General features: G+C 33.1%; 58 protein-coding genes, 1 pseudogene, 1 riboswitch and 1 other annotated feature (1 of these 61 only partly in view). Of the genes and pseudogenes, 51 read left to right on the top strand and 8 right to left on the bottom strand.

Annotation, left to right across the window (positions count from 1 at the left end; all coding sequences use genetic code 11):
* On the top strand, positions 1-176 hold the final stretch of the coding sequence (sufU, locus tag JV173_RS06515) for a Fe-S cluster assembly sulfur transfer protein SufU (protein ID WP_276208435.1). The gene continues 259 nt to the left of window position 1, outside the view; the window shows 176 of its 435 coding nt (coding positions 260-435); its start codon lies beyond the left edge, outside the window; it ends in the stop codon at positions 174-176.
* A gap of 3 nt (positions 177-179) precedes the next feature.
* Positions 180-1,589 (top strand): Fe-S cluster assembly protein SufB, encoded by a 1,410-nt coding sequence (gene sufB, locus JV173_RS06520; protein WP_205735502.1) that lies wholly within the window; start codon positions 180-182, stop codon positions 1,587-1,589.
* A 22-nt stretch (positions 1,590-1,611) separates the two neighbouring features.
* Here sufB and JV173_RS06525 read toward each other — a convergent pair whose 3' ends face one another.
* The gene (locus JV173_RS06525) at positions 1,612-2,316 is read right to left on the bottom strand and encodes a hypothetical protein (protein ID WP_205735503.1); all 705 of its coding nucleotides are present in this window, start codon (positions 2,314-2,316) and stop codon (positions 1,612-1,614) included.
* A 77-nt stretch (positions 2,317-2,393) separates the two neighbouring features.
* Between JV173_RS06525 and JV173_RS06530 the strand changes: the two genes are divergently transcribed.
* From JV173_RS06530 to JV173_RS06560, 7 genes are all read left to right on the top strand, one after another.
* On the top strand, positions 2,394-2,795 hold the full coding sequence (locus tag JV173_RS06530) for a competence protein ComK (protein WP_205735504.1): 402 nt from the start codon (positions 2,394-2,396) through the stop codon (positions 2,793-2,795).
* 93 nt (positions 2,796-2,888) lie between these two features.
* A complete protein-coding gene (locus JV173_RS06535; RefSeq protein WP_205735505.1) occupies positions 2,889-4,088 on the top strand; it encodes a phosphoglycerate kinase in 1,200 nt (399 codons plus the stop codon).
* Positions 4,089-4,090: 2 nt separating this feature from the next.
* Positions 4,091-4,639: a helix-turn-helix domain-containing protein gene (locus JV173_RS06540; protein WP_205735506.1), complete on the top strand. Its 549-nt coding sequence runs from the start codon at positions 4,091-4,093 to the stop codon at positions 4,637-4,639.
* 17 nt (positions 4,640-4,656) lie between these two features.
* On the top strand, positions 4,657-4,902 hold the full coding sequence (locus JV173_RS06545; RefSeq protein WP_205735507.1) for an HPr family phosphocarrier protein: 246 nt from the start codon (positions 4,657-4,659) through the stop codon (positions 4,900-4,902).
* A gap of 2 nt (positions 4,903-4,904) precedes the next feature.
* A complete protein-coding gene (gene tpiA, locus JV173_RS06550) occupies positions 4,905-5,669 on the top strand; it encodes a triose-phosphate isomerase (RefSeq protein ID WP_205735508.1) in 765 nt (254 codons plus the stop codon).
* Positions 5,670-5,756: 87 nt separating this feature from the next.
* Positions 5,757-7,220: a CotH kinase family protein gene (locus tag JV173_RS06555; RefSeq protein ID WP_205735509.1), complete on the top strand. Its 1,464-nt coding sequence runs from the start codon at positions 5,757-5,759 to the stop codon at positions 7,218-7,220.
* Between the two features lie 49 nt (positions 7,221-7,269).
* Complete coding sequence (locus JV173_RS06560; protein WP_205735510.1) at positions 7,270-7,974, top strand: hypothetical protein; 705 nt, start codon at positions 7,270-7,272, stop codon at positions 7,972-7,974.
* 170 nt (positions 7,975-8,144) lie between these two features.
* On the opposite strand, the gene rpsD is transcribed toward JV173_RS06560, so the two are convergent.
* Entirely contained in the window at positions 8,145-8,741 is a 597-nt protein-coding gene (gene rpsD / locus JV173_RS06565; RefSeq protein ID WP_205735511.1) for a 30S ribosomal protein S4, read from the bottom strand.
* A 167-nt stretch (positions 8,742-8,908) separates the two neighbouring features.
* Positions 8,909-9,373 carry a free L-methionine (R)-S-oxide reductase MsrC gene (gene msrC / locus JV173_RS06570; RefSeq protein WP_205735512.1) on the bottom strand — a complete coding sequence of 155 codons (465 nt, stop codon included), beginning with the start codon at positions 9,371-9,373 and terminating at the stop codon, positions 8,909-8,911.
* A gap of 53 nt (positions 9,374-9,426) precedes the next feature.
* On the opposite strand from msrC, the gene thiI reads away from it, so the two are divergent.
* The 4 genes from thiI to JV173_RS06590 are packed head-to-tail and all read left to right on the top strand — an operon-like array spanning position 9,427 to position 14,119.
* Entirely contained in the window at positions 9,427-10,671 is a 1,245-nt protein-coding gene (gene thiI, locus JV173_RS06575) for a tRNA uracil 4-sulfurtransferase ThiI (protein WP_205735513.1), read from the top strand.
* Positions 10,668-11,369 (top strand): TrmH family RNA methyltransferase, encoded by a 702-nt coding sequence (locus JV173_RS06580; RefSeq protein WP_205735514.1) that lies wholly within the window; start codon positions 10,668-10,670, stop codon positions 11,367-11,369. Before thiI ends, JV173_RS06580 begins: the two co-directional genes overlap by 4 nt.
* Positions 11,369-12,265 (top strand): IolE/MocC family protein, encoded by an 897-nt coding sequence (locus JV173_RS06585; protein WP_205735515.1) that lies wholly within the window; start codon positions 11,369-11,371, stop codon positions 12,263-12,265. The genes JV173_RS06580 and JV173_RS06585 overlap by 1 nt, the downstream gene beginning before the upstream one ends.
* 9 nt (positions 12,266-12,274) lie before the next feature.
* Complete coding sequence (locus JV173_RS06590) at positions 12,275-14,119, top strand: beta-N-acetylhexosaminidase (RefSeq protein ID WP_205735516.1); 1,845 nt, start codon at positions 12,275-12,277, stop codon at positions 14,117-14,119.
* A 33-nt stretch (positions 14,120-14,152) separates the two neighbouring features.
* On the opposite strand, the gene def is transcribed toward JV173_RS06590, so the two are convergent.
* Positions 14,153-14,749, bottom strand: coding sequence for a peptide deformylase (gene def / locus JV173_RS06595; protein WP_240453033.1), 597 nt, complete (start codon positions 14,747-14,749; stop codon positions 14,153-14,155).
* Between the two features lie 50 nt (positions 14,750-14,799).
* Between def and JV173_RS06600 the strand changes: the two genes are divergently transcribed.
* From JV173_RS06600 to JV173_RS06645, 10 genes are all read left to right on the top strand, one after another.
* A complete protein-coding gene (locus tag JV173_RS06600) occupies positions 14,800-15,495 on the top strand; it encodes a pseudouridine synthase (RefSeq protein ID WP_205735517.1) in 696 nt (231 codons plus the stop codon).
* 4 nt (positions 15,496-15,499) lie between these two features.
* Positions 15,500-15,733 (top strand): YlbG family protein, encoded by a 234-nt coding sequence (locus tag JV173_RS06605; protein ID WP_205735518.1) that lies wholly within the window; start codon positions 15,500-15,502, stop codon positions 15,731-15,733.
* Between the two features lie 85 nt (positions 15,734-15,818).
* Positions 15,819-16,058, top strand: coding sequence for a 30S ribosomal protein S16 (gene rpsP / locus JV173_RS06610; RefSeq protein WP_205735519.1), 240 nt, complete (start codon positions 15,819-15,821; stop codon positions 16,056-16,058).
* Between the two features lie 21 nt (positions 16,059-16,079).
* Positions 16,080-16,328 (top strand): KH domain-containing protein, encoded by a 249-nt coding sequence (locus JV173_RS06615; protein ID WP_205735520.1) that lies wholly within the window; start codon positions 16,080-16,082, stop codon positions 16,326-16,328.
* A 5-nt stretch (positions 16,329-16,333) separates the two neighbouring features.
* Positions 16,334-16,807 (top strand): ribosome maturation factor RimM, encoded by a 474-nt coding sequence (gene rimM / locus JV173_RS06620; protein ID WP_205735521.1) that lies wholly within the window; start codon positions 16,334-16,336, stop codon positions 16,805-16,807.
* Positions 16,804-17,535 (top strand): tRNA (guanosine(37)-N1)-methyltransferase TrmD, encoded by a 732-nt coding sequence (gene trmD / locus JV173_RS06625; protein ID WP_205735522.1) that lies wholly within the window; start codon positions 16,804-16,806, stop codon positions 17,533-17,535. The genes rimM and trmD overlap by 4 nt, the downstream gene beginning before the upstream one ends.
* A gap of 80 nt (positions 17,536-17,615) precedes the next feature.
* Positions 17,616-17,978 (top strand): 50S ribosomal protein L19, encoded by a 363-nt coding sequence (gene rplS / locus JV173_RS06630; RefSeq protein WP_205735523.1) that lies wholly within the window; start codon positions 17,616-17,618, stop codon positions 17,976-17,978.
* 118 nt (positions 17,979-18,096) lie between these two features.
* Positions 18,097-19,089 (top strand): LacI family DNA-binding transcriptional regulator, encoded by a 993-nt coding sequence (locus JV173_RS06635; protein ID WP_205735524.1) that lies wholly within the window; start codon positions 18,097-18,099, stop codon positions 19,087-19,089.
* Between the two features lie 222 nt (positions 19,090-19,311).
* Positions 19,312-20,547, top strand: a complete 1,236-nt coding sequence (tyrS, locus tag JV173_RS06640) for a tyrosine--tRNA ligase (protein WP_205735525.1) — start codon at positions 19,312-19,314, stop codon at positions 20,545-20,547.
* A gap of 8 nt (positions 20,548-20,555) precedes the next feature.
* A complete protein-coding gene (locus JV173_RS06645) occupies positions 20,556-21,398 on the top strand; it encodes a diacylglycerol/lipid kinase family protein (protein WP_205735526.1) in 843 nt (280 codons plus the stop codon).
* Between the two features lie 26 nt (positions 21,399-21,424).
* Here the strand turns inward: JV173_RS06645 and trpS are convergent, their stop codons facing one another.
* A complete protein-coding gene (gene trpS / locus JV173_RS06650) occupies positions 21,425-22,432 on the bottom strand; it encodes a tryptophan--tRNA ligase (RefSeq protein ID WP_205735527.1) in 1,008 nt (335 codons plus the stop codon).
* Positions 22,433-22,484: 52 nt separating this feature from the next.
* Positions 22,485-22,663: a binding site (T-box leader), on the bottom strand.
* Between the two features lie 18 nt (positions 22,664-22,681).
* Positions 22,682-24,442, bottom strand: coding sequence for an oligoendopeptidase F (pepF, locus tag JV173_RS06655; RefSeq protein ID WP_205735528.1), 1,761 nt, complete (start codon positions 24,440-24,442; stop codon positions 22,682-22,684).
* A 239-nt stretch (positions 24,443-24,681) separates the two neighbouring features.
* Here pepF and spx point away from each other — a divergent pair, with 239 nt between their 5' ends.
* Positions 24,682-25,152, top strand: a complete 471-nt coding sequence (gene spx, locus JV173_RS06660; RefSeq protein ID WP_205735529.1) for a transcriptional regulator Spx — start codon at positions 24,682-24,684, stop codon at positions 25,150-25,152.
* 46 nt (positions 25,153-25,198) lie between these two features.
* On the opposite strand, the pseudogene JV173_RS07065 reads toward spx, so the two are convergent.
* Positions 25,199-25,753: pseudogene (locus tag JV173_RS07065) on the bottom strand (CYTH domain-containing protein).
* Positions 25,754-25,910: 157 nt separating this feature from the next.
* On the opposite strand from JV173_RS07065, the gene gap reads away from it, so the two are divergent.
* The 13 genes from gap to JV173_RS06735 all read left to right on the top strand — a co-directional run bounded on the left by gap (position 25,911) and on the right by JV173_RS06735 (position 37,689).
* Positions 25,911-26,924: a type I glyceraldehyde-3-phosphate dehydrogenase gene (gap, locus tag JV173_RS06675; RefSeq protein WP_205735532.1), complete on the top strand. Its 1,014-nt coding sequence runs from the start codon at positions 25,911-25,913 to the stop codon at positions 26,922-26,924.
* A 211-nt stretch (positions 26,925-27,135) separates the two neighbouring features.
* Positions 27,136-27,465, top strand: a complete 330-nt coding sequence (locus JV173_RS06680) for a hypothetical protein (RefSeq protein ID WP_205735533.1) — start codon at positions 27,136-27,138, stop codon at positions 27,463-27,465.
* A complete protein-coding gene (locus JV173_RS06685; protein WP_205735534.1) occupies positions 27,465-28,493 on the top strand; it encodes a V-type ATPase subunit in 1,029 nt (342 codons plus the stop codon). The genes JV173_RS06680 and JV173_RS06685 overlap by 1 nt, the downstream gene beginning before the upstream one ends.
* A 10-nt stretch (positions 28,494-28,503) precedes the next feature.
* The gene (locus tag JV173_RS06690) at positions 28,504-30,429 is read left to right on the top strand and encodes a V-type ATP synthase subunit I (RefSeq protein WP_205735535.1); all 1,926 of its coding nucleotides are present in this window, start codon (positions 28,504-28,506) and stop codon (positions 30,427-30,429) included.
* Position 30,430: 1 nt separating this feature from the next.
* Positions 30,431-30,883, top strand: coding sequence for an ATP synthase subunit C (locus JV173_RS06695; RefSeq protein WP_205735536.1), 453 nt, complete (start codon positions 30,431-30,433; stop codon positions 30,881-30,883).
* A gap of 12 nt (positions 30,884-30,895) precedes the next feature.
* Positions 30,896-31,204, top strand: coding sequence for a V-type ATP synthase subunit F (locus JV173_RS06700; RefSeq protein ID WP_205735538.1), 309 nt, complete (start codon positions 30,896-30,898; stop codon positions 31,202-31,204).
* A 9-nt stretch (positions 31,205-31,213) separates the two neighbouring features.
* Positions 31,214-31,783: a hypothetical protein gene (locus JV173_RS06705; protein ID WP_205735539.1), complete on the top strand. Its 570-nt coding sequence runs from the start codon at positions 31,214-31,216 to the stop codon at positions 31,781-31,783.
* A gap of 12 nt (positions 31,784-31,795) precedes the next feature.
* Positions 31,796-33,541 carry a V-type ATP synthase subunit A gene (locus JV173_RS06710; RefSeq protein WP_205735540.1) on the top strand — a complete coding sequence of 582 codons (1,746 nt, stop codon included), beginning with the start codon at positions 31,796-31,798 and terminating at the stop codon, positions 33,539-33,541.
* A 15-nt stretch (positions 33,542-33,556) separates the two neighbouring features.
* Positions 33,557-34,993: a V-type ATP synthase subunit B gene (locus JV173_RS06715; protein ID WP_205735541.1), complete on the top strand. Its 1,437-nt coding sequence runs from the start codon at positions 33,557-33,559 to the stop codon at positions 34,991-34,993.
* Between the two features lie 3 nt (positions 34,994-34,996).
* The gene (locus tag JV173_RS06720; protein WP_205735542.1) at positions 34,997-35,602 is read left to right on the top strand and encodes a V-type ATP synthase subunit D; all 606 of its coding nucleotides are present in this window, start codon (positions 34,997-34,999) and stop codon (positions 35,600-35,602) included.
* 11 nt (positions 35,603-35,613) lie between these two features.
* Positions 35,614-36,324: a S24/S26 family peptidase gene (locus tag JV173_RS06725; RefSeq protein ID WP_205735543.1), complete on the top strand. Its 711-nt coding sequence runs from the start codon at positions 35,614-35,616 to the stop codon at positions 36,322-36,324.
* Positions 36,324-36,974, top strand: a complete 651-nt coding sequence (locus tag JV173_RS06730) for a uracil-DNA glycosylase (protein ID WP_205735544.1) — start codon at positions 36,324-36,326, stop codon at positions 36,972-36,974. Before JV173_RS06725 ends, JV173_RS06730 begins: the two co-directional genes overlap by 1 nt.
* 15 nt (positions 36,975-36,989) lie before the next feature.
* Positions 36,990-37,083: riboswitch (THF riboswitch) on the top strand.
* A gap of 36 nt (positions 37,084-37,119) precedes the next feature.
* On the top strand, positions 37,120-37,689 hold the full coding sequence (locus JV173_RS06735; RefSeq protein ID WP_205735545.1) for an ECF transporter S component: 570 nt from the start codon (positions 37,120-37,122) through the stop codon (positions 37,687-37,689).
* 60 nt (positions 37,690-37,749) lie between these two features.
* Here the strand turns inward: JV173_RS06735 and JV173_RS06740 are convergent, their stop codons facing one another.
* Positions 37,750-38,415: an MIP/aquaporin family protein gene (locus JV173_RS06740; protein WP_205735546.1), complete on the bottom strand. Its 666-nt coding sequence runs from the start codon at positions 38,413-38,415 to the stop codon at positions 37,750-37,752.
* 90 nt (positions 38,416-38,505) lie between these two features.
* Between JV173_RS06740 and trmFO the strand changes: the two genes are divergently transcribed.
* The 14 genes from trmFO (at position 38,506) to rseP (ending at position 50,688) form a co-directional block, all read left to right on the top strand.
* On the top strand, positions 38,506-39,792 hold the full coding sequence (gene trmFO / locus JV173_RS06745; protein ID WP_205735547.1) for a methylenetetrahydrofolate--tRNA-(uracil(54)-C(5))-methyltransferase (FADH(2)-oxidizing) TrmFO: 1,287 nt from the start codon (positions 38,506-38,508) through the stop codon (positions 39,790-39,792).
* Positions 39,793-39,794: 2 nt separating this feature from the next.
* Positions 39,795-40,712, top strand: a complete 918-nt coding sequence (locus tag JV173_RS06750; protein ID WP_205735548.1) for a tyrosine-type recombinase/integrase — start codon at positions 39,795-39,797, stop codon at positions 40,710-40,712.
* Positions 40,696-41,232, top strand: coding sequence for an NUDIX domain-containing protein (locus JV173_RS06755; RefSeq protein WP_205735549.1), 537 nt, complete (start codon positions 40,696-40,698; stop codon positions 41,230-41,232). Before JV173_RS06750 ends, JV173_RS06755 begins: the two co-directional genes overlap by 17 nt.
* A complete protein-coding gene (dut, locus tag JV173_RS06760) occupies positions 41,225-41,665 on the top strand; it encodes a dUTP diphosphatase (protein WP_205735550.1) in 441 nt (146 codons plus the stop codon). The genes JV173_RS06755 and dut overlap by 8 nt, the downstream gene beginning before the upstream one ends.
* 28 nt (positions 41,666-41,693) lie before the next feature.
* Positions 41,694-42,722 (top strand): trypsin-like peptidase domain-containing protein, encoded by a 1,029-nt coding sequence (locus JV173_RS06765; protein ID WP_205735551.1) that lies wholly within the window; start codon positions 41,694-41,696, stop codon positions 42,720-42,722.
* A 157-nt stretch (positions 42,723-42,879) separates the two neighbouring features.
* Entirely contained in the window at positions 42,880-43,845 is a 966-nt protein-coding gene (gene rpsB, locus JV173_RS06770) for a 30S ribosomal protein S2 (RefSeq protein WP_205735552.1), read from the top strand.
* A 91-nt stretch (positions 43,846-43,936) separates the two neighbouring features.
* On the top strand, positions 43,937-44,821 hold the full coding sequence (gene tsf, locus JV173_RS06775) for a translation elongation factor Ts (RefSeq protein WP_205735553.1): 885 nt from the start codon (positions 43,937-43,939) through the stop codon (positions 44,819-44,821).
* Between the two features lie 28 nt (positions 44,822-44,849).
* Positions 44,850-45,563, top strand: coding sequence for a UMP kinase (pyrH, locus tag JV173_RS06780; RefSeq protein WP_205735554.1), 714 nt, complete (start codon positions 44,850-44,852; stop codon positions 45,561-45,563).
* 2 nt (positions 45,564-45,565) lie between these two features.
* Entirely contained in the window at positions 45,566-46,120 is a 555-nt protein-coding gene (gene frr / locus JV173_RS06785; RefSeq protein ID WP_205735555.1) for a ribosome recycling factor, read from the top strand.
* A 34-nt stretch (positions 46,121-46,154) separates the two neighbouring features.
* The gene (locus tag JV173_RS06790) at positions 46,155-46,379 is read left to right on the top strand and encodes a hypothetical protein (protein ID WP_205735556.1); all 225 of its coding nucleotides are present in this window, start codon (positions 46,155-46,157) and stop codon (positions 46,377-46,379) included.
* Between the two features lie 108 nt (positions 46,380-46,487).
* Positions 46,488-47,468 carry a branched-chain amino acid aminotransferase gene (locus JV173_RS06795; protein ID WP_205735557.1) on the top strand — a complete coding sequence of 327 codons (981 nt, stop codon included), beginning with the start codon at positions 46,488-46,490 and terminating at the stop codon, positions 47,466-47,468.
* A gap of 32 nt (positions 47,469-47,500) precedes the next feature.
* Positions 47,501-48,178, top strand: coding sequence for a polyprenyl diphosphate synthase (uppS, locus tag JV173_RS06800; protein WP_205735558.1), 678 nt, complete (start codon positions 47,501-47,503; stop codon positions 48,176-48,178).
* Positions 48,175-49,131 (top strand): phosphatidate cytidylyltransferase, encoded by a 957-nt coding sequence (locus JV173_RS06805; RefSeq protein WP_205735559.1) that lies wholly within the window; start codon positions 48,175-48,177, stop codon positions 49,129-49,131. The genes uppS and JV173_RS06805 overlap by 4 nt, the downstream gene beginning before the upstream one ends.
* 12 nt (positions 49,132-49,143) lie before the next feature.
* On the top strand, positions 49,144-50,688 hold the full coding sequence (gene rseP / locus JV173_RS06810; RefSeq protein ID WP_205735560.1) for an RIP metalloprotease RseP: 1,545 nt from the start codon (positions 49,144-49,146) through the stop codon (positions 50,686-50,688).
* The last annotated feature ends 392 nt before the right edge of the window (positions 50,689-51,080 follow it).

A 51,080-nucleotide genomic window follows, 5' to 3' on the forward strand; every position in this document is an offset into this window, starting at 1 on the left:
TTAAAGTCATCAATGAATTTTTCACATTAATTAAGGGTGAAGATTATGATGCAGATATCTTAGAAGGTGATGCAATCGCCTATCAAACAGTCCATCAATTTCCAGCACGTGTGAAATGCGCTACACTGGCTTGGAAAGCATATGAAAAAGGACTGGAATCTTACAAAGGAGAATGACCTATGGATGATACTAAAAAGAAAATAGATAATATTGTTGGTGAGTATCAGTACGGCTTTGTTACGCCATCTAAACCAATCATGGATACTGGTAAAGGTATTAATGAAGAAATTGTTGCTCAGATTTCTGGCATTAAGAATGAACCAAAATGGATGACTGATTTTCGTCTTCGTGCTTACAAACAATTTATGACATTAAAGAATCCTGATTGGGGTCCGGATTTATCATTTATTAACTTTGATGAATTTACATATTACATCAAACCATCAGATAGAGCTGAAACTTCTTGGGATGAAGTACCAGAAGAAATTAAAAATACTTTTGAACGTTTAGGCATTCCTCAAGCAGAAAGAAATTATCTTGCAGGGGTATCAACCCAATTCGAATCTGAAGTTGTTTATCATGCAACAAAGAAAGAATTAGAAGATTTAGGTGTGATTTATGTTGACACAGATACAGCGTTACGTGAATACCCTGAACTTGTTAAAGAGTATTTTGGTAAAGTTGTTCCACCAAACGACAACAAATATGCAGCATTAAACTCTGCAGTATGGAGTGGTGGTTCATTTATCTATGTACCAAAAGGTGTTAAGGTTACAAAACCATTACAATCATATTTTAGAATTAACTCAGATCAAATGGGTCAATTTGAAAGAACTTTAATTATTGTTGATGAAGGTGCATATGTTAACTATGTTGAAGGTTGTACTGCGCCAACATATTCAAAAGAATCACTTCACTGTGCAGTTGTTGAAATTATTGTTAAGAAAGATGCAACTTGCCGTTATACAACAATTCAAAACTGGTCAAGTAACGTTTTAAACTTAGTAACAAAACGTGCACATGTTTATGAAAATGGACATATGGAATGGATTGATGGTAATATCGGTAGCCAAATTACAATGAAGTATCCTTCATGTATCTTAATGGGAGAACACGCAAAAGGTACAACCATTTCGATTGCATTTGCAGGTAAGAATCAATGGCAAGATGCTGGTGCACGTATGATTCACTTAGCACCGAATACAACATCTTCAATTGTATCTAAATCAATTTCACGTGGTGGTGGTAAAGTTAACTACCGTGGTAAAGTAATGTTTAGTAAAAAAGCTAAAGGTTCTAAATCAAATATCGAATGTGACACAATCATCTTAGATGGTATGTCAACATCAGATACAATTCCAGTTAACGTCATTAAAAACAGTGATGTCTTCTTACAACATGAAGCAACCGTTTCTAAGATTTCTGAAGAACAACTCTTCTATCTCATGAGCCGTGGTTTAACCGAAGAAGAAGCAACTGAAATGATTGTTATGGGATTCATTGAACCATTCTCAAAAGAACTTCCGATGGAATATGCAGTTGAATTAAATCAACTCATCAAACTTGAAATGGAAGGCTCAATCGGTTAATAAAAATGGTAAGACAATTGTCTTACCTTTTATTTTTAATTTCAGCTTGTTCAAATCTTGTAAGATCACTTTTAATATCTTTTATGAAAGTGTCGACAAGTATTTGATTTAGTTCGTCAAACTGATGTTTTGTGAGTTGAACTTCATTGATTAACATGAGCACTTTATATGCAATCATATCCCACATATGGATAAATTTATCATTGATAAGAAAGTTACCATCTAAGTCAAAATCAATATCATAATCTTGAATTAAGTTAAAAGGAAAATGAATGAGACCTTGTTTATTAAATGCATGAAAATTGGTTAGAATATTTGATAATCCATCAATGATACCAAGGGTTTCAATGAGCTTTAAAGGTTTTTGGAAACTATCACCAAGTGATAATAATAAAAATCCAAAACTTGATTGATGTGCAGTATATAAGTATAAATCATCAAGTGTTTTTACGCGAGGATTTTTTAAATATAAAGACTTGAATTTTACAAATTCTAATAAAACCTCAGGATAGAATTTATAACCTGGGTTGATTGCTTTTCTAAGATCTTTAAATAAAGGATCTTTTTTTGTATGACCATTCATAAAAGCTTTCAAATCATTTGCATATTGGTTACAAGCTTCTATAGATTTAAACTTTTCAATATTATGTAAATGTTTAGTAATAGTTTCATATAAAAATTTAATTTGTTTATCTTTAATGGGTTTAAAATAAGAAATTTGAAGCATAATTGGAAACCTTTATGATGACCCTTTCTTTTTCTTATTATAACATTATAATATGAAATATTAAGAAGGTAATTAAAATGATTTATTATATTAAAAATGATTCTTTAGGTGGCATTTCTTATCCTGAAGGTAGGGTCCTTGGAAGAAGTGCATATGGTGCGATAAAAAATCTTTGTATGAAACATCTGTTCTCACTAGAAGGCTATTTAAAGGCAGTTAAAGAAACACTCAATCTGGGTTATAAAATACCAATTATTGTCTCTGAAGAAATAGTCTTTTTTCATACGGGAAGTTTGAAAAGTTATGAGTCAATTTTTATTAATTTTTTCGCAATAGAAAGCATTGAATCTAAGGGTGAAAATCTATGGATACACTTTAGCAAAGATGAAACCTTAGAAATTCCAATGAAAATGGAAGAATATAAGCGAATTGAACGCGCTATATTTAATATATTTAAATATAAAGAAAGTTTAGTATGAATACACTTTCATACACTTCACTAATGAAATCTGTTATCGTCTCATGGTATAATATCAACTGGTGAAACGATAAATATTAAAAGGAGAATAATCATGGCTAAAAAAACTGTAAGAGATCTTAATTTGAAAGATAAAAAAGTACTCGTACGTGTTGACTTTAACGTGCCACTTGCTAAAGATGGTTCAATTACTGACGATACACGTATTGTTGCTGCATTACCTACAATTGAGTATGTGATCGCTCAAGGTGGTAAAGCAATTCTTTTCTCACACTTAGGAAGAATTAAGACTGAAGAAGATAAAGCAACTAACTCAATGAAACCAGTTGCTGAAAGATTAAGTCAATTAATCAATAAACCAGTTAAGTTTGTTGGTGTAACACGTGGTAAAGCATTAGAAGATGCAATCGCTGAAATGAAATCAGGTGATGTGTTAATGTTTGAAAATACACGTTTTGAAGACTTAGATGGTAATAAAGAATCTAAGAACAATGATGAACTCGGTAAATACTGGGCTTCATTAGGTGATGTATTTGTTAACGATGCGTTCGGTACAGCACACAGAGCACATGCTTCAAACGTTGGTATTTCTGCAAACATTAAAGAAGCTGTTGCTGGTTTCTTACTTGAAAAAGAAATTAACTTCATTGGTGGAGCATTAGAAAACCCTAAGAGACCTTTTGTCGCAATCTTAGGTGGTGCTAAAGTTTCAGATAAAATTGAAGTGATCCAAAACCTATTAAAGATTGCTGATAAAGTTTTAATCGGTGGTGGTATGGCATTTACATTCTTAAAAGCACAAGGCTTTGAAGTCGGTAAATCATTAGTAGAATTAGATAAAGTTGATTTAGCAAAAGAATTATTAGAACAAGCTAATGGTAAAATTGAATTAGGATTCGATGTAGTAACAGGTAAAGCATTTGATGCAAATACTGAAACAAACGTTCGTGATTTCGATAGTATCCCAGCTGATGAAATGGGCTTAGACATTGGTCCTAAGACAGTTGAAAGATTCAAAGAAATTATTTCAAGTGCTCAAACAGTTGTTTGGAACGGACCTCAAGGTGTGTTCGAAATGGAGAAGTTTGAAAATGGAACTAAACAAGTTGCATTAGCACTTGCTGAAATTTTCCCTAACGCAACAACTATCGTTGGTGGTGGAGATTCAGCAGCAGCAGTTGCAAAATTTGATCTAGAATCTAAATTCTCACACATCTCAACAGGTGGCGGTGCTTCACTTGAATACCTAGAAGGTAAAGTGTTACCAGGTATCGCTGCTGTTCACGAAGCCTAATGATGTTAGACATCGGCAAGAAAATCAGGGCTTTAAGACTAGGAAATAATCTAACCCAAGAAGAACTTGCTAATAGATTAGAATTAACAAAGGGTTATATCTCTCAACTAGAAAACAACTTAACATCCCCTTCAATTCAAACGTTATTTGCAATACTTGAAGTCTTGGGGGTTGAACCTTACGAGTTTTTCTCGAAACCAGAAGATGAAGATGCTAAAATCGTATTTACGAAGGAAGATTATTACGAGAAAGAGTCACCTGAATTAGGTTCAGTCATTTCCTGGATTGTACCAAATGCCTTAAAATATGAAATGGAACCAATCATTATCGAAATCAAACCTGGTGGTCAATCAACAATTGATGATTCGCATCCTGGTGAAGAATTTGGTTACGTATTAGAAGGACAAGTGACCCTTGTCTTAAATAAAAAGCGCTTCATTGTAAAAAAAGGCGAAACCTTTTACTACATGGCAAATAAAGAACATTATATAATAAATACAGGTAATAGTATCGCTAAGGTACTATGGATTTCTACCCCACCTATGTTTTAGAAATAAGGAGAGATACTATGGAAAAAGAAATTATCATTGGTTCAACTGCTGGTTTACACGCTACATTAGCAGCTAAAGTTGTTCAAACAGCTTCAAAATATGCAGTTGACATTAAACTATATTACAAAGACAAGACTGTTGATTTAAAATCTATTTTAGGTCTAATGAGTTTAGCAGTTCCTAAAGGGGAAAACGTTAAAATTGTTGCATCAGGTCCTCATGCTGAAGATGCGATCAAAGATATTGCAGCAATCTTAGGCTAAAAATGAGCAAAAGAATTCCTGTAATTGCTGCCAATTGGAAAATGTATAAGACTAAAGATGAGGCTTTAGCTTTTATATTCGCAGTAAATGAAAAAGTTCCAACAAGAGATAAAGTTGAGTCTGTCGTTTGTGCACCAGCTATTCTTTTAAACCTTCTAGTTAAACGTGAAGGCGATAACTTAAGAATTGGTGCGCAAAATATGCACTATGCTGAAGAAGGTGCATTTACTGGTGAAAACTCACCTGCACAAGTTAAAACTTCAGGTGCTGAGTATATCTTAATTGGTCACTCAGAAAGAAGAAGTTATTTTAACGAAACAGATGAAACTGTTAACTTAAAAATGCATGCTGCATTCAAACATGAATTAACACCAATTCTTTGTGTTGGTGAACAACTTGCTGAACGTGAATCAAATTCAACTAAAGCTGTTTTAGATAGCCAACTTGAAATTGCATTCAAAGGCATTAGCGCAGAACAAGCACTTGCAACTATTATCGCTTACGAACCAGTATGGGCGATTGGTACAGGTAAAACTGCAACACCTACAATGGCAAACGATACAATCAAAGATATCCGTGCTAAAGTTGAAGCTTTATATGGTAAAGCTGTTGCTGATGGTATTCGTATTTTATACGGTGGATCAGTTAAACCAGACAACATTAAAGTTTTACTTGCAGAATCAGATATCGATGGTGCATTAATCGGTGGTGCTGCACTCGATCCAAACAACTTCTTAGTATTTACAGACGCAGCATTAAACAAATAATTATCAAAAGACGCGGAAAATCGCGTCTTTTTTATTCATAAGATACATTTGATAAAGACATTCAAGTCTTTATGTTAGAATAAAGTTATGAAAAAAATATACAGTCTACTTACTTTACTTTCAATTATTTTAATCGTTGGATGTGAATCACCAATCATAAATCCGGATTTAATCCCTGATTTTATTGATGAAGTCTTAGAAAGTGAAATCTATAAAGATACTGAACTTCCAAAACGTTATTTAGACTATGGTCTAAGGTTTTATGTTGGAGAAGAAGAACTTACAGATTATATCTTAAAAGTTCCTTTTATGCTTGAGGATCAATTGATTGAGGTTTACATGGGGGTTCATACTAACTTTTCATCTAAACTCTTTATGAAACAAGTCCTTTTAAAAGCATCTAAACCAGTCAATGATTTATATATTACAACTAAAAATAATCAAGCAGTGACCTCCAAAGATGTATATCTTGATGGTGAACTTAAAGTGGATCACTCTGATAACTTTAATTTACCGCTATCAAAAATGTATATTAAAGGTCGTGGTAATTCATCATGGGATTATCCAAAAAAACCATATAGAATCAAGTTTGAAGAAAAAACTTCGATTTTAGGTATGGCAGCAGCAAGAGATTATGTTCTCTTATCAGAATTTGGTGATAAGTCACTCTTACGTAATTATATGGGACATATGATGAGTAGTTATTTAAATATTGAGCACGCACTTGAAACTAGATTTGTTCATCTTTATTTAAATAATCAATATCTTGGTATGTATCTTTTAACTGAACAAGTTGAATTTGATGATAACAGATTAAATGTCGATACCTCAGAAGGCAAGAATGGCTTTTTACTTGAGATGGATGTTTATGAAAGACTTGATCAAGGTGATGAGGTTAATATCGATTATATTGAATTAAAGAATCGTCCGTTTGCTATTAAAGAACCAAACATGAGAGACTTTGAAGGTTCTGTTGCAACAACAAAAGTTAATTTTATTAAGAGCTATATGACACTAGTTTTTAACAATTTAAAGACATCATCTTATGATTCATTTATCGATAAAGCATCCTTTATGGATTACTTTATCATTCAAGAAATCACTAAAAATGTAGATATTAATTTCTCGTCTGTTTATATGTATAAACGTGAAGGTGAAAAACTTAAAATGGGTCCACTATGGGATTTTGATATTTCAATGGGTAATGGAGATTACTATGAATATCAACCGCAAGGCTACTGGGCAATTCATAACATTATGCTTGCTGACTTACTTCAAAATCCAAGTTTTAAGTTGGATTATAAAGTAAGATTCTTAGAAGTTATTCAAACATATGAACAAATATGGAAAGATGAACTTACTAAAATGTTCTTACTAATTAATCAAGATGCAAATCAAAACTTTGAACGTTGGGATATTTTAGAAACATATTATTGGCCAAATACACCTGGTATGATGGAAGCTAATACCCATCAAAAACAATATGAATATTTAATGAGTTGGCTTAACCAAAGATTTGCGTGGTTAAAAAATAACATTTCAAATTTTTAATATAAGTATCATGATTTAAAAGTCACATAAAAAAAGGTGTAATTGATATATGATGAAAAAAATAAATTTGTTCTTAATGGTTTTCGCATTGATTTTAGGACTTACTGCGTGTTTTAAAACTTATGATGACTTGCTTCATAAAAAGAATGTAAGATGGGAAACTGAAGATCAAAAGATTTCATTTATGTTTCAAGGTAATATCGAAGGTTTCGGTATTGGAAGTGTTGAAATACTTGATAAAGCAGTTGAAGTATATGTTGAATTTTACGCATTTAAATTTGTAGATTTAAGATTTTACTCAAATGAAAATGAATTGTTGATACATTTTAATTTACACACAGTGAGTCAAGGTAAGGCTACAATTCAAGCAATAACCAATAATACAGAAGATGAAACGTTTGATAATTATTCAGCGGTGATGACCAGATCAGATTTAGAAGATAATGAACTTAATATGAAGTACTTCTTTGAACAAGAATTTATGTCAGCTCAAGGCAACTATCAAATTCAACTTTTCAGATATAATTACTTTGATTTTTCAATTAATGGTATCTTGAAATATCAAAACGTTATCGATAATATTAGATTTGAATTTATAGATAATGAGGGATTTGTAGTCATAAATAAATCAAATGATCAAAAACTTATTGAGGGTACTTACGAAACCTATTACAATAAAATTATTTTAAATATTGAAACAGACTATACAAATAAAGACTTTCCAGAAACACTAGAAATATTATTTATTACATAAACGGCAAACTTAAATAATGAATGATTAGAACATAAAAAGTCCCTTTAAAATAGATGGAGGTCTACCTCCAAATATTTGATTGGGTATCATTTACCTCCAAATATTTTATATACCTATAAAAAAAGTACTTCGCGAGAAGTACTTTTAATTTATTGTGATCTTGGTTAAGATTATCTGCTGTAGAACTCAACGATAAGTTGTTCGTTGATATCATGTAAGAATTCATTTCTTTCAGGATATCTTGAGAATGTTCCAACACCATTGTCATCTAATGCAACGAAGTCAACTTTTACATATTGAGCTTCTTTAGCTTCCTTAACGATGACTAAGTTCTTGCTAGCTTCTTTAAGAGCAATCTTTTGTCCTGGAGCTAAGCGATAAGATGGAATATCAACTTTTGATCCATCAACTAAGATGTGACCATGGTTAACAAGTTGTCTTGCTTGTGCACGAGTTCTTGCGAAACCTAAGCGATATACGATGTTATCTAATCTTGATTCAAGAAGCTTTAAGAAGTTTTCACCTGTTTTGCCTGGTAACTTAGACGCTTCGAAGAAAGTTTTCTTAAATTGTTTTTCAGAAACACCATAAGTGAATCTTACTTTTTGTTTTTCTTGAAGTTGAACACCGTAGTCTGATAATTTGCTACGACGTCGTCCGTGTTGTCCTGGCGCAAATGGTCTTTTCTTTAACTCTTTTCCTGATTCAGAAATTGAGTAACCTAAGCGTCTTGATACCTTCCATGTAGAACCGGTATAACGTGACATATTGAATTTACCTCCTTTTTTATTTTTAGGGTAAACACACCGATCTTTTTCAAATATAATCCATTGAAACCCTTTCAACCCCAAGCAGTTGGAGCATACTTAGTTCACCTTCAGTGCAAGGATATTTATTTGATCAATCTCAGCCTGCTTTTGACCGCTTATTCATTTTATATTAAAGGCCTACTAAAGTCAATGAATTTAGTTAATTTTTCAATGAATTTCTCTAAAAATTCCACTAAATCCTTATCAAATCTATCTACGATAGGTGCATCTAAATCTAAAACACCAAAACATGAGTTTTCTTTCATAATTGGCACAACAACTTCACTTTGACTGTTAGGATCACAGTAGATATGATTCTCTATTTTAGAAACATCTGATACAACTTGAGTTTTCATTTCAGCAAATCCAGTACCACAAACACCTTTGCCTGGAGCAATGATGTTACATGCCACTTTTCCTTGAAATGGACCAAGTGTTAATCTTGTTCCATCAAAAAAATAAAACCCGACCCAGTTTAATTTATCGAGTGTTTGATTTAAGAATGCAGCTGCATTTGAAAATAAAGATAAGTTGTTTGGTTCTGATTTAAATTGATTTTCAGCACTTTCCAACAATAATTCATAATTCATAATATCACCATCAATAGTATACCACTAGTGGTATAATAAAAGTTGGTGATTACATGAAAGAAATTATTTTAGTTAGGTTTGGCGACCTAGTCCTAAAGGGAAAAAACAAGCCAACCTTCATCAACCAGGTTAAGAAGTTACTTAGAAGTAAGTTAGATGGATTCAGTGTGAACTTTGAGTATCAACACGATCGCATCTTCATACATATTAATTCGGAAGATAAAGAAGAAATTTTAAAACAATTAAGATTTGTTTCTGGTGTACAAAGTTATTCATTTGTATATCGTGTGGAAAAGGATTTAGAAAAGATTGCAGAAAAAGCAATTGAGATTATCCCTAATGAAATTCCGCTACCAACAACTTTTAAAGTTGAAACTAAACGTGCAGATAAACGTTTCCCAATGACTTCGACTGAAGTGAGTCAAAAAGTTGCGGGTATGGTTTTACCTAAAATTTCAGGTTTAAAAGTTGATGTTAGAAATCCAGAACACATATTAAATATTGAAATTAGAAATGATGGAGCTTTTATTTATATTGGTAAAATTTCAGGTTTAGGTGGTTTCCCAATTGGTATTGGTGGACGTGCCCTTTTAATGTTATCTGGTGGGATTGATTCACCGGTTGCTGCATATTTAATGATGAAACAAGGGGTAGAGATTGAACTCTTCCATTTTGAGTCTACACCATTAACACCACTTGAGTCTGTTCAAAAAGTAATTGATATATCTAAAAAATTAGCACCATACATGACAAGAAATAAGATTAAACTACACTTAGTTCCATTTACTAAGATTCATGAAGAAATCTTAAAATATGTATCAGATCCTTACATCATTACGATCATGAGAAGAATGATGTATCGTCTTGCGGAAAGATATGCCTTAACGCATGATATTCAAGCATTAGTCAATGGTGAATCTGTTGGACAAGTTGCTTCTCAAACATTGGATTCAATCAATGTTGTTGAAAATGTGACAAACATTCCAATTCTTAGACCAGTGGTTACATATGATAAAAATGATATTATTAAACTATCAAAGATGTTAGAAACTTATGATGTTTCAATTCGTCCATTTAATGATTGTTGTTCAATTTATGTTCCAAGAAGACCAGTTACACACCCTAAAGTAGAATATGCATTAGAAGAAGAAACTAAACTAAATGTTGAAAAATTAATGGAAGAAGCGCTTGAAAACATTCAAACATTAATGATTAATAAAAATACAGATTTTGAAATCGCACTATATGGGTTTGAAGTTAAGGACGCGATTGAAGCCTATCGAGGAGATAAAAAATGATTAACTCTAGAGATAACCAAAGATTTAAATCATGGATGAAATTAAAGTTAAAGAAATACCGTGATGAAACAGGGTTATTTTTAGTGTATGGAAAAAAGTTGGTTGATTTAGCTTTGTCTCACGGAATTGTAGATGAAGTGATTACAACCGATGAGTTTATAGAAGGTACTTTAATTGATTTAAAACTTATGAAAGAATTATCTCAAACTGAAACCACACATAATATGATGGCGGTTTGTAAAAAGATTTCAAAAAGGATTGAATCAAAAAATGTGCTTGTTTTAGATGACCTACAAAATCCTGATAATGTTGGTGCCTTATTAAGAAGTGCATTAGCATTTGGATTTAATCATGTTGTTCTTTCTAAGAACAGTGCAGATATCTACAATGATAAGACAATAAGAGCCTCTAGTGGAGCGATTTTCGACCTATTTATTGAGCGTCTAGATCTTGTACCATTCTTAAAAGAAATGAAAGAAAACAGCTATCAATTATTCGGTGCTGATGCGCACGTATCAGACAATCAACCAATAGGTTCTAAACCATTTGTTTTAGTGCTTGGAAATGAAGGTAATGGTTTATCAACAAGTGTCAAAGAAGTACTTGATGGATTTATACGAATTGAAACACAAACTGTGGAAAGTTTAAATGTAGCAGTTGCAGGTAGTATCTTAATGTATGCGTGGGGAGTGAAATAATGAAGGCTCCAGTAACTTCATTTTTTGATTATTTAAAACTTGATATAAAGTCTCAAATTGAAATGGCCAAAACCTTAAGTGTTGATGGTTTTATTGTACGTGGTTCTGAAGGTAGAAACTTAATACAATTCACTGAAGATGAATTAAATCATTTGAAATCAAGTTTTAAGAAGAATGAAATTATAGCTGTTGATCCACTACTTAAGACACCACATTTAAATCAACCACGAGAATTAGAAAAATTTAAAGAAGAATTAGAAAAATCTGCGGATCTTGCAAAATCCATTAATTCAGTTTATTTAATTTATAAACTACCAATTTTTGATGATATTACGAAACAAAAAGAAGATGTTTTAAGAATTGTCACAGAACATATTGCAATCATTAAAAAACGTAAATTAAATATATTAATTAAACAAGCAGATAAACAACCATCAACAACATATAGATACATTTTAGAAATCATTAAAGATAGTAAAGTTCAAATGATTTTTGAACCTGCTTATCTTTATGTACAAGGTGAAGCTATTACAGCTGCATTTAGAATTCTTTACGATTATGTTGGTATGTTTATTGTGGATGATAAAGACCCACTGATGTCATCACGATTAATTGGAACTGGAAAATATATTGATTTATATGACGTATTTAAACGCTTTGTAAAAAAGGAATACGGTGGTTGGGTTGTATTAGATTCTGGTTTAATTGAACAACTCTTTAAAACAACCAAATACAATTGGTTTGAAAAAACTTTATCCAAACAAAAACGACATGAGAATAAAATTCTTTATGATTTTATGCAAAAACATCAAAATGTCGATATGTCATTAATTATAAAATTACAACTTGCTGTGTTATTCTTAGTGTTCCAAAACAAGAAGATTAAAGTCGATTAAGGTGAAACGATGAAAATAAAGGGATTAAATCCAAGTCTTGCTAAAGGCTTGGATATTTTAAGAAATAAATATAATTTAGATCACTTCATTAATGAGATTCATATTCATGAAGGTTCATCTTTAAAAATTGATTTTAAAGATAAAGTTTTAAATGTTGAAATTAAACGTCCAAGTGATTTGTTCTTTTCACTTGGATTCGTTTTAAAAAATAAAGAAAAAGAAGTTTCATTAGAAATTAATAGACGCATTGAAAATCTAACCTACATGGTTGATGTTTCAAGAAATGCTGTCTTAAAAGTTGAGACGTTAAAAAAGCTCATTGAGTATCTTGCCATCTTTGGTTATAACAATCTGCAACTTTATACAGAAGATACCTTTAAGATGGATGATGAACCGTATTTTGGTTATATGAGAGGTGCATATTCTAAAGAAGAAATTAATGCAGTAGAAAACTATGCTGCCTTTTTTGGAATTGAACTTGTACCATGTATCCAAACCCTTGCACATTTAAATGGAATCAGACGATATGGTCTTTATAATCATTTATTTGATACTGCGGATATCTTACTTGTTGAAGAAGATGCAACGTATGAGTTTATTGAAAAAATGATTAAAACTGCAAGAGAAAGTTTTAATTCAAATTTCATTAATATTGGTATGGATGAAGCTTATATGTTGGGTCGTGGAAGATATCTTGATAAACATGGACTCGTACCTAGATTTGACATCATGGTAAATCACTTAAAACGTGTCATTGAAATTTGTAAGAAATACAACTTCAAACCAATGATGTGGAGTGACATGTTCTTTAGAGTTGTCAAACAAGATTATTACGGTGATGCAGCGATTCCAAAGGAGTTTTTAGATAAAGTTCCGAGTGAAGTTGAACTACTTTATTGGGATTATTACAAAACAGATGAAGCACACTATTTAAAGATGTTAGATAAACATCTTCAATTTAACAATCCAGTAAGTTTTGCAGGTGGTGCTTGGAAGTGGATTGGATTTACACCTTCAAATAGATTTACCCAAACCGCAGCTTATGCGCAAATGTCTGCTATATCTAAAAAGAAGGTTAACCATTTTATGGTAACCTCATGGGGAGATAATGGAAATGAAGCGAGTGCATTTTCTGTTTTACCATCCCTTGCATATTACGGATATCTTTCTTATCTGGATTCAAAACTTGGTCAAGATTATCAAGCATTCTTTGAAGCAACAGTTGGTATTTCATTTGATCGCTTTATGCTCGTTGACCTTGCAAATTATTTATCAAAAGATGTTAAGGACTTAAACTCAGCGAATAAACATTTTCTATATAATGATATACTTCTAGGTTTAATGGATACAGCTGTTGATAAAAGTTATCCAAAACTTTACAAAAAGCATTTCAATAAATTAAAGAAAGAAATGTCATATTTTGGTGAGTTTAAATACTTATTTGATACCCAATTGAATTTACTCAATGTTTTAAGTAAGAAGATTGATTTAGGTGTGAAGTTAAGAGCAGCTTATAAAGCAAACGACCATGAAGCATTAAGAAACATCATTAAAGATTTAAAAACTACAAATAAACTAATTTTAGTTTTCCAAAATAGTTTTAAGAATCAATGGTTTAATGAAAATAAAGCTTTTGGCTATGAAGTTCAAGATCTACGCATCGGTGGTATTAAATCAAGAATTGATACTGCAATTTCTAAAGTAGAAGATTATCTAGCTGGAAAAATTGAATCAATTGAAGAATTAGAAGTTGATTTACTGGATTACTATGGCGGTATTGAAAACCATCAAAAGGTTAAACATATTGTTGAGTATCGTTACTTACCAATTGTATCTGTTGGTGTTAACGTATAAAAAAAGCATACCATTTCGGTATGCTTAGATTAATTATTCTTGAGTTTCTGTTTCGTTAGATTCAGAATCTTCATCAACTTCGAATAGTGGGAATGCATTTGGAAGTTCCTTGTAAAGTTTAGTTGTAAACATAATACCATCTAAATGATCGAACTCATGTTGGAAGACGATTGCAGGGTAACCCACTAAATCCATTTCAATTGGTTGTGTATGTTCTGTTTCAGGATCTAGCGTGTAACCTTTAAAACGAATACCGTATTTTCTTGGTGTTAAACCTTCAGTAGGTCTGTCAACCGAAAGACAGCCTTCACCACCAGGAATAAAACATTCTTCCTTAGTTGAACCAATGATTTCAGGATTAATGATGATGAATGAATAAAGTTCGCCATCTAAATCTTGAACATGCATTGCAAACATACGTTTTAATTTATTTACTTGTGGTGCTGCAAGACCAACAGAAGGACGTAAACGATATTTCTTCACCTTCTCATCATCTTGAGAATTGATAACATATTCTAATAAGTCCTTACCTAGTTTAATGTCTTCTTTAGATAAAGGTAGAATCACGGGTTTTGATTTAGTTGTTAGAGTTGGATGTCCTTCTCTAATAATATTTTGCATAGTAATCATTAGGTTTCACCTCGTAAACATTATAACATAACAAGATAAGGAGCATCATTATGCGTCTGGATAAAATATTATCCAACTTAAAATATGGGAGTCGTACCGAAATTAAAACCTTAATTAAGAGAGGTTTAATTTCAGTTAACGAAAAAATCGTGAAACATGCAGATATGCAAATTGATCCAAATAAAGATCAAATTGTTGTGGATCAAGAAACTGTATTTTATAAAGAAACCATCATTTTAGCAATGCATAAACCTGCAGGATATTTATCTGCAAATCAAGATAAAAATGATCCTGTTGTAATCGATTTAATTAAAAAACCATATGATCGATTTGACTTTAAAATCGCAGGTAGACTGGATAAGGATACCGAAGGCTTACTGATTCTTACAACAGATGGTGAAATTCAACATGAAATTACGCATCCTAAAAAGCATTTAGATAAAGTTTATGAAGCAACTCTTGATTTAGATTTTACAGAAGCTGCAAAATTACAGCTTTTAGAAGGTGTCGAATTAAAAGACCCAGATGGTAAAATTTATTTTACCAATGCAAAGAAATTAAACTATAATAGTAATAAGGTGGAAATTACTATAGATGAAGGTAAATTTCACCAGGTTAAAAAGATGTTTGAAAGTGTGGGTTTTAAAGTAACTTACTTAAAACGTATACAAATCGGAGAACTTAAACTCGATTTAGAAAAAGGCACTTATAAAGAAATCGTCCTAAGTGACATCAAAGGGAAGTGAAGATATGCAAATAGAACGTGTCGCATATATTGTAGACTTTAGAGGAAAAGAAGTTCCAAAGAAGTTAGAAAAAATGGATATCCATGTAGCTTATATTTCAAAGAAAGCGAACTATGCAGTTGTTTACTTTGATAAAGTTAAGGGTGAAAAAGTATTGTTATCACAACTGCAAAATATTAAGGGATTTATTGGGGTATATCCTTCACTATTCTTCAATGAAGAAGCAAATATAAAATAATTTCTCATTGTCAAGGAAAAATACTTGACAGTAGTTATTTTTATGGTAAAATTGAACAGGATTTATAAATAAAAGGAGACTTAATATGGTTAAACTACGTTTACAACGCTTTGGTAATCACAAACGCCCATTCTACAGAATCGTGGCAGCTGATGCAAAAGCACCAAGAGACGGTAAATTCTTAGAAATCGTTGGAACATATGAGCCAATCAACGGAACTGTTTTAGTTAACAATGAAAAAGTTGCTAAATGGTTAGAAAATGGTGCTCAACCAACTGACACAGTTAAGAGTTTATTCAAGAAGTACAATGTTTTAAGTAAATAACTTTAAGGGGGTTATAAACATATGGCAGTTGATTTTGAAAAATTAATCAAACAAATAGTAGTGCCATTAGTGGTATCCCCAGATGATGTTCATGTCAAAGTATTGAGCGAAGAAGCTGGTGTTCTACACATTCAACTTTTAGTCAATTCCAATGACTTAGGTAGAGTGATTGGTAAAGGCGGTAAAATCGCAAGTGCTATCCGTACCATAGTTTATGCAGGTGCATCTAAAGAAGGCAAGAGAGTGCACATCGATATCGATGCGTATTGATTCTAATGATGTATTCAATTGGTAAAATTGTGGACACTCACGGTATTAAGGGCGAAGTGAAAATTCTATCGCATTCTGACTTTGATCGAATTAAAGTTGGTGTGACCCTTTATATTGGAGAACTTCCACTAAAAGTGAGGTCTGTTCGCAGACAAAATGAATATTATCTCGTAGGGTTTGAAGGTTACTTAACATTAACCTCTGTCGAACCACTAAGAAAAAAAGAAGTATTTACAACTGAGGAACCTACCCTTGGGGAGGATGAATACCACTTACCTAAACTTGTTGGTTTAGATGTATTTAGTATGAATCATCTGCATCTTGGTAAAGTTGATTCTTTAGTTGAAGTTCCTCAAGGTTATCTACTTCGAATTGAAACAAATGATAAAAGAATGGTATATGTTCCCTTCGTGAATGCTTTTGTAAAATCAGTATCAGATGAAGGTATCTTAATTGAAACCATTGAAGGATTAATATGAAGATCGATATAATTACGATTTTTCCAAATTTTTTTAATGAGTTTTTAACCACCAGCAAGATAAAACATGCGATTGAAGACGGTAGAGTTACCATTCAAATTCATGATTTAAGAGACTATACAGATCTCAAAGGTGGAAAAATTGACGATACACCTTATGGTGGTGGGGCAGGTATGCTCATGATTTTCCCACCATTTTACAAACTTTTACAACAGCTTAGAACAGAAGATACATACACAATTTTCTTATCACCTCAAGGCACAGTTTTCAATCAACAAATCGCTACCCACTTTAGGGATACGAAAAAACACCTCATATTGATTTGTGGACATTATGAAGGTATTGATGAGAGAGTCTTAAACTTCGTTGATGAAGAAATCTCAATTGGTGACTATGTCTTAACCGGTGGTGAAATACCAGCAATGGTGATTACTGATGCGATTGTAAGGCTATTACCAGGGGTTATCAATGAAGCATCATATATTGATGATTCACATCAACAAGGCTTACTCAAATATCCACAATACACTAAACCAGAAACTTTCGAAGGCTATGCTGTACCAGAAGTATTACGCTCTGGACATCATGAAAACATTCGAAAATGGAGGTTATATATGAGTCTTAAAAAGACTTATATGAAGAGACCGGATTTAATAGCAAAAAAGAATCTGAATAAAGAAGAAACTAAATTGCTAAATGAGATAAAAAAAGAGATTGAATCAAAATAAGGATTCATGTATAATAAATAAGCACGCTGGTCCGCTAAGTAAAATACTTATGAACAGACGTTAAATAAGGAGAGTCGTTTATGGCAAAGTTAAAAGGTCAAGCTTTAATCGCTGCAATTACTTCTAAATACATTCAAGAACGTCCAAGCTTCAAAGCTGGTGATACAGTTAAAGTTTACGTTAAAATTAAAGAAGGTAACAAAGAAAGAATTCAGTTATTTGAAGGATTAGTAATCAAACGTCAAGGCGGTGGCATCTCAGAAACTTTTACAGTACGTAAGGTTTCAAATGGGGTCGGCGTTGAAAGAACATTCCCTGTTCATTCACCAGCTATCGATCGCTTAGAAGTTTCACGTATCGGTGTTGTTCGCCGTGCGAAGTTAAACTATATCCGCGCATTAAGCAAAAAAGCATCAAGAATTAAAGAACAAAAAATCGTCTAAGATAAGCCAGCAAATTTGCTGGCTTTCTTTTTCATGAAAATTTTTTCATTTTGTTACATTCTCGTTGTAAGCGCCTCCATTATATGCTATAATGTTTTCTATCGAGAGGTGATTTTTTATGAGCAATGCGACAATTTATGATGTTGCTGGTGCTGCAGGTGTTTCTTTAGCAACAGTATCTAGAGTTCTAAACTCTCCAGAGAAAGTAAAAGAAGATACACGTCAACGTGTTTTAAAAGTCATAAAGGAATTAGGGTATCGTCCAAATGTGATTGCAAGAGGTCTAGCAAGTCGTAAAACGACTACAGTTGGAGTTGTTATTTCTGATATCACAAGAGCATCTGTTGCACAGATGTTAGGTGGTATTTCTGATATTGCAACAAAGTATAACTATTCGATTAAATTGTTCTCTATTCCAGAGGATGCAGATGTACTTGATGCAGTGCAAAATATTGTAGCTGAACAAGTTGATGGCATTCTATATTTAAATGATGAATTATCAGATAGAGATGTTGAATTATTAAAACGCATGTTTAATGATAATAACATTCCATATGTCTTTGCAAATGTTGTCACATCCGATCCGATCGTTCCAACGGTTTCAATTGACTATGCAAAAGCTGGATATGAAATTACGAAGAATTTAATTGATAAAGGCTGTAAAGATCTTTACTTCTTATCAACTGCACGTCGTTATAGTGTTAATGATAAGAAAGAAGAAGGTTACACTAAAGCTATGTTAGAAGCTAACCTTGAACCTAGAATCTTTAGAACAAGTGGTGACACTTCAATTAATAAACCTCACTTTGAAACATTCTTTGCAGATATTAATGTCGATGGTGCAATTGCTGTCCGTGACTCTATTGCAGTATCATTCTTAAACACTGCAATCGAAAATGGTAAACAAGTACCAAAGAATTTAAAGATTTCAGGATTCCAAAATACAAAGTATGCAGCACTTTCTCGTCCTGCACTGACTTCAATTGATATTCCTGTCTATGATATTGGTGCAGTTTCTATGAGACTTTTAACTAAATTAATGCAATCTAAGAGCGTAGAAAATACACGTATTATTCTGCCTCATAGAATCGTTGAAAGACAATCAACTTAATCGATCGATGAATTTGAATTAAGTAGTTCATACAACTAAGCAAGAAATCTAGTGGCTGATGTAAACTAGAAGTTAATGTATGTTACGAATTACACCAAAGGAGATCAAATATATATTGAGGTGCGTAAAGTTTACTTTACGAACTAAGGTGGTACCGCGAAATTTTCGTCCTTAGACATATTTTTTGTCTAAGGATTTTATTTTTATTGAAGGAGAAATATGATGAACTTATATGATGAACTTATATGGCGTGGCATGGTTAAAGATGTATCCAATGTCGATGAAGCTAAAAAATTATTAAATGAAAAATCTACAAAATTCTATGTTGGATACGATCCAACAGGAGAATCCTTAACAGTTGGTCACTTAGTCCAAATTGTTAGAATGAAATATCTTCAAAAACATGGACATGTACCTGTTGTTGTTATTGGTGGTGCGACAGGGTTAATTGGAGATCCTAAAGAAACTCAAGAAAGAAAATTATTAACACTGGATCAATCCTTACAAAATGCAGGTAAGATTGAACGTCAAATTAGAACATTACTTCAAGGTAATACAATCTTTGTTAATAACTATGACTGGATTTCTAAAATTGATACCATTACATTCTTAAGAGATTATGGCAAGTATTTTAATATTGCGTATATGCTCGCAAAAGATACGGTTCAAAAACGCATTGATGTTGGTATTTCATATACTGAGTTTTCATATATGATTCTTCAATCAATTGACTGGTTACATTTATACCAAACTAATGATGTCAAGATTCAATTTGGTGGTTCTGATCAATGGGGAAATATTACATCTGGTCTAGAATTAATCCGTAAAGTTGTTGGAGAAAATGATGCAGTTGGTCTTTCTTCACCACTTTTATTAAAATCAGATGGTACGAAGTTTGGTAAGAGTGAATCTGGTGCACTTTGGTTAGATGAAAATATGACATCACCATATGAACTCTATCAATACTTCTTCAATGCATCAGATAATGACATTGAAAACTATTTAAAACTGTTAACAACTTTAGAACACGAAGAAATTGATGAACTCTTAAAAGTATCACGTGAAAAACCAGAATTACGTCTAGCACAAAAGAAACTTGCTGAAGAGGTTGTTACATTTGTTCACGGTAAAGAAAAACTTCAAATTGCACTTGAAGTAACAGAAGCTTTATTTAGTGGTGACTTTAACAAGTTAAATGAAGAAGCTTTTAAAACTTTAGAAAAAGTACTAGATAAAGTTGAATTATCAAATGAAATGACTCTAGTTGAGGCTTTAATCAAAGGTAACCTTGCAAGTAGCAATCGTGAAGCACGTGAGTTTATTACAACCGGTGCTGTAAGTTTAAATGGTGAAAAAGTTACCGATTTAACATATACTATGGGTATAGGAAATAAAGTACATAGTAGATATGTCATTCTAAGAAGAGGTAAAAAGAAATACGCACTTGGCGTATTCTAGGAAATTATATGGATATTATTTTATATAACCCATTATCTTCCCGCGGGAAGAACATTAAAGTAGCAGCTAAATTAGAGAAAAAACTTAAGAAACAAAAACGTGAAGTTTTAATTATTAATCTTTTAAACATCATTGATGTTAAAGAGTTTTTAGATAAGCATAATGAAAGTGACAGAATCATCATCTTAGGTGGTGATGGTACACTTCATCGTATAGCTAATCAAATCGAAGGTTATGTGATTAAGCCTGAAGTGTACCTTTACAAAGCAGGTACAGGTAATGATTTTTTAAGAACTGTTCCAATTAAAAAACGTATGGCCAACATTAAAGAATACTTAATTCATTTACCAGTCATGTACGTGAATGGCAAAAGAGAAAGAGTAATCAATGGTGGTGGTGTCGGTCTTGATGGACTTGTTGCATATAAAGTTAATAAATCAAAAGCTGAAAAAAGTAAATCAAATTTCTTCTTAAACTCATTCTTAGGCTTCAAAGAATTTAAGCCAGTCGCAGCTAAATTTAATGTCGATGGTAAAGTCTTTGAAGAAAAGAAAGTCTGGTTTGCATCTGCAATGTATGCACAATACTTTGGTGGTGGTATGATGATTTCACCAAGAAAGAAAAGATCAGAAAAAGAAATTGAATTAGTCGTTGTTAGAAATATTCCAAAATGGGTTTTAGTATTAATTTTCCCAACAATTTATTTAGGTTGGCACCGTATGTTTAAAAGATGGGTTCAATTCTATCGTGGAAAAGATATCACAGTTGAATTTGCAGAACCTGCTTTCCTACAAATGGATGGGGAACATGAATATCCAGTATTAAAATATCAAATGAAGATGGAAGATTAAAAAAGAAGTGATTCCAAAAAATGGAATCACTTTTTTCTTTGTAGCCCAAGTCGAGAGAGGACTTTGGTCATTTTTCGTCTTGCATAAAGTCTTGCAGTTTCTGCACCTTTATCAAGAATTTCGTCTAATTCTTTTGAATTGATTAATTCAAGATATCGTTTTTGAATTTTTTCAATATGATTACCAACGATTTCAGCAAGTTCTTGTTTAAAGCTTGCATACGATGTTTCATTTTCATACTGTTTAACAATATCTTCAATTGAACGCTCTGTTAAAGCTGAATAAATTGTAAGTAAATTTGAGATGCCTGGTTTTTTCTTTTCATCAAAATATATTTTAGTATCTGAGTCAGTTACTGCAGATTTAATTTTATTTTTGATTTGTGCAACCGGATCAAGTAAAAGAATATAAGCTTTTTCAGTTTCCGCTTCACTCTTACTCATCTTTTTAGTTGGATCTTGAAGATTTTTAATCTTCGCACCAACTTTTGGTGTATAACCCTCTGGTACTGCAAATGTATCCCCATATTGTGAGTTGAATCGCTCTGCTAAAGTTCTTGTTAATTCTAGATGTTGTCTTTGGTCTTCACCAACTGGAACTAAATTTGCATCATAAAGCAGAATATCAGCAGCCATTAATGCAGGATATGTCAGAAGTGAAGTTCTTACACCTGTAGCTTTTTCTTTTTGTTTCTTTTCTTTGAATTGGATCATACGCTCCATTTCACCAATGTAAGCAGTGGATTCCATAATATAACCTAAAAGTGCATGTTCCATCACTTCAGATTGAACAAAGAGTGTGACCTTATGAGGATCTAGTCCACATGCAATGTAGAATGCTGCAATATCGCGCACGCGTTTTCTTAATAATTGTTTATCCTGTGGGGTAGTGATTGCGTGAAGGTCAGCAATAAAGATAAAGAATTCTGTGTCTTCTAAAGTATCTTGTAGTTTTACGAATTGTTGGATTGCTCCAATATAGTTACCAAGTGTTAATTCACCGGTTGGTTTAATTCCTGATACGAGTCGTTTCATTTAAATCATCCTTTCTAAATGGAAAATAAAAAGTCCCCAAAAGTAGTTAACTTTTAAGGACGAATTTAAAATCCGCGGTGCCACCTTAATTCTATATACATTATATATAGCGCTTAAGATTAAATTGTTGACTCCAAGGCCCATTCGCTAATCGTTTATCTTGCATTTCACCTTACTGCAAGTCTCTTCTAAATAAACTAAACTAGGTACTTACCTTTTCAACGTCATATTTATTTTAACACAAGATTGTTATTTTAAAGCAGCTTCAAGTTGATCTAATAATGATTCTAATCGTTTAACAACGGCTAAGAATGTTTCTTTGTTTGTTAAATCCGCACCAGCCATCTTAGCTTGATCAACTGGATACATTGAACCGCCTGATTTTAACATCTTTACATAGTTATCAAATGCACCAGAAACTTTTGACTTCACATTGTCATAAATCTTAAGTGAAGCTGAGAATGAAGTTGCATATTGATAAACATAGAATGGTGTATGGAATAGATGAGGAATGTATGCCCAAACATATTGTTTACCAGGTTCTTTAGTAATATCTAAATCATAATAATGTTTGTATAAATCGATCATGATCTTAGATAAAGCTTGTTCAGTAACTGGTTTACCTTCAGCAACGAGTTTATTTGCTTCATATTCGTATGTTGCAAATAAAGTTTGACGGTAGAAGGTTGAGTGAATATTATCAATTGCCATTGTTAATAATTCAATCTTTTCCTCTTTAGTTTCAGCTTTTTGAACTAAGTAATCAAGAAGTGCATGCTCATTGAAAGTAGAAGCAATTTCAGCAACGAAGATTGTATAATCTGAAATTGGCATTGGTTGGTTTGCATCACTGAAGATTGAGTGTGCTGAGTGACCAGCTTCGTGAGCAAGTGTGAATACTGAATCTAATGTATCATTGTGGTTTAAGAGAATGTATGGATGATGCCCATAGACACCTGATGAATAAGCACCAGTTCTTTTACCATCTTGTGGATAAGCATCAACAAAACCATCTTTAACTGCATCTAATTGAGCTTCAATGAATTCTTTTGGGAATCCTTGAATAGATTCAATAAAGAGTTGTTTAGCTTCAGCATAAGGATATTTCTTATCAGATTTAGCAAGTGGTAAGAAACGATCATAAGTGAAGTATTCATCCATACCAAGTGCTTTTTTCTTAATTTCGATGTATCTCTTTAAAAGATGTGTGTTTTCGTAAGCAGTATCCTTAAGATTTAGGAAAACAGAAGTTGGGATGTTGTTATGGAAAAGTGCAGCATCTAATGTTGATTCGTAATTACGGTTTTTAGCATTTGCTGAAAGTTGTTGAAGTACTAAGTTATAAGTTGCAGCAAATGCTGATTTGTTATCAACATACTTTTTGTATAATGTTTCAAAAATCAATTTACGGTCTGCTGGGTTTTTAGCGTTTTCTAATAAAGCTCTAAATTGAGCTTGAGTCACTAAAACTTCTTCACCAGTTGATAATTTAACTGTTTCATCTATTCTATCAATCACTGATAATGCTTGATAAAGTGATGTAGGAATTGATCTGATTGGAGAAAGGTTAGCAAGTAACTTTTCTTTATCTGCATCAAGGATGTGTGTTTGTCCTCTGAATAATTTTTGATAATTGAATAAATGAGGTTTTAATGATGCATCTTTTTCTAAGAAACTATAAACCTTTTCTTCACCTAATTCAATGATTTCAGGGGAAACATATGAAGCGATTTGACCTAACTGTGATAACAGTAATGATACCTTTTGGCTTCTTGAGAGTTTATCAGTATCTTTTAAGTTCAAATCAGATGCAAGATGTGCGTAAGAATATACTTTATAGATTTTTTTAGTAATAGCTTCATCTAACTCATGATACTTTTTAAAGGTCTCAAAGTCGCCGAGCTTACCTTTGAAATCAGCAAATTGACCGATCTCTGATTTTAATGATTCGAAATCTTTTTCCCATTCTGCTTCGTTTGGGTAAAAACTTGATAAATCCCATTTCGACATATTTAAATACCTTCCTTTATATAAATTGCATTTATTATATCAATAAATAGAAGTAATTGAAAGTAAGAAATTTGACACATATGTCATATAATACGACTTTGGTTAATGAATACGTTTTCATTTGTGTGAAGACTTATAAATTCCTTGTTACTATTGTAAATCATTTGACAAATCACTATAATAAAAGTAGTCACTTATAGGTGGAGAAGGTTACACTCAAACTCTGGAAGGAGACTCTTATGGTTACTATTTACACTACACCATCATGTTCTTCTTGTCGTAAAGCAAAAAAATGGTTAGACGAGCACAAAGTCGCATATGAAGAAAAGAATCTGTTCAATCATCGTATTAACGATGAAGATATTGAACTGATGTTAAACCATGCAGAAAATGGTTTTGATGATATTATTTCAACACGCTCTAAAATCTTTAAAGAACAAGAATTAGAAGTTGAAGATATGTCAGTTTCTGAATTAAAATCATTTATTATTAATCACCCATCCGTTTTAAAACGTCCAATTATTGTGGATGCTAAACGCATGCAAGTTGGTTATAACGATGAAGAAATTAGAGTATTCATTCCTAAGCGTTTAAGGGAAATGATTATGAGAGAAAACTCAGAAGAGGATTTCACACATTATCAAGATACGTTAAACAGATACTTTTCTACAATAGATCCAACAATTCAAGAAGAAGAAATTGAAGAATAGCCTTAGGGCTATTTTTTTTGTAAAAAAAAGCATCCATTCAAGGATGCTATTTAACTAAACAAGTTAATGCACGTTCGCTCTTACGTTTTGTAGGAATGAATTTGATTTGATGCTTTTCTAAGAATTTATTAAAGATTTCAAGACCGATTTCATAGTGGTCAACTTCATATTCGATTTCATAATCTGTGACACCACAATATTCATTGTAATCTAAGAAGAGTGTTCCACCTTCATAAGGTGTTGAAGCACGGTAGTTATCAAGAGAAGTTTGATAGGTTACAAAATAGTCAATTTGTTCAAAGAAATTTTTGGTATAAAACCCATTTTTCTTCATATCTTCAGCTTGTTCTTTTGTAATAATCACATGGTATTCAAAAGCTCCATGTTCAGATTGACTCTTTTAAGTTAATTTAAATGAGTTTTCTCTTTTTTGACGAATACGTAAAACCATCGATTTATGGTTTAATTCAAGATCTTTTGTATCAAAATAGTAGTTAGTTTGTTTAAAAACATTATTTTCTAGATCAAATGCTTGAATTAATTCGTCGTACTTTTCTTTATTGATTTGGGTTTTAAATTCGATTTCAACATTCATGTGCATGGCAATTCCCTCTCGTTAAGATTATATCACACAAACATAAAATGTGTTACTTGTTATTTATAATAACTAGTAAACGTTTACACAAATATTTAATCACACATTATGCATGCAATATGTTAAAATATAGTTGCAAAAACCAATTAGGAGGAATTTAAATATGGCTATCAAAGTAGCAATTAATGGATTTGGTCGTATCGGTAGATTAGCTTTCCGTTTAATGTTCGGAAAACCTGAATTTGATATCGTAGCTATCAATGACCTTTCAGATGCAGAAACTTTAGCATACCTTTTAAAGTATGACACTGCACAAGGTGGTTACAAACAAGATTCAGTAACATTCGAAGGCGACAAATTAATCGTTGACGGTAAAGCAGTTACTGTTTACGCTCAAAAAGACCCAGCTTTATTACCTTGGGGAGCTTTAAATGTTGATGTCGTTTTAGAATCAACAGGTTTATTCACTTCAGCTGATAAAGCATCAGCTCACATCACTGCAGGTGCTAAGAAAGTTGTTATCTCAGCTCCAGCAACTGGTGAAGGTATCAAAACTATCGTTTACAACGTAAATGATAACATCTTAGATGGTTCAGAAACTATCGTATCAGCAGCTTCATGTACAACTAACTGTTTAGCTCCAATCGCTAAAGTGTTAGAAGACAACTTCGGTATCGTTCAAGGTTTCATGACAACTGTTCATGCTTACACTAATGACCAATCATTAATGGACGTTCCACACAAGAAAGGTATCATGTCAAGAAGAGGACGTGCAGCAGCAGCTTCAATTATCCCTTCATCAACAGGTGCCGCTGCAGCTATCGGTTTAGTATTACCTCAATTAAAAGGTAAATTAGATGGTACTGCATTACGTGTTCCAACTATCACTGGTTCAATCGTTGACTTAACAGTTGAATTAAAGAAAGATGTTACATTAGCTGAAATCGATGCAGCTTTCAAAGCAGCAGCTAACGAAACATTAAAATATGAAGCAGATCCAATCGTATCATCAGATGTTATCGGTACTCACTACGGTTCAATCTACGATGCAAACACAACTCAAGTATTAAAGACTAACCCACGCTTCGTTAAAGTTATGTCATGGTATGACAATGAAATGTCATATACTGCTCAATTAGTAAGAACAATGACTAAACTTGCTTCATTAATCAAATAATTCATTTAAAAAACTTAAAACCCCGTGTTTATTCACGGGGTTTTCTCTATATTAAAACATTTTCATAAATTATGTCCTTGAAAAATAATTTATAGAGGACTATAATAACAAAGGTTATGCGTTTCCGTTTATAGATATAAATATCATTATATGATAAACTATTAGATAGTAAAGTACTGTCTTTGTTTAAGTTGAAAGAAGGCATCTAAAAATGAAAAAATTAATTCAAGAAGTCATTGAATTAGACAAACAAGCTCAAGCTGAAATTTCTTTATTGAAAAAAGAGAAAGAAGAGCTCTTTTTGGCTATTAAAGAAATGCGTCAATCAATGACAAAAGCACACAAAAAAACATTAGAAGCTGAAATCAAGAGAATTGAGGAAGAAGCTCAAGCTCGTTATGAAGCGCGTCTAAAAGATATTGAAGATAAAGCAGCAAGTAAAACTGCGAACATCGAAAAATATTATGCAGAACATAAAGATGCTTGGTTAGCTGATCTTTTAGAGTTTATATCATCTTCAAAAGAAGGTGACGCCTCTTGATGTATGTGGGTAATGCCTTAATCACAAAGATTAAAACCATTCACGCAAACGACTTAAGAGAAGATGATTATAAGGAACTATTAAAGAAAAATACGATTTCAGATATTACATCTTATTTAAAAAAACATCCTGCGTATTCTGAAATTCTACAAGGCATTCCAGAAAGTGCAGTGAACAGAAGTCGTTTAGAATCACTCATTCGTCGTCAAAAGTTTGACCAAATGATGCGAGTCATCAAGTTTTTAACCACGAATGACAAATCATTTTATCAACTATCGTTAGTTCACCAAGAACATAATGTCTTACTAGCAATGATTAGAAGTTATATTTCAAATGAAGTATACGATGTCGTTGCTGATTTACCAGTTTACTTTGATAGATACTCTAAAATTGACTTTAACGAAATCGCTAAAACAACCAATTTAAAAGGACTTGTTGAAGCACTTGAAGGTACAAAATACCAAAAGATGTTAAAGCCTTATGAAAATATTAAGAATCAAGATCTTAAATATTATGAGTTTGAGTCTTTATTCGAAGCGGACTACTACAATTACGCATTCCAACACATAGCAACAAATTACAAAGGTAGATTAAAACAAGAACTTGAAGATGTTTTCAAATCAAGAATTGAAATGGAAAACATGATTAAAGTTTATCGTTTAAAGAAATTCTACCAAGTACCAGATGAAGAAATCAGATTGATGTTAGTGCCATCAACAAGAATTCTACAAAAGAAACTTGATGAAGTTATTGCAATTAAAGATCCAAATGACATCTTTACAAGAATCATTGAAGCAGGATTTGGACAATATATTGGTGACAAAGATCAAGCTTATCTAGAATACTTTGGAGACCACTTAAGATATCATATCGCAAAAAAACTAATGTATTATGCATCGCATCCGGCTAAGGTGTATCTTGGTTACATGATTTTATCTGAGTTAGAAGTTTCAAATCTAACACATTTAATTGAAGGTATTAGATATCAAGTTTCACCTGAAGAAATCCGAATGATGATGGTTTACTAGAGGGATTCCTATGATAGCAAAAATGAAACTTGTAAACTTAAGCGCAGATAAAGAAAAGTTAGATGAAGTTCTAGCTCGTTTTATCGACTACCCTGGTTTCCACCCAGTTGATGTTGGTAGAATTGTTTCAACGGTTCATGGAGCAACTGCATTTGAAGGTGAAAACCCAACAGTTGAATTGATTGAGCAAATCAAAGAAATTGAAAGTGATTTAGCACTTTCACTCCTACCAGTTAAAACAAGAGAACTTAAAGACTCTATTGATGACATGCATCAATATTTAGTTGATTCTCATGCTGCATTCTCTTCTGAATTCAAACGTATTAAAGCGTTAGAAACAGAAAATGAAAAAATTTTAGAAGCTTTAAAACAAATTGAAAACTTAGAAAGCCTTGATTTATCATTTGATGATTTATTCAATGCAAAATTTATTTCACTTCGTTTTGGTAAATTACCATTTGATTCAGTTGAAAGAATTAAATATTACTACCAAAAACCATTTATCTTTATTCCGTTTAATGAGGATAAGGCACATAGATCACTTTGGTGTATGTATGTAACAAGTAATGAATACGAACGTGAAATCGATAATTTATTCACTTCAATGTACTTCGAACGTATCTATATTCCAGAATTCGTTCATGGTACACCTGAAAAAGCAAAAGAATCTTTAAGACAAACCATTGTAGAAAATGAAAAGTCAATGGATCAATTAAGAGCAGAACTTAGAAACCTTGCATTACAATACCAAGAAAAACTTGGTGTGATCAAAGGTGAACTTGAATTCTTATATTTAATGTATGAAGCAAGAAAACATGTTGTAGGTTTAGGTGATCGTATTTCAATTTCAGGGTTCATTGAAGAAAAGAACGTTGAAAAGTTCAGAGATTACTTTGGTGATATCCAAACACTTGAAATTGACGTTGATGATGCAGATTCTGATGGTCGTTTCCAACCACCGACAAAACTTGTTAATAACTGGTTTGCGAAACCTTATCAAGTGTTTGTTGATATGTATGGCACACCAACTTATGGTGATGTAGATCCAACAAACTTCTTAGCAATCTCATACACTATTCTGTTTGGTATTATGTTTGGAGATGTTGGACAAGGGTTGTTACTTGCACTCTTTGGATTCTTACTTGGTAAGTTCAAAAAGTGGAGTTTAGGACCGATTGTTACTAGAATGGGTATTTCTGGTGCATTCTTCGGACTGATTTACGGTGAAATCTTCGGTAATGAAGAAATCATGCATCATTTCTATGAAAGCATTGGTGTACATTTCTTACCGTTCCATCCAATGAATCCAGATAGCACCATGACATTACTTTTAGGTACTGTTGGCATTGGTGCAGCATTCTTACTTGTTTCAATGATTGTCAATACAATGTTTAAGTTCAAACATAAAGAATATGCACTGGCAATTTGCTCACCAAATGGTATCTCAGGTATTCTCGTTTATGGATTTATCTTAATTGGTATTGTCTGTGAAATGATGTTAGGTATCACGGGTATCTTCAACTTCATTACAATCCCATTATTAATTGTGATTCCAATCATCTTGATTTTCTTGAAAGAACCACTTGAAAGAAAATTCCATCATGAGAAGATGTTCCCAGATGGTGTTGGTGGGTTCTTCCTAGAAGGATTCTTCGAATTATTTGAAGTTATCCTATCTTATGTAACAAATACATTATCGTTCCTTCGTGTTGGTGGTTTCGTACTATCACATGCTGGATTAATGTTAGTTGTTAAATCACTTGCTAATGGTGGCGAAAACTTAGTCGCTATGGCACTTGGTAACTTATTCGTATTAGGACTTGAAGGCTTACTTGTAGGTATTCAAGTATTAAGATTAGAGTTTTATGAAATGTTCTCCCGTTATTATGACGGTAGTGGCATAATATTTAGTCCAACCCTACAGGAGGAAAAGTAATATGGAATGGATTTTATTAACAGTTATTGTATTAGGCGTATTTTTAATCGCATTACCTTTAATCTCAGTATTTAAAGGTCAAGTATCCGCATTATCAGCTAAGAAAAGAATTATTGCACACATCGCAATGTTTGCAACATTCTTCTTTGCATTAGTTTTAGTTACACCTGGCATTTTCGGGGTAGAAGTATCTGACCCAGGTATGGCAGAATCAGGCTTATTCTATCAAGCAGCAGCTTTTGGTTATTTAGGTGCCGCAATTTCAACTGGTGCATCTGCACTTGGTGCAGGTATTGCCGTTGCAGCAGCAGCCCCAGCAGCTATTGGTGCGATTTCTGAAAACCCTAAAAACTTAGGTAAATCACTGATCTTCGTTGCGTTAGGCGAAGGGGTTGCTATCTACGGTTTATTAATCTCAATTCTTATCATCAATAACATTCCAACCATTGGTTAATAGGAGAAATAAATGAAGTTTTATCTTTTGAGTGACAATGTCGATACCCTTGTGGGGATGCGACTTGTTGGTATTGAAGGTGTGATTGTCCACGAAAAAAGTGAGCTTTTAGAAAAGCTTTCTTTAGTCATGCAAGACAAAGAAGTGGCAATTGTCCTTATTACAACAAAACTTGTTGAAATGGTACCACATGTGATCTCAGAACTTAAACTTCGAAATGTCCAACCAATGATTGTAGAAATTCCAGACCGTCATGGTTCATCTAAGACCGGTCAATCCATCGATGCCTATGTGTCTAAAGCAATTGGCGTTAAATTATAGAGGTGTGTTATGAACATTACAAATTATGAAGATTTAGGTGCTTATTTTAAAAAAGCAATTGAACGTGAATCTAAACAAGAAATAGAAGCCCTAAAAGCAGAAATTGAAAAACTCAAACAAGAAGCTCAAGCATCTATTCAAAAAGAACTTGCAGAAGAGTACGATGATGTTGTGAAAGCTAAAACACGTGATATTACAAAAAAATATCAAGAAACTTTAGCATCACGTCAAAGAGAACTCGACCTTTTAGTCATGCAAAAAAGAGCACACTTACTTGATACATTATTTAATGAATTATTTGATAAAATCAAAAACTTTAGAGACACTAAAGCATATCCAAATTGGTTTAAATCTAAACTTTCTAAATATAACATTGCAGATTTTGCAGAAATCGCAGTGAATGAAAAAGACTTAAACTTAGTACCTAAACAATTAAAAGTTATTGTAAATAACGACATTCTTGCAGGATTTGTTTTACATAAGAAAGATCAAAATGCCTTCGTGGTTGAAACGCTTGTTTCTAATCTTGAAGCTGCAAAAGAACATTTCTACCATACTGCAAAATGGTTTACAGAGTAAAGAAGGTCTTTTATGGAAAATCGTATTCATTCAATTAATGGTCCAGTCGTAAAGGTTAAAAACTCAAACCAATTTTTAATGCTTGAGAAAGTATTTGTTGGGCCTAACAAATTAATGGGTGAAGTTATCTCCATTTCACATGAAGAAACTGTCATCCAAGTATATGAAACAACTACAGGATTAAAAATGGGTGATTTAGTTTACCCTACTGGTAATCTCGTTTCAGTGACATTAGGACCTGGTTTAATGTCTAATATTTTTGATGGTGTTCAAAGACCACTTTTAAAAATGGAAGAACAAACTGGTTCATTTATTGAAGCAGGTAGTGAAGTTTCCGCACTTGATTTAGATAAAAAATGGGATGTTAAATTCCAAGTTAAACAAGGCGAATACTTAAAGGCTGGTAGCATTTTTGCAATTACACAAGAAACAAAATCAATTGCACATAAAATGATGATACCTCCAAACACAAAAGGTAAAGTTAAATCAGTTAAACCTGATGGTCTTTATACTGTAAACGAAGTCGTTTTAGAACTTGAAACAGAAAATGGTATTAAAGCACTTACTTTAAAACAAGAATGGCCAATTAAAAAACAACGTCCAATTAAAGAACAACTCACACTTGATATCCCACTGATTACTGGTCAAAGAGTCATTGATGCACTCTTCCCAATCGCAAAAGGTGGTACAGCAGCAATCCCTGGTGGATTTGGTACAGGTAAAACAATGTTACAACACCAATTCGCTAAATGGAGTGATGCAGATATTATTGTTTATATTGGTTGTGGTGAACGTGGTAATGAAATGACACAAGTTCTAGAAGAATTCCGTGCATTAATTGACCCAAGAACGAAACAATCTTTAATGGATCGTACAATTTTAATTGCAAACACTTCAAACATGCCAGTTGCAGCACGTGAAGCATCTATTTATACAGGGCTTACAATTGCTGAATATTACCGCGATATGGGTTATCATGTTGCGATTATGGCTGACTCAACCTCTCGTTGGGCAGAAGCGTTAAGAGAAATTTCAGGACGTTTAGAAGAAATGCCTGCAGAAGAAGGTTTCCCTGCATACCTACCTTCAAGAATTTCTCAATTCTATGAACGTGCAGGTTATGTTGAAAACTTAAATCATACAAATGGATCAGTAACAATTATTGGTGCAGTATCACCTCAAGGTTCTGACTTCTCAGAACCAGTGACACAGAATACTAAACGTTTTGTGAGATGCTTCTGGGCACTTGATAAAGCACTTGCTTATCAAAGACACTATGCAGCCATTAACTGGAACCAATCATATTCAGAATATTTCTATGACCTATTAAGTTGGTTTGATAATCAAGTTGATCCAAAATTCATGAAATATTCAAAACAAATTAAAGCGATTCTTTCAGAAGAAACAGCTCTAATGGAAGTTGTTAAATTAATTGGTAGCGATGTACTTCCCGATGATCAAAGATTAATTATTGAAATCGGTAAAGTCATTCGTTTCGGATTCTTACAACAAAACGCATTTGATGATGAAGATACTTATGTGCCACTTCAAAAACAATTAAAGATGATGGAAGTTATCTTACATCTACATGAAGCAGCATTTAAATTTATTAATAAAGGACGCGCTTTATCACTTATTATCGGATCAGGTATTTTTGATGAAGTCATCCAAATGAAATACACAATCAAAAATAGTGAACTTGAAAAGTTTGAAGACTTAAAAGAAAAAATCACTCAAACGATTGAATCAATATTCTAAAGAGGAGGAAAAGTTATGAGTTTACAATATGTAGGTTTAAAAGCAATTAACGGTCCCCTCATCTTTTTAGAAGGTGTTTCAAATGTTGGATATGAAGAAACTGTTGAAATCAAATTAGAAAATGGCGAAACTAGACATGGTCGCGTCATTCATATTGATGGTGATCGAGTTGCTATCCAAGTATTTGAAGGAACCGATGAAATGCGTTTAACTAAAACTAAGACTAAATTTTTAGGTAAACCACTGATGATGGGTTTATCCAAAGAAGTTTTAGGTCGTACCTTTAATGGTGCTGGTTTACCAATTGATGATTTAGGTCCAGTTTTTTCAGAAAAACAACTCGACATTAATGGTCTACCATTTAACCCAGTTAGCCGTGTATATCCAAGAAACTATATCCATACAGGTATTTCTGCTATTGATGCTTTAACAACATTAATTAGAGGACAAAAATTACCAATCTTTACTGCAACCGGCCTAACACATAATGAGCTTGCAACTCAGCTTGTCAAACATGCTAAGATTGCAGATAGTAAAGATGAAAAATTCTGTGTTGTTTTTGCAGCGATGGGTGTTAAACACGATGTTGCGAAATACTTTAGAACAGAATTTGAATCTTCACACGTTATGGACCGTGTTGTTATGTTCTTAAACCTAGCAAACGATCCAATTATTGAACGTATTTTAACACCACGTTGTGCCTTAACAACTGCTGAATATTTAGCATTTGAATTAGGCTATCACGTACTTGTCATTATGACGGATATGACTGCTTACTGTGAAGCACTCCGTGAATTCTCATCTTCAAAAGGTGAAATTCCAGGACGTAAAGGTTATCCAGGTTATTTATACTCAGACCTTTCAAACCTTTATGAAAGAGCTGGTATGTTACATGGTAAAAAAGGATCTGTGACACAGATTCCAATTCTTACGATGCCAAATGAAGACATTACCCATCCAGTTCCTGACTTAACGGGATATATTACAGAAGGTCAAATCGTACTTGAAAAATCACTTAAACAAAAAGGTATTTTCCCACCAATTGATATCTTGCCATCACTATCACGTTTAATGAAAGATGGTATTGGTAAAGATTTCACAAGAGAAGATCACTCTGCACTATCTAATCAACTCTTTGCATCATACGCAAAGGTCGGTGAAGTTAAAGCACTTGCTTCTGTTGTTGGTGAGGATGAACTTTCTGAAGTTGATAAGAAATTTATGTTATTTGGTAAATTATTTGAAAATCATTTCTTAAATCAAGGGGAAACTTCAAGAACACTTGATGAAACACTTGATTTAGGATGGGAATTACTTTCAATCTTACCAAAATCAGAATTAACACGTCTTAAAGAATCAGACATCAATAAATATATTGATTCTGAAAAATCAATCAAGAAATTTAAATTACAACACGAAAATTTAGTTGATCGTATTATTGGAAAGGTGTAACAAGTGTTAGGAGATTTAGCCCCAACCAAAGGTGCATTGTTAAGTTTAAAGAAATCTTATACATTAGCACGTACTGGTGAAAACTTAATGGAACGTAAGAAGAATACGTTGATTCAAGAAATGCTTACACTCTTAAGTGAAGTTTCTGTGATTAGAAAACAAATCGAAGAAACTTATCAAAGAGCGTATTTAGCATTGCAAGATGCAAACATTACATTAGGTATCGTGGGTGAAATCGCAAAAGCAATTCCTGTTGATAAGAACATTAAACTATCTTACCGTTCTGTGATGGGGGTTGACCTTCCAATTATTAATTACGAAAAAGCAAGAATTCGTCTATCTTACGGACTTAAATCTACAAACTCTAAGTTTGACTATGCATATCGTATGTTTGGTGAAGCAAGAGATTTAACAATTAAACTTGCTGAAATAGATGCATCTGCATATCGCTTAGCGGATGCAATCCGTAAAAGTAGAACACGCTATAATGCGTTAAAAAATATCGTGATTCCTGAAATTGAGACTAAGATTAAATCAATCACTGAAGTTTTAGAAGAACACGAACGTGAAGAGTTCATTAGATTAAAACTGATTAAGAAAAACATCTAAGAGGTTGAATTTTGCAAAATAAAGGTTTTTGGTACTACTTAAAAAATACCTTATATTACGTATTCATTGGACTGCTGATATTTATTATTGCAGTTTCTTTGTTTATCCCTCAAGGACTCGTTAAAGTTGCAGGATTTGGCTGGTACCGAGTCGTTTCAGACTCCATGGAACCCGTGATTATGGTCGATGATTATATCGTTGTCGTTAGAAAGAATGACCCGGAAAATTTAGTAGAAGGTGATATCATCGTCTTTGAAACTTGGTTCTGGCATAATAATGCGTATTCAAAAGATGTGGTTACACACCACTTTGGTGGTTTTACTGAAGAAGGTTATATCTTAACTTATCCACATTCTCAACATGATAAAGAAGATAAAATCTATGACGAATGGAAAAAAGGTCCAGGTCAAATTTACAATTTAACTGTTGATGACCTACTTGGTGTCCATGTGTTAACAATTAAGTCAAATCAATTTATCGGCTTTGTTACATTCTTATTTACAACACCAATTGGACTTACAATTGTTGCGATTAATTTTGGAGTCTTTATTGCAATCTATTACCTCGTAAAGAGTATGAAAGCAGAAAATAAAAAACTCGAAAATGAATCACAAAACAAAGCATCAGTTGATGAACAAGAAGTTCAAACACAAGAGTCAGAGAAAGAACAAATAGAAGATTTAGAATCAGAAGAAGTTGAAGAAAATAAAGAGGATAATTGATGACTTGGGAAGCTTTAATTGAAGCTGAACTTAAGAAACCATACTTTCAATCCTTGGTAGAATTTTTAAAGAATGAAGATAATGATAAGACGATCTATCCTAAAAAAGAAGACCGTCTTAATTGCTTTAAAATGACACCTATTGAAAACTTGAAAGTTGTATTAATTGGTCAAGACCCATATCACGGTGAAAACCAAGCACATGGGTTAAGTTTTTCTGTACTTTGTGAAAAACTACCACCAAGTTTGCATAATATTTATCAAGAACTAGCTGATGATTTAGGGATTCCTAAATCAAAAAAAGGTGACCTTTCTTCCTGGGCATGTCAAGGTGTCCTACTTTTAAACACGATTTTAACTGTTGAAGCACATAAACCTTTATCTCATAAAGGAAAAGGTTGGGAAGTATTTACATTAGAAGTGATTAAATTTATAAATGAACTTGATCAACCGATTGTCTTTATACTTTGGGGCTCACACGCTCAAAGTTTTAAAAAGTATTTAACAAATAAAAAACATTTAATCATTGAATCACCTCATCCATCGCCGCTTTCCAGTTATCGAGGATTCTTTGGTTCAAAACCATTTTCAAAAACAAATGACTTTTTAATAAATCATAATGTAAAACCCATCGATTGGGAGATTAAATAGATTATAATTAAAGGAAACAGAGTAGGGGATATGCGTTAAGTGTCTACTGACGGGAAAGATCAGTAGAACGAACAGAGAAATCTGGCGGTATATCTTCGCATCCGCTGTATTTAAAGTGGATCTCTTGTTAAGGGGGTCTTTTTATATGATTCAAAAAGAATTAAGAAAACTTACATTAGCAGCAACTTTGACTGCTTTATCAATTGTTTTAGATATTATGTTTAAATCAATCATTCCTGCGAACATCCAATTTGGATTACCATATTATGCAATTCCACTTGTGATAGGTTCGCTTGTTTTAGGACCGCATTATGGAGCGGTTATGGGATTTATGTCCGACCTGATTGGATTTTACTCAAACTCGGGTGGTTTTACATATGATCCGATCTATGCACTTCAAGCTGTGATGTGGGGTGTAATTCCTTATTTAATTGCACGACGCAATTCAGGTTGGGCAAGAATAGGGATTGCTGTCCTTGTTTCACATCTTTTTGCAACATTCTGCTCAAGTCTTGCAGATTTTGTAGGAACATACGTTTGGACAGATGGAAATATTGATGCATCTTTTGCAAGGGTGGGACTATTCTTACCACTTAGACTTTATATGTTACCAGTAAACACGGTGATTATTACAGCAGTAACATACTTTACCAATCAAAGATTAGAACCAGTTTATACTGACTTTATTGGTAAAGTCACAATTAAAGAAAATTAGGCAAAGAAAAAAAGCACTAGAGCGAACTAATTCGAGCTAGTGCTTTTTTGTTAGCTTAATTTAAGCTGCTTCTGAATTTGAGATTAAAGGTTGTGCAATTGCAGCAAGTAAACCACCGAGCATTGGACCTAAAATAAAGAAGAATAATTGAGGTAATGCAGCAGGGTTTGCTGAGAATAATGCTGGGCCGATTGAACGTGCAGGGTTTAATGATGCATTTGTTAATGGACCTGACATGTAAATTAAGGCAGCAAGTGTTAAACCGATAATTAAACCTGCAACTGAAGATAAGTTTTTATCTTTAGATACTTTTAAGATGACTGTTATAAAGATAAATGTTACAAAGATTTCAACTAAAGTACCAATTAAATAAGCCATTTGACCAGATGCTGAAGGTAGTGTAAATGTATTTGAAGCAAGTGAAGTGTTCGCACCGAGGAAACCAACTAAGACTAAGCTTGCAACAATACCTCCTAATACTTGGAATAAGCTATAGAATGCAAAATCCTTCCAAGATAATCTTTTTGATAATGCCATAGCAAATGATACTGCTGGGTTAAAGTGTGCACCTGAAGATGCCCCAAAAACATAGATCATTGCCATAAGGATTAAACCGAATGCTAATCCGATGTTAGTTAGGAAACCAGATACAACACCAGCACCACAACCAACTAAAACGAGTACAAATGTACCAATAAATTCATGTAGATATAATTTAATTTTCATGAGAGTTCTCCTTTCTGTAATATTATAACTTTTTAAAACCCATTTTGCACGCTAAAGGTTCTAACATGTTATAATTGAACTGGTGAAATTATGATAAAAATTATAGGTGCAGGTTTAGCAGGCAGCGAAGCTGCTTGGTATCTTGCGAATAAAGGTTTAAAAGTTAAATTGTATGAAATGAGACCGATTAAAATGACTCCTGCCCATGTGACAGGTAATTTTGCTGAACTTGTATGTTCAAACTCATTTAGAAGTGATGATCCATTGAATGCAGTTGGATTATTAAAAGAAGAAATGACTATGTTAGGATCCCTCGTTATGAAGAGTGGTAGAATGCATAGCCTACCAGCAGGTAGTTCTTTAGCAGTTGATAGAGTAGGTTTTTCTGAATATATTACAGAAGAAATTAAGAAACATCCAAATATTGAAATTGTAAATGAAGAAGTGACAGAAATTAGCGAAGATGATTATGTTATTATTGCTACTGGTCCATTAATTTCTGATAAACTCTCAGAATTTATAAGAAAGAAATTAGATCAAGATTCGCTTCATTTCTTTGATGCTGTTGCACCAATTATTGCAGCAGATTCAATTGACATGTCAAAAGCGTATTTAAAGAGTCGTTACGATAAAGGTGAAGCAGCTTATTTAAACTGTCCAATGTCAAAAGAAGAGTATGATGCTTTTTATGAGGCTTTAATGTCTGCAGAAAAAGTTCAACCTAAAGACTTTGAACATAATGTTTTTGAAGGTTGTATGCCAGTTGAAGAAATGGCGTTTCGTGGGAAAGATACACTTTTATTTGGACCACTAAAACCAGTTGGACTTGAAAAGCCAGATGGTACTATGCCATATGCAGTTGTTCAATTACGTCAAGATGATGCAAATAAAACAATGTATAACATGGTTGGCTTCCAAACATCACTAAAATGGGGAGACCAAAAACGATTAATTCAAATGATTCCAGGATTAGAAAATGCTGAAATCTTACGTTATGGTGTTATTCATAGAAATAGTTACATTGAAGGACCAAAAGTACTACAAAATGGTTATCAAGTTAAGCAAGTTCCAAAATGGTTTTTTGCAGGACAAGTCTCAGGTGTTGAAGGATATGTTGAATCCGCATCGTCAGGTATTACAGCTGCAATTTCAATGCATCAACTGATTACTAAAGGAGAATTTGAACCATTACCTAAAGATTCTATGATGGGAGCTATGGCACTTTATGTATCAAGTTATCATCATACATTCGTTCCAATGAATGCAAATTTTGGATTACTTGATGAAATTAGAGCTAAAAAACAAGATCGTAAACAGTTTTATCATGACCGTGCAATTTCTGCTTTAGAAGCATATATTAAGGCGAATATATCATAAACATGGTAGAGAATCTCTATAAAGATTATCTTCTTGTTGAAAAGAATTATTCGTTAGACACGGTCAAGAGTTATTTGAATGACATTGAATCATTCAAAAACTTTTTAATGAATGAAGGATTAGCTAAAGATTTACTCGATGCAAGACGTGAACGTTTAGCAAGAAATTTTATTTCTTATTTAGATAATCAAAACTTTAGTAAAAAAACAATCGCAAGAAAGATTTCAGGACTCAAGCATTTCTATCAATTCTTAGTTGACAGAAACCTAATTGATGTCAACATTTTTCTTACGGTTAAAACACCTAAAATTCCTAAAAAGTTACCACATACGATTGATGATGATGCGATTAACTATTTATTTAACTCAATCCAAAAAGATAAACCATTAGGATTTAGAAATTATTTAATCTTAGATTTACTTTATAGTTGTGGACTTCGAGCAAGTGAAATTGTTGGACTTGAAATCGGTGATATTTATTTATCTAGTGGTCAAATTTTAGTTCATGGAAAAGGTTCTAAAGACCGTTATGTACCAATCCATGACAAACTTGCTGAGACACTTAAACATTATTTATCTTATACAAGAGTCAGTTTACTTGCTAAAGGTGATGACACCTTTCAAAAGAAACTGTTAATTAATTATAAAGGTACACCATTAACAGAGCGTGGACTACGTGTTATTTTGAATGACATCATTAAACAAAGTGGTGAAACTTATAAGATTCATCCACATATGTTGCGTCACGCATTCGCAACCACATTACTGAATCATGGAGCAGATTTAAGAGTTGTTCAAGAATTACTTGGACACACCCATCTTAAATCAACACAAGTTTATACCCATGTATCGAGTGAAGTATTAAAAGAAAAATATAAAAACACACATCCAAGGATGATCAACAATGAAAAAAATAAGTGATATTATCATTGAAGATGGTACAGAAAATTTAACAATCACTAAAAAAAGAGAAACTGTTCGTGGTATTATCGTAAAAGATAATAAAATTCTAATGGTTTATTCTAAACAGTTTTTAGACTTTACATTTCCAGGTGGTGGTGCAAAGTTGGGTGAAACACATTATGACTCACTTCTACGTGAGTTAAATGAAGAATTAGGTGCCAAAGAAATCTTTAATATGAAACCATTTGGATATATTGAAGAAAAACGATTTGGTATAAATATGACAGATTCTGTTTATCTACAAACATCGTATTATTACTTTGTAGAGATTGATGCAATTGGTGAACAAAACTTAATGGAACGTGAAAAAATGCACGGTGTTGAACCAACTTGGGTCACAATTGATGAAGCAATCAAACAAAATCTACATGCCATAAACACATATCATCATCATAAGGGTATGAAAACAGTCTTACCACGTGAGATGATAGTACTTGAAAAATTAAAAGATTATTTAAAGGGGTTAAACGATGCGTAAATTTGAAATCATTGAAGCATATAAAGATAAATACATCAACATACCACGCCGTGCAACAAAACATTCAGCAGGTTATGATATTGAAACTGCTGAAGATATCACAATCGCACCAGGTCAAATTGTTAAAGTTCCAACAGGACTTAAAGTCACAATGCCTGAAGATGAGGCACTCTTTGTATATCCAAGATCATCATTAGGCATTAAACTTAATTTGATTATGTCAAATGCAGTTGGTGTAGTTGATAGTGATTACTACAACAATAAAGACAATGAAGGTCATTTATTAATTCCAATTCTTAACTTTGGTAAAGAAGTTGTCCACCTTAAAAAAGGTGACCGAATTGCACAAGGTATTTTTCATAAGTTTTACACGACAGACGATGATGTTGTAGCTGGTGAAAGATTAGGCGGATTTGGTAGTTCAGGTAAATAAATTAGGTTTAAAAAATAGTGAGGAAAAAATGAAAAAAGTATTTTTAATGGTGGTAGCATTTGCTGCCATGGTATTAGCAGGATGTAGTGAAGCACCACTTTTAAGTAAGGTAAATATCACCTATATTTCAGAAGGTATGATTGCTTTTGAACAAGAAGTCGATGGTGGAAAATTCTTTTTACCTGAACAAAAATTATCTAAGGAAAATTATGCATTTGGTGGATGGTATTTAGATAGTGAATTTATCTATCCAATGGCTTTCAATAGCGGTTCTCAATCAGATTTAACCCTTTATGCTAAATGGATTGAAAACGACACTGAGATTTCAGATGAATATTTAACTGAATGGTTAACAAACAATGCTGAATTAATTAATAGTTTAGTTGATTTACAAGGGTTATCTGCATCAGAGATTTTACACTTAGTTGATCAAGGTCAACAACAAATGATTGCTTCAGTCAACAGATCAGTTGTCATGATTGATATTGTTGGTGGACCATGGGAAGGATCTGGTGGTTCTGGTGTGATTTATCAAAAGATTGATAACACATACTATGTCTTAACAAACCATCACGTTACAGAAGGTACAATTTCTTCAAACTTTAGAATCACGGTGTTTAATGGTTCTACAAAGAAGATGTATTCTGGTGTGACTAAAGTTCATGAGCTTTTAGGTAAAGAATTAGCAATTCTTAAATTCACAACAACTGATCAATTACCTGTGATTACAATGGCGAATGGTTCGGATATTAAAAAAGGACAATTTGTTTATGCAGTTGGTTCACCTGTTTGGTTTGAAGACATTGTGACTCAAGGGGTTATCTCTTATGCGAAATTAAACGACTACACAGAAGATGGTTTTGATGCATGGGTGATTATGCATACTGCACCAATTAATCCTGGTAATTCAGGTGGTGCCTTAATTAATGCTTATGGTCAACTCGTTGGTATTAATGCGTATTCATATCCAATGTATGATGAAGAAACTGACCTCCAACTATACAATTTTGCAATCCATATTGATGAAGTAAAAACATATATTAATGGTAAAGTGTAAAAATACTTTATAAGTATTGCAAAAATATATGCCTTGTGATATATTATAGAGGCTGTTAAATACACATGAGTAATGCTTCCAATGTCAGGTGCTACGTAAGTAGTGGCAAAGGTATGAGTTATTCAGAGGAAAAAAACTAAAATCGGAGGAAAAAATAATGGCAGTAGTTTCAATGAAACAATTACTCGAGTCTGGTGTACATTTCGGACACCAAACAAGAAGATGGAATCCTAAAATGGCTCCATACATTTTCACTGCAAGAAAAGATATTCACATTATCGACTTAAAGAAAACTGCAGTTGAAATCGAAAAATCTTACGCAGCATTATACGACATCGTAGCTGCTGGTGGTAACGTATTATTCGTTGGTACCAAAAAACAAGCAACAGAAGCGGTTAGAGAAGAAGCAATCCGTTCAGGTCAATTCTTCGTTGACCACAGATGGTTAGGCGGAACTTTAACAAACTTCAAGACAATCCGCAAACGTATTAAATTATTACAAGACTTATACGCTCAAGAAGAAGCTGGCGTATGGGCTAAATTACCTAAGAAAGAAGTTGCAGGTTTATTAAAAACTAGAGCACGCTTAGAAAAATTCTTAGGTGGTATTAAAGATATGCAACGTTTACCACAAGCGTTATACGTTGTAGATCCAAGAACTGAAGAAATCGCAGTTTTAGAAGCTCGTAAATTAGGTATTCCAGTATTTGGTATCGTTGATACTAACTGTGACCCTGATTTAGTAGACTACATTATTCCAGCTAACGATGATGCAATCCGTGCTGTTAAATTAATCACTTGGGTAATGGCTAATGCCGTTATTGAAGCTCAAGGTGGTGTAGTTGAAAAATTTGCTGATGAAGAAGATGCAGCTTTCGAAGTGCCAGCTGATGCTGACGTTCGTGGCGAAAGAGACAACAGAAACAAAAATAGAAACTTCAAGAAACCAGAATTTAAGAAACAAGCTCCACAACAAGAAGCTCCAAAAGCTGAAGCAAAACAAGAAAACCCTGATTTAAATACTTTAAAAGTAGCTGAGTTAAGAGAACTTGCAAAAGCTAAAGGTATTGCAGGATACGCTGATCTTAAAAAAGCTGAATTAATTGAAGCATTAACTAAGTAATTTAAAGGGGATGAATAAATCATCCCTTTATTTTGAAATAAAATAAAAAAAATGTATAATAAAAATGATGAACTAAAAGGAGAACATAACAATGGTCGTTACAGCCGCTATGGTCAAAGAATTAAGAGATAGAACTGGTGCTGGTATGCTTGATTGCAAAAAAGCATTAGAAGAAACTCAAGGTGATGTCGAAAAAGCAATCGACTACCTAAGAGAAAAAGGTATTGCAAAGGCTGCTAAAAAAGCAGATCGTATTGCAGCAGAAGGTTTAACTAACGTATTAATCAACGGTAATGAAGCAATTTTATTTGAATTAAACTCAGAAACTGACTTCGTTGCTAAAAATGAAAAATTCCTAGCTTTACTTGAAGAAATTGGACAAATTATTTTAAATTCAAATGCAAAATCAACAGAAGAAGCACTTGCTTTAATAAAAGATGGTGCAACTGTTGAACAAATGTTATTAACAGCTACTGCAACAATCGGTGAAAAGATTTCTTTACGCCGTGTAGTTAGAGTAACTAAAGAATCAAACCAAGGTTTCGGTTCATACAAACACATGGGTGGTAAGATTTCAGTCTTAACAATTACAGCTAAAGAAGATGCTGCAGTTGCTAAAGATGTTGCTATGCACGTTTGTGTATTCAACCCAAGATTCTTATCAAGAGCAGATGTTGATCAACAAACTGTTGAACATGAAACACATATCATTAAAGAATTAATGGCTCAAGATGCAAGTTTAGCTGGTAAACCAGAAAAAGTATTAGAAGGTATCTTACAAGGTAAACTTTCTAAGACTTTACAAGAATTTGTTTTACTTGATCAAGCATTCGTAAAAGATCCTTCAATTAAAGTATCACAATACTTAAAGAATAATTCAAACGACATCATTTCTTATGTAAGATTAGAAGTTGGTGAGGGTATTGAAAAACAAGAAACTGACTTCGCAGCAGAAGTAATGGCTCAAGTTAAATAATTATTCTATTCCTAGGGAGGGACATCACATGTACCGACGTGTCATACTCAAGCTATCAGGTGAAGCATTAAAAGGTCAAGGAATTTATGGCATTGATCCAAAAACCGTTAAAGAAATTGCATTAGAAATCAAAGCATTAAGAGACTCAGGTGTCGAAGTATGTGTGGTTGTTGGTGCAGGTAACCTTTGGCGTGGTAAAACCGGTGAGGAATTAGGTATGGATCGTGCACAAGCAGACTATATGGGTATGCTTGGAACGATTATGAATGGTTTAGCACTTCAAGATGCCTTAGAGGGCGTAGGGGTTGCTACCAGAGTGATGACCGCACTTCCTACAAGCGCAGTTGCAGAACCGTACATTAGAAGACGTGCATTAAGACATTTAGAAAAAGGACGTGTCATTATTTTATCAGGAGGTACGGGTTCACCTTACTTCTCAACTGACACAACAGCCGCACTTCGTGCTGCTGAACTTGCTTGTGATGTCATTCTAATGGCAAAAAATGGTGTCGATGGTGTTTACACTAAAGACCCTAAGAAGTTTGCAGATGCTAAATTAATTAAACGCATTACCCATCAAGAAGTTTTAGAACAAAATCTACAAATTATGGATTCCACTGCTGCTTCATTATGTAAAGACAATCATATCGAAATTTTAGTGTTCAATATGAACATCAAAGGTAATATTGTCCGTGCAGTTATGAAAGAAGATATTGGAACCATCGTATCAAACGGGGTGTAAATATGAATGAACAAGCAGATATGCTGTTATTAGAAATCGAAGAAAAGATGGAAAAAGCGGTACTCGCTCTTGACCATCAATTCTCAAGCATTCGTACAGGTCGTGCGAATCCAAGTTTACTTGATCGTATCACAGTGAACTACTATGGTGTTGAAACACCACTTAAGCAAGTGGCTGCAATTTCAGTACCAGAAGCTCAACAACTCTATATCAAACCATTTGATAAATCAATATTAAAAGATATTGAACATGCGATTAACACTTCTAGTTTAGAATTACCACCTAGAAATGATGGTGTGGGCATTCGTTTAATGTTACCACCTCTTACAGAGGAACGTCGTCGTCAACTTGTAAAAGAAGTTGAAAAACTTTCTGAAACCGGAAAGATTGCAGTCCGTAACGTACGCCGTGATGGTAACGATGATTTAAAGAAATTGGGTCTTCCTGAAGATTCTGAAAAAGGCTATTTAGAAGATGTCCAAGCTTTAACTGATAAATATATCAAAGTCATCGACGAACACACTAAATCTAAATCTGATGAGCTCTTAACGATTTAATAAAAAAAAGATTAAGAGGAAAGGGGTTTTAAATATGGCTTCAAGAAGCGGTAAAGGTTATTGGTTTGGGACTGATTGGATAGTTTCAATTATTCTATCAATCATTCCAGGTGTTAACTGGTGGTTAGGTGTTATCCACAGAATCGTTAAAAAGAACTACTTAGGCGCAGTTGTTTATGTATTCTTCGGATGGATTCTTGGTTTCATTGACTTCATTACAATTCTCCTAGAAAACAAACTTGTATTCTTAGCAGAATAAGTTAAACCAAAAACTTAAGGTTTTATTTGTAAACAATGCGTTGGGTATTATACCCAACGTATTTTTTTTTCATGTGGTATAATTGTTTACAAATTGGGGGTGGATACTATGGTAGAGGGCTTTAAGTATCATGGAACAAATAAAACTTTCTTTGCTTACTACAAAGATGGTAAATGGGATGAAGGTCGTTTAAGTGATGATTTGAATATTCAAATCTCAGCACTTGCGACAGCACTTCAATACGGTCAAAGTATCTTTGAAGGTTTAAAAGCATATCGCGCTAAAGATGGAAGAACCTTACTATTTAGGCCGGATCAAAACCATCAAAGAATGATACATTCATGCGAAAGAATGATGATGCCACCAGTTCCAAAGGATTTATTTTTTGATGCAATTAAAAAAATAGTTGATGCTAACAGAGATTTAATTCCAAGTTATGAATCACGTGGTTCTTTATACATTCGACCGTTTGTGATTGGTATTGAAACAACAATGGGTGTACGTCCATCTTCTGAATACTTATTTGGTGTTGTTGCAACACCTGTTGGAAGTTACTTTAAAGATGGTTTTTCTACAATTAGACTACAAACATCTAAATATGACCGTGCTGCACCGAATGGACTTGGCAATGTTAAAGCAGGTGCGAATTATGCAGCAAGTCTTTATCCAAAACATCTTGCGAAATTAGATGGCTTTGATGACTGTTTGTATCTAGATCCAAAAACACATACAAGAATTGATGAAACTGGAGCGACAAATGTGGTTGCGATTAAAGGTGAAAAATTCATTACGCCTCAATCAAATTCAGTTTTACCATCGATTACAAATAATACTTTGCAAGTATTAGCTAAAGATTTTTTAAATATGGAAGTTGAAGTTCGTGCAATTGATTTAACTGAACTTGCAACCTTTGATGAGCTTGGTGCATGTGGTACAGCTGCTGTCATTACACCTGTCAGTGAAGTCAAACACGAAGAAATTTCTTATAAATTCAAATCATATGAAAAATTACATAAATTATTTAAACTTTTACAATCCATACAATATGGTGATATAAAAGAGTCATACGGATGGGTTATTTCGGTATAATAAAAGGGGAGCCTATAAAGAAAGGGACATTCATGAAGCCGCTTAAAAATATACCAGAGCATGTCGCTATCATTTTAGATGGCAATGGCCGTTGGGCTAAATTAAGAGGATTACCAAGATCCGTTGGTCACTATCAAGGTGGCTTAAACTTGGTCAAGGTTGCAAATGCTGCAAACGAGATGGGGATTAAAATACTTTCTGTCTATGCATTTTCAACTGAAAATTGGAAACGACCTCAAGAAGAAGTCGACTACTTAATGACGAAACCAGCTGAGATGTTAAATGAAAATTTAGAAAAATTCAAAACATCTACAATTAAAATTCAAATCAAAGGTCGTAAGGACCGAATTCCTAAAGACTTACTAAATGTCTTTAATAAGATTGAAGACTTAACAAAAGACCATACAGGTTTAATTTTAAATATTTGTTTTGACTATGGTAGTTATTATGAAATGTTAGAAGCGATGAAAAACACCAAAGAATTTACAGAAACTGCTTTTAATAATGAACTGATGATTAAAGAAAAAGTCGATTTACTCATTCGCACAGGTGGCGAATATCGTCTGTCGAACTTTATGTTGTGGCAAGCTGCTTACGCAGAACTTTTATTTGTTAAAAAGTACTGGCCACAATTCGGTAAAAAAGATTTATATAAAGCAATTAAAAATTATACAAAACGTAACCGACGTTTTGGGGGAGTTAAAGCTTGAAACAAAGAATTATAACCGCACTGATTTTAATCACACTTTTAATTCCGGTTACAGTTATTAACCATCCGATTGCTTTTAATATTTTCCAAGTGCTTGTTTTTGCATTTGTTATTATTGGTGCATTTGAAATGCTATCCATGTTTGAAAAAGAGAAGAAAATGCATCTTGGTGTCAAAATAACGATTGTTATTCTGACAATCTTGACTTATATGAACGTTGGTGGTTTAGTAGAACCATTGAATCCAATCACTTTACCAGATTTCCACTTAATTACAATTCGAATTAATCCAGTTGTTGTTATTGGTGTGGTCACTTTAACACTTTTAGCCATGATGGTATTCGTCGATGAGTTTACAGGAGCTGATATTGGTAAAGCTTTAACCATCATTAACTATGTTGGTTTAGGTGCAGCATCGATTGTACTCCTACGTTTCTTAGGGGTTAGATTTATTGTTTACGTTCTATTAATTTCAACGACAACGGATATCTTTGCATATTTCTTTGGTATGGCATTTGGAAAACATAAATTGGCTCCAAGAATTAGTCCAAAGAAATCTTGGGAAGGTGCAATTGCAGGTACTGTCTTTGGTACATTAATTGCAGCAGCATTTGCTATTTACTATGGTGAAATCTTTAGACCGGATGGTATCTTTGGTGAAATTTTAAACCCATCGAACTATCAAACAATCTTCGATAACTTTACATCACTTGGTGATCAACCAAGATGGATCCAGGCATTAATTATTTTACCAATTACGCTACTTGGTTCTGTATCCGCACAAATTGGTGATTTAGTCGCATCTAAATTTAAGCGTACATATCAAATTAAAGATTTTGGTAATATTATGCCAGGACACGGTGGTGTGCTTGACAGATTTGATTCATTCTTATTTATCGGATTACTATTCTTAAGTATCTTTATCATAATCACACAAGCTTATCCACTTGCATAAGGAGTTTTATTCATGGAAATTATGTCATTAATCTGGAGTATCTTAGTATTCCTCATTGTCTTAACCGCAATTATTACAATTCACGAACTTGGTCATTATTTACTCGCAAAAAGAGCAGGTATCTTAGTACATGAATTTTCAATCGGTATGGGACCTGTTTTATATCAAAAGAAAAAAGGTGAATCATTCTATTCTGTTAGAGCAATTCCACTTGGTGGTTATGTTTCAATGTCAGGTGAGAATGGAGACCATGCATTAATTAAAGAAGGTCAATATGTTGGACTCAATCTAAATGAAATTGGATTAGTTAAAGAAATCATTTTAGATCAGACAATCCCAAATCCATATATTACAGGTGAAGTACTTTCATTTGATTTATATGGTGAAAATTTAGCAGAGTTATTTATTGAATTACGTTGTGATGATGGTGAAGTGCATCGCTTCCAAGTGATGCGTGATGCAAGATATCGTTATGGCAAGAAAAAAGAAATTCAAATTACACCTGAAGAATCTAGTTTCTCATCCAAATCTTTATGGGATCGTTTCTTAGTGATCTTCTGTGGACCATTAATGAACTTCTTACTCGCACTCATTATTTTATTTATTGTTGCTCTTGTTCAAGGAAAACCTTTAGAAAATAATATTGTTGATACATCATTTAATGATCAATTGTTACCTGGTGACCAAATTGTGGCTATTAATGGTGTAGAAACATCTAACATTCATGAAATTAGAGCAGAGTTAAATAAAGTCAACTCGAATAAAGTGTTGATGGAAATCTTTAGAGATGGTGCATTATTAGAAGACCCAGTAGAAGTGTATGTTGTTGTTATCATGCAAAACATCGGTATTGTGAATACAAGAGATGTTGCAACTAGAGATACTTTAATGATCGGTGGTATTGGTGGTAAAGCAAAAGCTGCAGGTCTTGAGCCTGGCGATGTCATTACACATATCAATGGTGTTTCTGTATCCAATTGGGATGAAGTGATTACACTTGCTAGAAATTATAATGCTGCAACGATTGAAATTACTGCAGATAGAGATGGACAAACAATTGAAGCATCATATGATGTATTAGATGATATGACATTAAATGCAATTGGTGAAACTAGAATTTCAATCACTATGGGGATTGATTTAGGCAGAGTATTTGATTTTGTTTATTTATTCACTTATCCAGTAACTCAATTTGCAGATTCAGTTTCACAAATGATTGCAACCCTTGGACTTTTATTTAATCCAAGTAGTTCAGTTGGTGTTGGTGATCTTGCAGGTCCTGTTGGTATTTTCTCACTTGTCTCTAATGCTGCAAGTGGTGGATTAATGAATTTACTTGTCTTTGTTGCATTCTTATCAGTTAATATTGGATTATTTAACTTACTTCCAATCCCAGCCCTTGATGGTGGACGATTAATTTTCTTAGGATATGAAGCAATTACACGTCGTAAGGTTCCAGCTAAAGTTGAATTATGGGTAAATAACGCATTCTTTTTCTTACTCATGGGACTCTTCATTTATGTAACTTTCAATGATGTTACACGCTTAATTCCATAATATATATATAATATAAGGCTAAAATATTGAAATCTTGAGAGGTATTCTTGAGATTTCTTTTTTTATCTAAAAAATGTTGTAAAAGTTGTTGACTTATATTTTAACTTGAGATACAATGAGAAAGGTCAATCGCGACAGAAACAGTTTACTCAAACCTTATCTTATAGATAAAGGTAAAAATTACAAATTATAAAAATTGTTGTTGACAACATATTGTTATAGTGATAGAATGAGTAAGCGCACTAAGTTTGGAGCGCTTGAAAAGAGTCTTTGAAAACTGAATGATGATGAACAAAGAAGCAAAAAACAAATAAGAGCTAAAATCAAACAAAAACAAATTAATGGAGAGTTTGATCCTGGCTCAGGATGAACGCTGGCGGCGTGCCTAATAC

Source organism: Acholeplasma equirhinis, from assembly GCF_017052655.1.
Taxonomy (GTDB): Bacteria; Bacillota_I; Bacilli_A; order Acholeplasmatales; family Acholeplasmataceae; genus Acholeplasma; species Acholeplasma equirhinis.

Excerpts from the sequence above, each read along its gene's own strand:
- sufB (WP_205735502.1), top strand. The coding sequence starts at position 180 with ATGGATGATACTAAAAAGAAAATAGATAATATTGTTGGTGAGTATCAG.
- JV173_RS06525 (WP_205735503.1), bottom strand. The coding sequence starts at position 2,316 with ATGCTTCAAATTTCTTATTTTAAACCCATTAAAGATAAACAAATTAAA.
- JV173_RS06530 (WP_205735504.1), top strand. The coding sequence starts at position 2,394 with ATGATTTATTATATTAAAAATGATTCTTTAGGTGGCATTTCTTATCCT.
- JV173_RS06535 (WP_205735505.1), top strand. The coding sequence starts at position 2,889 with ATGGCTAAAAAAACTGTAAGAGATCTTAATTTGAAAGATAAAAAAGTA.
- JV173_RS06540 (WP_205735506.1), top strand. The coding sequence starts at position 4,091 with ATGTTAGACATCGGCAAGAAAATCAGGGCTTTAAGACTAGGAAATAAT.
- JV173_RS06545 (WP_205735507.1), top strand. The coding sequence starts at position 4,657 with ATGGAAAAAGAAATTATCATTGGTTCAACTGCTGGTTTACACGCTACA.
- tpiA (WP_205735508.1), top strand. The coding sequence starts at position 4,905 with ATGAGCAAAAGAATTCCTGTAATTGCTGCCAATTGGAAAATGTATAAG.
- JV173_RS06555 (WP_205735509.1), top strand. The coding sequence starts at position 5,757 with ATGAAAAAAATATACAGTCTACTTACTTTACTTTCAATTATTTTAATC.
- JV173_RS06560 (WP_205735510.1), top strand. The coding sequence starts at position 7,270 with ATGATGAAAAAAATAAATTTGTTCTTAATGGTTTTCGCATTGATTTTA.
- rpsD (WP_205735511.1), bottom strand. The coding sequence starts at position 8,741 with ATGTCACGTTATACCGGTTCTACATGGAAGGTATCAAGACGCTTAGGT.
- msrC (WP_205735512.1), bottom strand. The coding sequence starts at position 9,373 with ATGAATTATGAATTATTGTTGGAAAGTGCTGAAAATCAATTTAAATCA.
- thiI (WP_205735513.1), top strand. The coding sequence starts at position 9,427 with ATGAAAGAAATTATTTTAGTTAGGTTTGGCGACCTAGTCCTAAAGGGA.
- JV173_RS06580 (WP_205735514.1), top strand. The coding sequence starts at position 10,668 with ATGATTAACTCTAGAGATAACCAAAGATTTAAATCATGGATGAAATTA.
- JV173_RS06585 (WP_205735515.1), top strand. The coding sequence starts at position 11,369 with ATGAAGGCTCCAGTAACTTCATTTTTTGATTATTTAAAACTTGATATA.
- JV173_RS06590 (WP_205735516.1), top strand. The coding sequence starts at position 12,275 with ATGAAAATAAAGGGATTAAATCCAAGTCTTGCTAAAGGCTTGGATATT.
- def (WP_240453033.1), bottom strand. The coding sequence starts at position 14,749 with ATGATTACTATGCAAAATATTATTAGAGAAGGACATCCAACTCTAACA.
- JV173_RS06600 (WP_205735517.1), top strand. The coding sequence starts at position 14,800 with ATGCGTCTGGATAAAATATTATCCAACTTAAAATATGGGAGTCGTACC.
- JV173_RS06605 (WP_205735518.1), top strand. The coding sequence starts at position 15,500 with ATGCAAATAGAACGTGTCGCATATATTGTAGACTTTAGAGGAAAAGAA.
- rpsP (WP_205735519.1), top strand. The coding sequence starts at position 15,819 with ATGGTTAAACTACGTTTACAACGCTTTGGTAATCACAAACGCCCATTC.
- JV173_RS06615 (WP_205735520.1), top strand. The coding sequence starts at position 16,080 with ATGGCAGTTGATTTTGAAAAATTAATCAAACAAATAGTAGTGCCATTA.
- rimM (WP_205735521.1), top strand. The coding sequence starts at position 16,334 with ATGATGTATTCAATTGGTAAAATTGTGGACACTCACGGTATTAAGGGC.
- trmD (WP_205735522.1), top strand. The coding sequence starts at position 16,804 with ATGAAGATCGATATAATTACGATTTTTCCAAATTTTTTTAATGAGTTT.
- rplS (WP_205735523.1), top strand. The coding sequence starts at position 17,616 with ATGGCAAAGTTAAAAGGTCAAGCTTTAATCGCTGCAATTACTTCTAAA.
- JV173_RS06635 (WP_205735524.1), top strand. The coding sequence starts at position 18,097 with ATGAGCAATGCGACAATTTATGATGTTGCTGGTGCTGCAGGTGTTTCT.
- tyrS (WP_205735525.1), top strand. The coding sequence starts at position 19,312 with ATGAACTTATATGATGAACTTATATGGCGTGGCATGGTTAAAGATGTA.
- JV173_RS06645 (WP_205735526.1), top strand. The coding sequence starts at position 20,556 with ATGGATATTATTTTATATAACCCATTATCTTCCCGCGGGAAGAACATT.
- trpS (WP_205735527.1), bottom strand. The coding sequence starts at position 22,432 with ATGAAACGACTCGTATCAGGAATTAAACCAACCGGTGAATTAACACTT.
- pepF (WP_205735528.1), bottom strand. The coding sequence starts at position 24,442 with ATGTCGAAATGGGATTTATCAAGTTTTTACCCAAACGAAGCAGAATGG.
- spx (WP_205735529.1), top strand. The coding sequence starts at position 24,682 with ATGGTTACTATTTACACTACACCATCATGTTCTTCTTGTCGTAAAGCA.
- gap (WP_205735532.1), top strand. The coding sequence starts at position 25,911 with ATGGCTATCAAAGTAGCAATTAATGGATTTGGTCGTATCGGTAGATTA.
- JV173_RS06680 (WP_205735533.1), top strand. The coding sequence starts at position 27,136 with ATGAAAAAATTAATTCAAGAAGTCATTGAATTAGACAAACAAGCTCAA.
- JV173_RS06685 (WP_205735534.1), top strand. The coding sequence starts at position 27,465 with ATGTATGTGGGTAATGCCTTAATCACAAAGATTAAAACCATTCACGCA.
- JV173_RS06690 (WP_205735535.1), top strand. The coding sequence starts at position 28,504 with ATGATAGCAAAAATGAAACTTGTAAACTTAAGCGCAGATAAAGAAAAG.
- JV173_RS06695 (WP_205735536.1), top strand. The coding sequence starts at position 30,431 with ATGGAATGGATTTTATTAACAGTTATTGTATTAGGCGTATTTTTAATC.
- JV173_RS06700 (WP_205735538.1), top strand. The coding sequence starts at position 30,896 with ATGAAGTTTTATCTTTTGAGTGACAATGTCGATACCCTTGTGGGGATG.
- JV173_RS06705 (WP_205735539.1), top strand. The coding sequence starts at position 31,214 with ATGAACATTACAAATTATGAAGATTTAGGTGCTTATTTTAAAAAAGCA.
- JV173_RS06710 (WP_205735540.1), top strand. The coding sequence starts at position 31,796 with ATGGAAAATCGTATTCATTCAATTAATGGTCCAGTCGTAAAGGTTAAA.
- JV173_RS06715 (WP_205735541.1), top strand. The coding sequence starts at position 33,557 with ATGAGTTTACAATATGTAGGTTTAAAAGCAATTAACGGTCCCCTCATC.
- JV173_RS06730 (WP_205735544.1), top strand. The coding sequence starts at position 36,324 with ATGACTTGGGAAGCTTTAATTGAAGCTGAACTTAAGAAACCATACTTT.
- JV173_RS06735 (WP_205735545.1), top strand. The coding sequence starts at position 37,120 with ATGATTCAAAAAGAATTAAGAAAACTTACATTAGCAGCAACTTTGACT.
- JV173_RS06740 (WP_205735546.1), bottom strand. The coding sequence starts at position 38,415 with ATGAAAATTAAATTATATCTACATGAATTTATTGGTACATTTGTACTC.
- trmFO (WP_205735547.1), top strand. The coding sequence starts at position 38,506 with ATGATAAAAATTATAGGTGCAGGTTTAGCAGGCAGCGAAGCTGCTTGG.
- JV173_RS06750 (WP_205735548.1), top strand. The coding sequence starts at position 39,795 with ATGGTAGAGAATCTCTATAAAGATTATCTTCTTGTTGAAAAGAATTAT.
- JV173_RS06755 (WP_205735549.1), top strand. The coding sequence starts at position 40,696 with ATGAAAAAAATAAGTGATATTATCATTGAAGATGGTACAGAAAATTTA.
- dut (WP_205735550.1), top strand. The coding sequence starts at position 41,225 with ATGCGTAAATTTGAAATCATTGAAGCATATAAAGATAAATACATCAAC.
- JV173_RS06765 (WP_205735551.1), top strand. The coding sequence starts at position 41,694 with ATGAAAAAAGTATTTTTAATGGTGGTAGCATTTGCTGCCATGGTATTA.
- rpsB (WP_205735552.1), top strand. The coding sequence starts at position 42,880 with ATGGCAGTAGTTTCAATGAAACAATTACTCGAGTCTGGTGTACATTTC.
- tsf (WP_205735553.1), top strand. The coding sequence starts at position 43,937 with ATGGTCGTTACAGCCGCTATGGTCAAAGAATTAAGAGATAGAACTGGT.
- pyrH (WP_205735554.1), top strand. The coding sequence starts at position 44,850 with ATGTACCGACGTGTCATACTCAAGCTATCAGGTGAAGCATTAAAAGGT.
- frr (WP_205735555.1), top strand. The coding sequence starts at position 45,566 with ATGAATGAACAAGCAGATATGCTGTTATTAGAAATCGAAGAAAAGATG.
- JV173_RS06790 (WP_205735556.1), top strand. The coding sequence starts at position 46,155 with ATGGCTTCAAGAAGCGGTAAAGGTTATTGGTTTGGGACTGATTGGATA.
- JV173_RS06795 (WP_205735557.1), top strand. The coding sequence starts at position 46,488 with ATGGTAGAGGGCTTTAAGTATCATGGAACAAATAAAACTTTCTTTGCT.
- uppS (WP_205735558.1), top strand. The coding sequence starts at position 47,501 with ATGAAGCCGCTTAAAAATATACCAGAGCATGTCGCTATCATTTTAGAT.
- rseP (WP_205735560.1), top strand. The coding sequence starts at position 49,144 with ATGGAAATTATGTCATTAATCTGGAGTATCTTAGTATTCCTCATTGTC.